We start from the raw sequence: 57,238 nt of genomic DNA, 5'->3' as shown, positions 1-57,238 counted from the left end.
CTCCCGTCGTGGTGATGACCACAGAGGTACTGCGCAACATGATCTACTCCGGATCGGACCTGTCCATGGTCGACACGGTGGTCCTCGACGAGGTCCACTACCTGCAGGACCGGTTCCGCGGCGCGGTCTGGGAGGAGGTGATCATCCACGCTCCATCCCATATCCGGCTGGTGTGCCTGTCGGCGACCGTCTCCAACGCGGGCGAGTTCACCGACTGGTTACGCACACGGCGGGGTCCCACCGAGCTGGTCGTCGAGGAGCACCGGCCGGTACGGCTCGAACGGTGGTGGTCGGTCTGGGACCGTTTCGACCGGGAGGTCCATCTCCTACCGCTCTACGTGGAGGCGTCCGGCGGGATGAGGCCCAACGCCGCCATTCCCCGCCTCCTGGCTCGGCGGGGTGGTCGCCGACGCCGCTTCTCCACCCCGCGGAGGACCTCGGTGGTGGAGCATCTCGCCTTTCTCGACCTGCTCCCGGCCATCTACTTCCTGTTCTCGCGCGCGGGGTGCGACGAAGCCGCCGACCGGGTGGTCGCCGCCGGGATCCGGCTCACTGACGACGCCGAACGGGACGAGATCCGGCGCCGCGCCGAGAAGGGAACCGCCCATCTCGACTCGTCCGACCTGCGGACGCTGGGACACGACCGGTGGCTGGCCAGGCTCGAGCGGGGAGTGGCGGCCCACCATGCCGGCCTCGTGCCGGCCTTCAAGGAGGTGGTCGAGCAGCTCTTCTGCGATGGGCTGATCAAGGTGGTGTTCGCCACCGAGACCCTGGCGCTGGGCATCAACATGCCCGCTCGGACCGTCGTGCTCGACCGCCTGTCGAGGTTCACCGGCGAGAGCCACGAGCTGCTGCTCCCCGGAGAGTTCACCCAGCTGACAGGCCGGGCCGGACGCCGCGGTATCGATACGGTGGGCCACGGGGTCGTGCTTCATTCGCACTTCGTGCCGTTCGAGCGCATGGCATCGATCGCCCGGCTCGGCAGCCATCCCCTGCGGTCCAGCTTCCGCCCCACCTACAACATGCTGGTGAACCTGGTGGCGAATTACTCACGCCGCCAGGCCGAGCGGCTCCTCGCCGCGTCGTTCGCCGAGTTCCAGGACCGGCGGCTTACCAACCGGACCCGTGGCAAGGGGAGCGGCCGCAGGTCGCGCCCTCGCCGGAGCACCCTCCTGCAGAGGTTCGACCGGGCTCGGCGCCTCCTGGAACAGCGCGGGCACATCCGGGATTGGAGGCTCGAGCCGGGGGGACAGGCGCTCCGGGTCGTATACAGCGACCTGGGCCTCCTCCTCGTGGAAGCGATACGCGCCGGGATTCTCGCCGGGCTGCGCGCGCCGGAGCTGGCGGCCCTGCTGTCTGCCTTCGCCTACGAGCCCCGACGGGACGCCGACGAGCCGGAGGGATGGCCCACCGAGCCCCTCGAGGATGCCTGGAGCCGCCTGGTGGAGCTGGCGGAGGACCTCGCCGCCACCGAGGAACGCCATCGCCTGCCCGTGACCCGCTTCCCCCATCCCGGGTTCGCGTGGCTCGCATACGCCTGGGCGCTCCGGATCGACCTGGAGGAGCTCCTCGACGAGGGCTCTCTTGCCGCAGGGGACTTCGTCCGTACCACCCGGTCCGTTCTGGACCTCCTGCGCCAGGTCGGTGACGCGGCGCGGGTCCTGGGGATGGGTGAGCTCGAACGGGCTGCCAACCGGGCCCGCTCGGGCATCGATCGGGGAATCGTCACCGCCGGAGGCGTCGTATGACCCCCTGGCTGGTGCTGGTCAACCCGCACGCCGGCCGGGGCCGGTCGGCCAAGGCTGACGCGGTGGCCGCTCTCCGGTCCCATTCGGTACCCGCGGATGTTCTGGAGGTGGACGGGCTGGGCGCGCTGGGAGACGCCGTCAAAGAAGCCGCGAGCGCTGATCGGCGGCGCTTGGTGGCGGTGGGGGGAGACGGGACGGTCAACGCGGTGCTCAACGAGATCATGGCCCACGGATGGAGTGCGGCGCCGCTCCTTGGCATCCTCCCGGCGGGTACGGGCTGCGACCTGCTCCGGACCTTCGGGATCGGCCCCGACCTCGACCGGGCGGCCGCCCGCCTGATCGAAGGGACGCCCTATCCGGTGGACGTCGGCCTTGCCATGGGGGAGTGGGGACGCAGGTATTTCCTCAACGTGGCCAGCGCCGGCGCCACGGCCGCGGCCGCCAGGACCGCCCAGCGCATACCCGCCCGGCTGGGGTCGTTTCGCTACGTGGCGGCTGTCGCCGCATCCCTGCCGTCCTGGCGCAGGCTCGACGCCCGCGTCGAGGCCGGTAGGAGGGAGTTCTCCGGCCCGGCCCTCACCGTCGTGGCGGCCAACGCCCAGTTCTTCGGGGGTGGCTTCAACATCGCCCCCCGGGCATCCATGGTCGACGGGTTGCTCGACATACAGGTCATCAGCAGCCGGAGGAGGGAGGTGGCTGCCCTGATGCGGAAGGCCAGAGGCGGCGATCACCTCGCCGACCCGGGTGTCCGCCGCTTCGTCGCCCCTGAGGCCCGGATCGAGGCCAACCCACCGTGGCCGGTGGAGGTGGACGGGGAACCCATCGGCCGGACCCCTCTCCTGGTCCGGCTCCGGGCCGGAAGCCTCCGATTGATGATCTGAGACATCGGCCGTTCGCAGACCGGGTCGGGATGCGTATACTCTCGCCGCGATCAGACTTGGGGGAATAGAGGATTGGACGACACCATCCGAGACCCGTTCGACCGGGACGGCGGCAACGACCTGGACAGCGAGAACGGCGGCGGCCGAGCCGGCGACGGTGACAACGATGACGAGAACGGCAACGGCCCCGTCGAACTCGACGCCCTCGAGGCCGAGGAGCTGGAGACCGTCGAAGCCACCGAGTCGGCCACCATGCTGGTCGACGAGACCAGCGAGATTCGGGAGATCCGCCGCTCCGAGATGAACCTCGACATCGAGGCGGAGCAGATGCGGGGCGACGAGTTCGTCTGCCGGTCGTGCTTCCTACGCCTCAAGAAGGTGCAACTCGCTGCCGACGCCCTCTGTCGCGACTGCGCCTGACAGCGCACGCCTCGCGACGGCCCCCGTACCCCCCTCGCTACCGTCTGTGGCAATGGACATCTCGGTCACCGCCCGGCCCGCCGATACCCCGGACGTGGTCTTCCTGGTCGACCTCTATCGCAAGCTGGAGGCGGAGATGACCGCTATCCACCCCATGTGGCCTCGAGCCGACGGCTTGGACGAGCCTGTCGACGAGTCGTTTCTGGCCTGCCTCGGCGACAGCGGCACCCTTATCTACCTCGGCGAGATAGACGGATACCCGCTCGGCTTCATCCTGGGCGGGTCGCGGACGCTGCTCGCGCACGAGGCGGGGGTGCGGGTGGCCGCCATACGCATGGTCTTCGTGGAGCAGGAGGCCCGAGGCGTCGGAGTGGGGGAGGTGATGCGTGACGCGCTCATGGAAGCGTTCCGCAGCACCGGCCACCAACTCTTCGACTCCCATGTCCTACCCGGGCACCGCCTAGCCAAGAACTTCTTCGAGGCAGGGGGCTTCGCAGCCCGGTCGATCATCATGCATCACAGCGATCTGGGCGACGGTGGGCGCCGCATCCGCGCCCACTACCGGCCGCCGGCCGAATGATGAGTATCCGCCGATCACCGCAGGTCGGTGTGGGCGTGGTGGTGGTCGACCAGGGCCGGATGTTGCTGGTCCAGCGCGGCAGGGGCATCCTGGCTGGCTCGTGGGCCATACCGGGGGGCAAGGTCCGCTACGGCGAACGCCTCACCGACGCCGCGGTCAGGGAGGTTCGGGAGGAAACCGGTCTCGAGGTGGCGTTGGGCGAGGTGGTCTGGGCCGGGGAGTCGCTGGGAGACTCCGTGCCCCCCGAGCACCATTTCGTGCTGGTGGACTTCACCGGCAAGGTGACCGGCGGGGAAGTCCGCGCCGGGGACGACGCCGCCGATGTCGTCTTCGTGCCGCTGGCGGAACTGAGGTCGTGGCCACTCACCCCGACGATGTACGACCTACTCGACCGGCTGGGTCTCTGACCCTGATTGTCCGTGTCCCGGTCACACACCTCAGCCACGAGTGATCGGGGTCGAAGAAGGACTCAGGCGTAGAGGGTCGGACCCCTTCTCTCGGCCAGGCGCGCGGTCAGCCCCCGCCGCAACATCAACGTCACGAACATCCCGAAGACGAATCCCGCCACGTGGGCCTCCCAGGCGATTGCCGATGTGCCGCCTGCCAGGAGGAACTGGGCAGCCAGCCAGAGCAGCAGGAACAGGGCGGCCGGCATGCGGAAGGGGAGGGGAACCGGCACGATGATGCTCAGCACCCGCGCTCCGGGGTACAGGACGAAGTATGCCCCCATCACCCCGGCAATGGCGCCCGAGGCGCCCACCAGCGGGGCCGTGGAATCCGGATTCAGCGCCACGAAGCCGAAGGTGGCCATCACGCCCGACAGCAGGTAGAGCAGCAGGTAGCCGCCCCGGCCGTAGGCGTCCTCCACGTTGTTGCCGAACAGCCAGAGGCTCCATACGTTGCCGATCAGGTGGGCGAGGCCGCCGTGCAGGAAGATGGAGACCACCACGCTGAGCGGCACCGACTTCTCCGGGAACACCGAGCGGCCGTCTCCGGCGACGCACCGTTCGGACCGGATCTCGTCCAGGGAGACCGCCTCGTTGGTGCTGATCTCGCACCCGATGGCCGCCCGGCGGACCAGGAACTCGTACTCATCGACCGGATCCGCCGGCTGGACCAGGAAGTAGACCGCCACCACCGATGCGATCAGCAGCAGCGACACGACTGGTCGCCTGAGACCCGGGTTCAGGTCACGGATCGGAATCATCCGGCCCGCTTCCGGTTGGGTGTGCCTGCCTCCATGCACGGACCACCCTAGGAGGGTGCGGCTCCGAACGCACGGAAGGGTCCCGGCCGGCGTGGGGTAGCAATCCCGGCCTGACGCGCAATAATGAGGAGCATGAGCCAAGCCCGCGAGCGACCCACGCATCCGGAGCCGGAGGACCAACCACCCACGGACACCACCATCGAGTCCTACGTGCGCGCCGTCGAGGGGTTGGACGCCGGCCGGGTGGCGGGTCCGGCGGCCGCGCTCGCGGAGCTGCTCGAGGCCCGATTGGCGGGCGCTGACGCCCCGCAGGCTCGCCGGGTGCTCGACGAGCTGCTGGCCGACTCGGGCCACGAGTCCCACCATCTCGGGGAATGATGCGGCGACTGGACGTGGAGATGGTCCGGCGCCGGCTGGTCGGTTCGCGGAGCGCCGCCGCCCGGGCGATCCGTGAGGGGAAGGTGATCGTGGCCGGCATACCGCTGCCGAAGCCGGCCACGCTGGTGAGTAAGGGCACCCCGCTGCGTTGGGCCGCGTCCCCCCCACGCTATGTCAGCCGGGGCGGGCTCAAGCTTGAGGCCGCCTTGGAGGAGTTCGGTATCGACGTCGCGGGACTCGACGCCGTCGACGTGGGTGCCTCCACGGGGGGCTTCACCCACTGCCTCCTGGAATACGGCGCAGCTCGGGTGGTCGCCGTCGATGTGGGATACGGGCAGATGCACGAGTACCTCCGCAGCGACCCGAGGGTCACGGTCGTGGAACGGACCAACATCCGGCACGCCGATGCCGACCACCTCGGGGCGCCCTTCGGCGTGGTGGTCGCCGACGTCTCCTTCATCTCTCTGCTGACGATCGCCCCGGCCCTGGTTGGTCTCGGGAACGCCGCCAGCCACTACGTCCTGCTGGTGAAGCCCCAGTTCGAGGCCGGACCCGGCTCGGTCGACCGGCGGGGCGTGCTGCGCGACCCGGCGCTGTGGAGCCGGACTGTCGCCACCACGGTCACCGGACTGTCGGCACGCGGCCTGGGGGCGCTCGGCCTCCTCCGTTCGCCCCTCGAGGGGGCCAACGGGAACCGAGAGGTCCTGGGATGGTTCCGACAGGGTCCCATGGTCATCGACCTGGAAAGGGCCGTGGAGGGTCTCCGATGAGGATCGCGCTGGTCCCTCACATCCGCCAGGGCCACACGGTGGCCTGGACGAGGGCCCTCGTGGCCGCCCTCGGGGACCGGGGAGTCGAGGTGGTGGCGGCGCCGGACGCCGCCGACCTCATCGGCGTGGCCTCGACCACCTTCGGCGAGAGGGACGGCCTCGACCTCGTGGTGGCCATCGGAGGCGACGGAACGGTTCTGAAGGCGGTACGGCTGGGGAGGGGCAGCGGGGCACCGGTCTGCGGGATCAACGACGGCCGCCTGGGTTACCTGGCGGAAGCCCTACCCGACGATCTTCCGGCTTTCCTGGACCGGATGGCGGCCGGCGAGTGGCTCACGTCGGAGCGGATGTTGCTGGCCGCCTCCATCAACGGCGCCCCTCCCACGATCGGCCTCAACGACGTGGTGGTGGAGAAGGTGGAGAACCAGCGGACAGTCCGCCTCGCCATCTCGATAGACGGGGAGCCCTTCATCAACTACCCGGCCGACGGGGTGGTGGTGGCGACCGCGACCGGCTCCACCGCCTACAACCTCTCTGCCGGGGGGCCGCTCATCGACCCGGCGCTGGACGTGATGGTGATGACACCGGTCGCGCCCCATTACCTATTCTCCCGAGCCATGGTGTTCCCGCCGCATCACAGGCTCCGTTTCGAGGTCATGGAGGACCGCCCGGCGGGAGTGGGCGTTGACGGCAGGGAGATCGCCATCATGCGTCCGGGTGACTGGATCGAGGTCGAGGGCGCCGGTCACGTGACGTTCGCCCGCTTCGCCGAGCGTTCCTTCCCGGCATCCGTGAAGCAGAAATTCTCGCTGGCCTGATGCTCGACGAGCTGTCGGTTGCCAACCTCGGAATCATCGAGACGGCCCGGGTGGGGTTCACGCCCGGGATGGTGGTGGTGAGCGGCGAGACCGGAGCGGGCAAGACGCTGATGCTGGGCGCCCTCCGGATGCTCACCGGGGCCCCCGCTCGTTCCGGGCTCATCGGGCCGCACGGCAAGGAGGCACGGGTCGAGGGCAGGTTCTTCCTGGACGGGGAGGAGGTGGTTCTCGCCCGCTCGATACATCCGGGGGGAAGCCGCGCCTACCTCGACGGACGGATGGTCCCCGCCCGAGCGCTGGCCGAGCGGCTCGACGGGGTGGTCGAGATCGTGGGCCAGCACGATCCGCTCTCTCTCACCCGGTCCCGGGCGGTCCGGGCCTTGATCGATCTCCGGCTGGGTTCGGACCCTGTACGGGAGGACTACCGGGATGCCTGGCAGGCGCTGCGCGAAGTGGAGGCGCTCCGGGCGGAACTCGGTGGCGGCATGCGGGCGTTGGCGCGCGAGATGGATCTGGTGGCCTACCAGGTCGGCGAGATCGATCGGGCTGACTTCCGGCCGGGCGAGGACGAGGAATTGGAGATGGATTCGAGGAGGCTCGGAAACGCCGAGGAGGTGGCCGAGCTCCTGGCGGAGGCGCACCGGGACCTGAGCGTGGCCCGCGAACGCGTCGGCCCGGTGGTGGATGCGGCCCGGCGCGTCCGGGACCTGGATCCGGCCCGAGGCCCTCTCGCCGAGCTCGTCGAGAGCCTCGAGGCCACCCTCACCGACACGTTGAGCGCCACCCGGGAGGCGTGGGAGGTCACCGAGCCGGACCCCGCCGCGTTGGCCCGTGTCAACCGGCGCCTGAACCTGCTGGGCGACCTGCGCCGCAAGTACGGGTCGAACATCGAGGAAATCCACTCCTTCCGGCGCCGGGCGCGTGCCCGCCTGGCGGAGATCGAGGCCCTGGTGGAGCGCGCATCCCGCCTGGACGCGGAACATGACACGGCTTGCGGGCGCCTGCTCGAGGCCGGGCGAGAACTCCTGCTCGCTCGCCGGGACGCCTCCGCCCGGATCGCCGAGAGCGCCTGCGGGCACCTGCGAGAGCTGGGGTTCGGCGATCCGCTGCTGCGGGTCGAGATCGGGAAGACCGAGCCACGGGCGTCCGGGGCCGACACCGTGGAGTTGCTATTCGCCTCGGACTCCCGGCTCGTCCCCGGCCCGGTGGGCAAGATTGCCTCCGGGGGAGAGCTGAGCCGCCTGGTCCTGGCGCTACGGCTGGCCTCTGGGACCGGCGCCGCCCGGATCGTGGCCTTCGACGAGATCGACTCGGGAGTGGGAGGGACGACTGCCCTGGCCATGGGTTCCAAGCTGGCCCGCTTGTCCGAGGACCGCCAGACCCTCTGCGTCAGCCACCTTCCCCAGGTGGCGGCTTTCGCCGATTCGCACATCGTGGTGGAACGGGAAGGTCCCCGCGCCGGGGTGAGGTTGGTCGAGGAGGACGCCCGCCTCCGCGAGCTGTCACGGATGCTTTCCGGGCTGGCCGACTCGGAGCGGGGCCATCATCATGCCCGCGAGCTCCGTTCCCTCGCCATGGCGAGGCGTGCGCCGGTCCCCGCCGGGTGAGTACAGACCGTATCGCCCCGCACGATCCCCGGTCCCCATGTTCCGTTGTGGTAGCGTCTTGCCGGTGACGAAGTTCGTGTTCGTGACCGGCGGGGTGGTCTCCAGTCTGGGCAAGGGGATCACGGCCTCCTCCCTCGGTCGGCTCATGAAGGCCCGCGGCCTTCGAGTGGTTAACCAGAAGCTCGACCCCTACGTCAACGTAGACCCCGGCACGATGAACCCCTTCCAGCACGGCGAGGTCTACGTGACCAACGACGGCGGAGAGACCGATCTCGACCTCGGCCACTACGAGCGCTTCACCGATCAGAGCCTGAGCCGCGACTCGAATGTCACCACCGGATCCGTCTACCTGGCAGTGCTCAACAAGGAGCGGAGGGGCGACTATCTGGGCGACACCGTCCAGGTGATCCCGCACATCACCAACGAGATCAAGGACCGCATTCGCCGCCTGGGGGACCGGGACGATGTGGATATGGTCATCGCCGAGATCGGTGGAACGGTGGGAGACATCGAGATCCTGCCGTTCCTGGAGGCGGTCCGCCAGTTCCGGAACGATGTCGGGTACCGCAACGTAGTCCACATCCACGTCACGCTGGTTCCCCAGATCGGTCCCACCGAGGAACTCAAGACCAAGCCCACGCAGCACTCGGTGGCCGACCTGCGATCCCGGGGCATCCGTCCCGACATCATCGTGGTCCGCTCGGAGAAGCCCATCGACGATGGAGTACGCAACAAGATCTCGCTCTTCTGCGATGTCGATCCCGACGCCGTGATCCCGGCCCCTGATGTGGAGGACATTTACGAGATGCCCCTCATCCTGAGGGATCACGACCTGGATGATGCCATCATGGAGATGCTCGGCCTGGACGCGCCCGAACCCGACCTGGCCGACTGGCAACGGATGGTCGGGCGCGCCCTGGCCGCGACGCGCACCGTCAATATCGGGCTGGTCGGCAAGTACACGGGCCTACCCGACGCCTACCTGTCCGTGGTGGAAGCCATCCGCCACGGGGGCCTGGCCAACAACGTGCGGGCCCAGATCCAATGGATCCCCGCCGAAGACCTCGACGGACTTTTCGGGAGCTCCCACCTGGACGACCTGGACGGCATCCTGGTCCCCGGGGGATTCGGCATCAGGGGCATCGAGGGCAAGATACGGGCGGTGACGCACGCTCGTACCAACCGGATTCCCTTCCTGGGCCTCTGCCTGGGCCTCCAGGCCGCCGTGATCGAGTACGCCCGCAACGTGCTCGGGCTCCGCGATGCCCATAGCACCGAATTCAAGCCCATGACGCCCCATCCGGTCATCGACCTGATGGTGCGCCAGCAGGGTGTATCGGACAAGGGTGGCACCATGCGGCTGGGTGTCTACCCCGCCCGGCTCAGGGAGGGCTCCCTGGTTCGCCGACTCTACGGGGCAGAGTTGATCTACGAGCGGCACCGGCACCGGTACGAGGTCAACAACCGCTTCCGCAAGGACCTCGAACAGGCAGGGCTGTCGCTGACGGGCATCTCGCCCGACGAACAGTTGGTGGAGTTCATCGAGCTGGCCTCTCACCCCTATTTCATCGGCACCCAAGCCCATCCGGAGCTCAAGTCGCGGCCCCTCGATCCGCATCCTCTGTTCACCGGCTTCATCGCCGCCGCGGATCGCTACCGCCGGAGCCGGGAAGCGGCGCCGGAGATCCTCGGGAGCGAACGGGAGCCCGGCTACGTCTAGTGGAGGCCTCCAGGTCGCTGCGGGGCCATCTGGACGGCTATCTGGCCGTCCTGTCGGTGGAGCGGGGCCTCAGCGACAACACCATCACCGCCTACCGGAGCGACCTGGAGGCCTACCTCGACTACCTGGGTGACCGGGCCACCACGCCGGACCTGATCGACGGCTTCCTGGCCGGCCTCCATCAGGAGGGCATGCGTCCCACCACCATCGCGCGAAAGCTGGCCGCGGTGCGAGGCTTTCACCGGTTCCTGGTGGCTGAGGACCAGGCCCCGGACGATCCCACCCGGTTCACCGAGACGCCCAGGACGCGCATGGGCTTCCCGAAGGCGCTCGATGTACACGATGCGATCCGGCTGGTGGAAGCGCCGCCCTCCGGCACGGCGCTCGGAAGGCGTGACCGGGCGCTACTGGAAACCCTCTACGGCACCGCTGTCAGGGTCAGCGAACTGGTCGACCTCGACCTGACCGATCTGGATATGGAGACGCTGAGCGCCATGGTCACCGGCAAGGGCGGGCGTCAACGCCTCGTACTCCTGGGCAAGCCCGCCGTCCGGGCCATCGGCGCCTACCTGCCCGACCGGATCGAGATGTTGCGGAGTCGAAGGGATCACGATGCCGTGTTCGTGAACGCCCGCGGCGGGCGGCTCACCCGCCAGGGCGTCTTCGGGATCGTCCGCGCCCATGCGGAGGCGGTGGGCATACCCCGAACCCGGATCTCGCCCCACGTGCTCCGCCATTCCGCCGCCACGCACATGGTGGAGAGGGGCGCAGACCTCCGCACGGTGCAGGAGATCCTCGGGCACGCCAGCCTCTCCACCACCCAGGTCTACACCCGGATGTCACTCCAGCACCTACACGAGGTTTACGTGGAGGCCCATCCGAGAGCCCTGCGGTAGGAGGGTGCTGAAAAATGTCCAGTTGCTCCGCATCCGGTAACGGAACCCCGGGTCGAGGTGTGAAGGGCCGACCATCGCCGTCTTTCTCAGCACCCTCCAGAATGTCTCGCGACCCGGTCCGCCACAGGTGAAGGAACCGAGGATGCGCCCGCTCCACCTGGCGGGCCGCTTCCTCGACGTGACTCTGGCGCGACGGCTGCGACCGGGGGAGCAGGCCGAGGTGGCGGCGTTGCTGAGGACCGATGCCGAACGGTCGATGTACTGGGACCAGCCCCGGGCCGATCAGCGCCACGGGTTGGCCGCGGCTCGACTGGTCCGGTCAGCCCGGCCCCTCCGCACCGACCTGGTTCGGGCGGCGTTGCTACACGACGTGGGAAAGCGCGGCTCCCGGCTAGGACCGTTGGGACGGTCCCTGGCGACCATCCTGGGCCGGCTCGGCATCAGGGGCCCGGCTCGATTCGCGGCCTACCTGGACCACGGACGGATTGCCGCACGGGAGCTGGATCGGGCCGGCGCCGAACAGCTGGTGGTCGACTTCGCTCTCCATCATCACCGCGAGCGTCCGGAGGGGATTTGTCGTGAGGACTGGAACCTACTCCAGGCGGCCGACCGAGCCGTCCTCCGAAGAAACTGAGGAGCGCGGACGGGATCGGTGTTCCTCGGTTTCCGCGCAACCGGCGCCTACTATCAGCGTATGACGGGTCGAGACGCGCGGGCATGACGTACGAGGTCGAGACTCCCGTCTTCGTCGGTCCTTTCGACCTGCTCCTCAAGATGGTCACCCGCCGCCATGTCGACGTCATGGAGGTCAACATCTCCCGCGTCATCGAGGACTACCTGGCGTCCATCGAGGAGAGGGAGGTCAACCTGGAACTGGCCTCCGGTTTCGTCCTGATGGCGGCGATGCTCATCCACCTCAAGGCCCGTTTCCTGCTGCCGGAGCCCGACCAGGTGGACCTTGAGGACGAGATGGAACTACTCGACCAGCGGGACCGGCTGCTGGCTCGGCTGCTCGGCTTCCTGACCTATCAAGGCGTCGCGACGGTCCTCCGCGAGCGCCTGACGGAGGGTTCGCGCCATGTGGGTCGCTCCGCCGGCATCGACCAGGACCTCGGCACCCGCCAACCGCCATCCCTACCGGACGGGGTGACACCGGCCGCGCTGGCCGAGATCATGACCTCCCTCAACGAGGAAGTACGGGCCGAGGCGGAGATCCCGATGGATCATTTCGACCTCGACCTCCCGTCGGTGGAGGACGCCATCGCCGCCATCCGGCAGAGGGTGGCCGCCGAGCTCGAGTCCACCTTCGAGCGACTGGTGGCGCACTGCTCGAATCGGGCGGAGGTGGCCGCCTACTTCCTGGCGGTCCTGGAACTGGCCCGATGGGGATTCGTGTCCGTATCCCAGCAGGACCCGGACGACATCTCGGTGCGCCATTCCGATGCCGGCCCCGCCGGTAGCCGGATGGGGCTGTGAATACTCCCGCCGCCCTGGAGGCGATCCTCTTCGTCGCCGAGCATCCCGTTCCCGAGTCCGAGCTGGCCCAGGTCCTGGAGACACCGCTGACCACGATCAGGGAGCTCCTGAACGACTGGGCGCGCCGGCTGGAGGCCGATGACCGCGGCATCGCTCTCCGCCACGTGGCGGGCGGGTGGCGCCTCTACACCAAACCGGAGGCCTTGCCGTATCTGGAACGCTTCGCCACCACCGGCGACGGCGCCCGGCTGTCGCCCGCGGCCCTCGAGGTACTGGCCGTGGTGGCGTACCGCCAACCTGTCACCCGCGGCCAGATCTCCGAGCTACGCGGCGTTGACTCCGCCTCCGCCCTCCGGACCCTGGTGCGCCGCGGCCTGATCGCCGAGGAGGGCCGGCTGTCCACCCCGGGCCATCCCGCCATCTACGGCACCACCGGCCGCTTCCTCGAAGCCCTGGGCATGGCGTCCCTGGCCGATCTGCCGCCCCTCACCGACCACATGCCAGCACCCGAGATGGCGGAGGCGCTGGACCGCCCGCCGACCCGCTCCGGTGAACTCCCGACCACCGAGGGCTGAACGCCTTCAGAAGGTGATCGCCAGGAGCGGTCTGGCCTCCCGCCGGGTGGCCGATTCGATGATCCTCGACGGTCGGGTGACCGTGGACGGGCAGACCGCCGTCCCCGGCCAGAGGGTGGATCCCGGCCGGGCCGAGGTCTTCGTGGACGGGGTTCCCCTTCCCGTGGATCCCGGGCTCGTCTACTACCTGTTGCATAAGCCGTTCGGGGTGATCAGCACCACCAGCGACCCCCACGGACGTACGCCGGTTGTCGATCTGGTGCCTCCCCTCCCCAAGGTGTATCCGGTAGGACGCCTCGATGCGGACTCGACCGGGTTGCTGCTGCTGACCAACGACGGCCCGTTCGCCAACCTCATCGCCCATCCGCGCTCCGGCATCACCAAGACCTACGAGGTGCTGGTGCGGGGGAATCCTTCCCCGGCCGACCTGTCCCGCCTACGCCAGGGCATCGAGTTGGACGATGGACCGGCCGTGCCCGTAGCGGTCCGCAGGATCGGTGCGGCAGGAGGACGATCCCATCTCGAGTTGGTCATGGCCGAAGGACGCAACCGGGAGGTTCGCCGCCTGTGCGCGGCGGCCGGCTATCCCGTGATGCGCCTCCACAGGGTGGCGATCGGCGCCCTGCGCGACCGGGCGCTCAAGCCCGGGGATTGGCGGCACCTCGACGTTGCCGAGGTGCGGGCGTTCCATCGCGACACTCGTGCAAAGTCGGAGGTCCACCACGGCGGGACGCCGGGATGAAGACCTACGAGGTCAGGCCGCGCACGGTTGCCGGCCGCACGGTCAGGCCGCCGGGCTCCAAGAGCATCACCAACCGAGCGCTGATCGCCGCCGCCCTCGCCGCGGGGGAATCCCGCCTCGCCAACCCGCTCCGGAGCGACGACACCGGCGCCATGATCGGCTGTCTCCGGAGTCTGGGTGTCCACATATCGGCCGTCGCCGACGGGTTGTCGGTGAGATCCGACGGCGCTCTTCGCGGCGGCGGGCGCCTCGACGCGCGAGCCTCCGGAACGACAGCCCGCTTCATCACCGCCGCGGCGGCGCTCGCCGACGGTCCGAGCGTCATCGACGGAACCGCCCGGATGCGGGAGCGGCCCATCGGCTCCCTTGTCACGGCGCTCCGGGATCTCGGGGTGGAGATCGACGCCGACCGCGACGGCTCCTACCCGCCGGTCCGGGTATCCGGAGGCGGCATCCACGGCGGCCGGATCACGATAGACGGGACCGTGTCCAGCCAGTTCGTCTCGGCCGTACTGCTCAGCGCTCCGCGAGCGGTGCGAAGCGTGACCCTCCGGCTGTCCGAGGGGACGGTGTCCCGCCCCTACCTGACCACGACGTTGGAGGTAATGGCCTCCTTCGGGGCCGATGCCCGCTGGGTCGGACCCGACACGATCACCGTCGCTCCGACCGGCTACCGGCCGACCCCGTTCGAGGTGGAGGCGGACGCCTCCGCGGCCGTCTACCCGTGGGCGGCCGCCGCCGTCACCGGCGCCACCATCACGGTGGCCGGCATCCACCCCCGTAGTACCCAGGCCGACATGGCCGCTCTCGGCGTGCTGGAGCGGATGGGATGCACGGTGACCACCTCCGGCAGGGGGATCGCGGTGACCGGTCCTCCCCGGCTGGAGGGCGTGGACGCCGACCTCAACCATTGCCCGGACGCCGTACTCGGCCTGGCGGTGGTCGCCACGTTCGCGCGCTCCGCCACGAGGTTCACCAACATCGCCAACCTCCGCGTCAAGGAGACCGACCGGCTGGCCGCCCTCGAGACCGAGCTCACCAGGCTGGGCGCCCGGGTGGAGACGGGCGCGGACCGTATCGAGATCCATCCCGGTCCGGCCCGCGCGGCGCGTATCCGTACGTACGACGACCACCGGATGGCCATGTCCTTTGCGATCGCGGGCCTGGTCCGGCCCGGAATCGTCATCGAGGACCCGGACTGCGTGGCCAAGACCTGGCCCGGATTCTTCGACATGCTCGAGAGCCTGTGACCGCCGCCGCCGAGTCGGTGGTGGCCATCGACGGACCCGGCGGGGTCGGCAAGACCACGGTCTCCCGGGGGGTGGCGCGAGCACTCGGCTACCGGAGCCTCGACACCGGCGCCTTCTACCGGGCCGCCGCCCTGCTGGTGAAGTTCCACCGGATCGATCCCGAGGACGAAGCGGCGGTCCTGGCTGCGCTGTCCGGCGCCGATCTCGACTACCGGGACGGCGCCATGCTGGTGGAGGGCGTCGACGTCAGCGCGGCCATCCGCGCGGAGGGCATCACCGCCGCATCCTCCCGCGTGGCGCGGCTCCCGGGTCTCCGGCTGGTGCTCGTGGAGCGCCAGCGGGCCTGGGTGGCGGCGCGGGAGGGTCGAGCCGTGGTCGAGGGGCGCGACATCGGAACCGTCGTCTTCCCCGGAGCGGCCGTCAAGATCTATCTCGACGCCCCGCCCGACGTGAGGGCTCGCCGGAGGGCCGGAGAGACATCCACCACGCTCGGGGAAGTCGCCACGCAGCTGGGGAGGCGGGACCGGCTCGACTCGACGCGGGCTGCGTCCCCTCTCGCCCGGGCCCAGGACGCGTTGGCCATCGACACCGGCGCCCTCACTGCCGACCAGGTGATAGCGCGGGTGCTCGAACTCTGCCGCGGTCGGGGCATCGAGCCTGCCGGCCACCCCGCTTAAGGACGGCCCCGGCGCCCGGGACTAGAATCCGCGACCCGGGTGCATATTCATAGCCGGCATCCGCAAGACGCACGGCGGTTCCTCTTGTCCCCTCCGAAACCTCTCGTCGCCATCGTGGGCCGACCGAACGTGGGAAAGTCGACCCTGGCCAACCGCATCGTGGGCCGCCGAGCCGCGGTGGTGCAGGAGAAGCCGGGCGTCACGCGGGACCGGCGCGAGTTCCCGGCGGATTGGGACGGCCGCAGCTTCACGGTGGTCGACACCGGTGGGTGGCAGCAGGGCAAGGATGCCGACCTGATCGAGGACATCTGCATCCAGGCCGAGATGGCCATTGCCTCCGCCGACCTGATCCTCTTCGTCGTCGACGCCCAGGGTGGGATCACCTCTGATGACGCGGCGATCGCCCGGCTCCTGCGGCCCGAAGCCGGTCGCGTGGTGATGGTGGCCAACAAGGCCGACAACGACGCCCTGGCGAGGGAGTCGGGGGCCTTCAACCGGCTCGGCCTGGGCGAACCCATGCCGGCATCGGCCATCCACGGCCATGGAGTGGCCGACCTGCTGGACGTCCTGGTCCGGCGACTACCGGACCGTCCGGACGGGGACATCATCGAGGACCCGGTGCCCGACGTGGCGGTGATCGGACGCCCCAACGTGGGGAAGTCCACCCTCCTGAACCGGCTGGTCGGGGATGAGCGCGTGCTGGTCTCGCCCGTACCCGGCACCACGCGGGACCCGATCGACGTGATTATCGAACTGGACGGCACCGGTTACCGGATCATCGACACCGCCGGCATGCGCCGCAAGCCGAAGATGTCGGAAGACGTCGAGTTCTTCTCGGTGCTGAGGGCGCAGGAAGTGCTACGGCGCGCCCATGCCGCCCTCCTGATGGTGGACGCGGCCGACGGCATCACCCATCAGGACCAGCGAATAGCCCGCCTGGCCGCCGATTCGGGCGCGGCGCTGGTAATCCTGGCGAACAAGTGGGACGCGGCCGACCTCGAGCAGCGGGAGCAGACCACGTACGAGCTGGGCGCCAGGCTGGGATTCGCCGGCTGGGCCCCGGTCCTCCGCATCTCGGCCCTCACCGGCGCCCGCCTGCACCGTCTGGGTCCTGCGCTCGAGACGGTGCTCGAGAACCGGTCCCGCCGCATTCCGACCGGCGTCCTCAACCGGCTCATCACCGAGTTGACGGCCGAGCATCCGCCTCCCGTGAGGAGGGGCCGGCGCCCCAGGATCCTCTTCGCCGCGCAATCCCGGTCGGTCCCTCCCACCATCGCCCTGTTCGTCAAGGGAAAGCTCGACCGCCCCTACCTGCGATTCCTGGAGAGGCGCCTCCGCCAGGCCTACGACTTCACGGGCACGCCGGTGCGCATGGTGGTGCGGCGTGGCGGCGGGCGCGCCGGCGGCCGATGACCGGTCCGGCCGGCTCGGACCCGGACCGCCGTCCACCCGGCGCTCCGCTCAGCTTCAAGCTGATGGTTGCGCTGGCAGCGCTATACCTGGGCTGGCGCCTGGTGCAGGGAGTGGCGGCTCTCTACCGATGGGCATTCTGAGAGGGGAACGGGAGGGATGGTCGGGCTGGCGGGATTTGAACCCACGACCTCTTGACCCCCAGTCAAGCGCGCTACCAAGCTGCGCCACAGCCCGTCCTCATAGAGTGTATCACCCGGTAGTTGCTGGTCTCTAGTTGTTGGTACCTAGTCAGGAGCCATCGGTAGAGCGCCATTAACGACTGCCATAGTTCCGCCACCTGCTGTTTCACGAGTTCGCCTCGTCTCGGCGCGACGGATGACTCGGACAGCCCACGGACACTGGAAGGATCTAATCTAAGACAACCTATCGCAGTTCACTAGCAACTAGTTACTAGCAACTAGAAGCTGATCAAGCTAGCCTCCCACCCGACGCCGAAGAGGGAGACCTGGGCCATGCGGGGCGGGTGGGAAATCCGTGCATCCAAGGGGTTGGCGATGGCAGTGCTGGTCGCTATGGCGGCCTCCGCGTGCGGGGGTTCGGATGGTTCTGAGGACACCGCCGCCACCACTCCTGCCACCACGAGCGCACCGGAGACGGATAGCCTGACCACCTCGACCTCGGCTGCTGCCGCCACGGTTACGGGGGAGACATCTTCGTCCCCGGACGCCACGGCCCCGGCCGGCTTCACCTACAAGGTCGCCATCTTCAGCAACCCGACCACCGACAATCCGTGGGCCTACTTCGACACCGAGCCGGATGTCTGGAACCAGTACACCCTTGCCGGTTCCCTCCCGTCCCTGTACGGGACCGCCTACCCGACCTTCGCCATCGTCCCCGGCCTGGCTGCGGACGCCGAGCCCCCTCAGGGCGCCGCTGAAGGCGACCGCTGGGTGATCGATGTCACCATGCGTCCGGGGGCCAAGTGGAGCGACGGCACACCGATCACAGCCCACGATGTCGCCTTCACCTTCAATGCCGTGAAAGACCTGCGGATGGGTGGCAACTGGTTTGCCGCCCTTCCCATGGCCCGCCCGGATGACCCCCAGACCGAGGAGGACGACACCCGAAACGGCCTGATATCGGTGGAAGCGCTGGACGACCATACGGTGCGCTATACCTGGAGCGCCCGGCCCGGGCTGGCGCAATGGCAGTTCGGAGCGGCCCAGTCGCCGATCTTCCCGGAGTCATTCTGGGGCCCGTACGTCGAGGCTGCCGACGAGGCCGGCGATCTCTACGCCGTATCGGGGGTCGCAGCACCCTCGGGCGGGCCGATGATCTACGACCGCCGGGAGCCGGGTACTTTCGTCCGGACCGAGGCCAACTACGACGTGTTCGGCCGGGGCGACGTCCTGACCAGCTACTCCACCGGAGGCGCCACCAGTGAAGGCACCGCCTCCTGGGAAGTGGGAGACACGTCAGGGGAGGTACTGGCGCGGTGGACCGAAGGTCCCCACGCCGCCGCCGCCATCTACTCGGTCTACGACACCCAGGATGCTGCGGTCCTCGCCCTGCGGGACGGCGAGGTGGATTTCATGCTCAACCCGCTCGGCCTCCAGCGCGGCCTGCAGTCCACCGTCATCGAGGCGGGCGACCTCGAAGTGATAGCCAATTCACCCAACGGATTCCGCTACGTGGCGTTCAACACCCGCCGCTTCCCCGGATCGGAGCCCTCCTTCCGGCAGGCCATCGCATGCATCATCGACAAGGAGTTCATGGCCCGCAACGTCCTCCAGGGTGTGGCGACCCCGCTCAACTCGCTGATCCCGCCGGGTAACACCTTCTGGGCCAACCCCGACGTGTTCGCCTGGTGCGAAGGATTGAGCATGGAGGAACGTGTCGGAATGGCCGTCCGGATGCTCAAGGAGGCGGGGTGGACCTGGGAGGTAGAACCTCAGTGGGATGCGGGTAATCAGGACGTTATACCTCAAGGTCAAGGACTGCGCGGTCCCGACGGCACGGAGGTGGAGCCCCTGGAGCTGCTGGCGCCGGGTCCGGGATACGATCCGTTGCGAGCTACCTACAGCTTGTTCATCGCCGATTGGGCAACCGACCTGGGCGTGCCCTTGCGGGCACAGCCGACCGGGTTCTCGGTCATCGTGGACAAGGTATTCGGCCCGGTCGATTGGGACATGTACATGCTCGGGTGGTCCACCACCATCTTTCCTGACCACCTGGCCGACTTCTTCGCGACGCAGGCTGATTCGGCCACGACCGGAGGGTTCAATATTCCCGGCTATTCGAATCCCGAATACGACCAGTTGGCACAAGATCTGAAGTCGTCTACCGACCTGGAGGAAGCCGCTGCCATCGCCAGGAGAATGGACGGCATCATCGCTCGCGACGTGCCCTACATAGTCCTCTTCGACACCCCCATCCTGGAGGCCTATCGCAACACGCTTGCCTATCCTTCCACGACCGTGCTGAACGGCTTGCAAGGGTTCTCGGGGCTCCCCGGATCGGTGAGCGTGGCCGAGTAGCCTCCTCCAGGGTGGATTAGGACAACGTACATCCATGTCTCCGCTATCTCCCAACTATTCAAGTCTTCTAGGGAAACTGGCGATCCAATCGCAGAACCCGGAAATATTGACGTACTCAATTGGAATCGATCCGGCAAAACCGGCGTGTGCGAACGGCGCCCATAGAGGGCTTACCGACCTTCCATCCTTTACCGGTCTACTGCCCCCGACTGGCGCAGTTCAATGAAAAAGTAACCGGGCTTTCTGACCGACTATCCGCGGCTATCAAGATAGACTTGTGGAATCTGTACTGAAGCAGACGGGCCCATAACCGGGGAGGATTCCATGAGGGCACCATCGATGCGTACATACCTACGATGTCTGGCGGTCGCGGCCGTTCTGGCCCTGCTCGCCACGGCCTGCGGGGCAGACGACGACACGGACGAAGCAGCCGCCGCGCAGGCACAGGCTCAGGCGGAGGCAGCAGCTGCGGCACAGGCACAGGCAGACGCGGCACAGGCGGAGGCAGCCGCAGCCGAGGCTGCGCTATCCCAGGCACAGGCCGATCTCGAAGCCGCCCAGGCGGCCGCGGCCGAGGCCATGGAGGGCGACGATGCCGCCCAGGCCGAGCTCGCCGCAGCGCTCGCCGACGCGGAGGCAGCTCTGGAAGAAGCCGAGATGGCAGCCGAGGAGGCCATGGAGGCGGCCGAGGCAGCCGCGGCGGAGCAAGCCGCAGCCACGACCACGACGGAACCGGAGGCAATGACGGAAGCCGGACCGTTCACCTACAAGCTTGCCATCTTCAGCGACCCGACCACTGACAATCCGTGGGCCTACCTCGACACGGAGGCAGACGTCTGGAACCAGTACGTGCTGTCGCCCGCCATTCCGACCCTGTACGGATCGACGTTCCCGAGTTACACCGTGGTACCGAACCTCGCGGCCGACGTCGAACCCCCGCTGGGGGCGGCGTCAGGGGACAACTGGGTGATCGACGTGAACATGAGGCAGGGACTGGTCTGGAGTGACGGCTCACCGATCACCGCCAACGACGTGGCCTTCACCTTCAACGCCGTCAAGGACCTCCAGATGGGCGGCAACTGGTTCTCCCTGCTCCCGCTGGCCCGCGACGACGACCCGGCCACCGAGGAGAATGAGGGGGCCGAGGGCCTGATCTCGGTAGAGGCGATTGACGACTACACCGTGCGGTACACCTGGAGCTCCCAGCCCGGTCTGGCCCAGTGGCAGTTCGGGGCGGCCCAGGCCGCGGTCTTCTCCGAGGCCCACTGGGGACCGCACGTCGCCGGATCCGGCGACGCCGGCGAGCTCTACGCCGTGTCGGGGGAGGGTGCGCCATCGGGCGGGAGCATGGTCTTCGACCGGCGCGAGCCCGGCGCCTTCGCCCGCAGCGTGGCCAACGCGAACGCAAACGATCAGGGAGCGCAGACCATCAGCTACTCGTCCGGTGGCGTCACCTTCTCGGGTGATGTGAGTTGGCAGGTGGGCGACACGACCGGAGAGGTCATCGCCGACTCGATCGGCGGACCGCACGCGGGCGATGCTATCTACTCGGTGTACGACACCCAGGATGCGGCGGTTCTCGCCCTGCGCGACGGCGAGGTGGACTTCATGCTCAACCCGTTGGGCCTCCAGCGCGGTCTCCAGTCCACGGTCCTCGAAGCAGGCGACCTCGACGTGATCGCCAACGCTTCCAACGGCTTCCGCTACCTGGCCTTCAACACCAGGAGCTTCCCCGGTTCGGACGTGGCTTTCCGCCAGGCAATGGCGTGCATGATCGACAAGGAGTTCATGGCGACCAATGTCCTGCAGGGTGTGGCCATCCCGCTCAACTCCATGGTGCCTCCCGGCAACGCCTTCTGGGCCAATCCGGATCTGGATGCCTGGTGCGCGGGCCAGAGCCAGGAGGAGCGGGTCAATTCGGCCGTCCAGATCCTGAAGGACGCCGGGTGGACCTGGGACGTCGAGCCCCAGTGGAACCCCGACAACCGGGACGTGATCCCGAAGGGTGAAGGCCTCCGGGGACCGGACGGCACGCTGGTCGGCAATCTCGAGTTGCTGGCCCCCGGGCCCGGATACGACCCGCTGCGGGCCACCTACAGCCTGTTCATCGCCGACTGGGCCAACGACCTCGGAATACCGCTGACGGCGGAGCCCACCGGCTTCTCGGTGATCGTGGACAGGGTGTTCGGGCCGGTGGACTGGGACATGTACATCCTCGGATGGGGTCTCACCATCTTCCCGGACCACTTGGCCGCCTTCTTCGACTCGCGCGCCGACTCGGCCACAACCGGCGGGTTCAACATCCCCGGCTACGCCAACCCGGAGTTCGACGCGATGGCGGATCGGTTGAAGGCGGAGACCGACATCAACGAGGCCGCCGCCATCGTGCGCCAGATGGACGCGGTGCTCGCCCAGGACGTCCCGTACGTGGTCCTGTTCACCACCCCCGTGCTGGAGGCATTCCGGAACACCCTGGAGTTCCCCAGCACCACCACTCTCGACGGCTTGCAGAACTTCCAAGGGCTGCCAGGAGCGGTGAACCTGGCCCAGTAGCGATCGGCAGGACAGAGCGGTGGGGCAGCCGGTACGGCCTGTCCCACCGCCTGGCCCGACCGCCAGGAGGGGGACGGCAGCAGTGAGGAGAAGGTGGCGATGAGATGATTCGCTACATAGCGCGGCGTTCTGTGCAAATGTTCGTGCTGTTCATCATCTTCCTGACGCTGACCTTCCTGCTCCTCACCGCCCTGCCCGGCGATACCGTCAAGCAGCGGTTCGCCACCAATCCCAACATTCCTCCGGAGGCCGCGCAGCTGGCCATCGAGCGTCTCGGTCTCGACAAGCCGCTGTGGGAGCAATACACCAGCTACATGTGGAACTTCTTCCGCGGAGACTTCGGGTTCTCCTTCCTCCAGTACCCGAGGCCGGTGTCCGACATCATCCTGGAGCGCTTGCCGAGGACATTGGTGCTTTTCCTGACGGTGCTGGTGAGTTACTACATCCTCGGGTTCGTGGCCGGCAAGTTCATAGCCTGGAGGCGGGGCCGGAGGGGCGAGCATGCCATAACCATCGGCAGCGTGTTCCTCTACACGGTGTTCTACCCCTGGTTCGCGCTGATGCTGATCTGGTTCTTCGCCTTCTACGCCGACGTGGTGCCGATAAACAAGTTCCTCGACCCGGAGGAGTGGGTAGACGCCCCCTTCAGCTCCAACCACGTGTTCATGGTGATCTTCGGCGTGATGCTGGTGGGCGGGATCGTGGCGCTCACCCTCTGGATCCTGTCCCGCCGCGTCAGGGATCCGGCACTGCGAAAGAGGACGGTGTGGGTGGGTTACGGCGCGCTGGCCGTTGTGATGCTCTGGTTCTGGTACCTGAGCGACTTCGGGTCGGCCCGCCGCCTCTACGCCGGGGACATCCTGCACCACATGATCCTCCCGGTCATCACGATCACGCTGATCAGCTTCGCCGGGATCATGCTCCTGACCCGGAGTTCCATGCTGGAGACCATGCGCGAGGACTTCATACTGACCGCCCGGGCCAAGGGCCTGGCGGAGAAGACGGTACGCGACCGCCATGCCGCCCGCACCGCCCTGCTCCCGGTCACCACCAGCCTGGTGATCGCGGTGGCGACCGTCATCGACGGGGGCATCATCACCGAGACCGTCTACTCGTGGCCCGGCATGGGAGAGCTCCTGTTCACGTCGGTGGTCGGGCAGGACACGAACCTGGCCATCGCCGCCTTCTCGTTCGTGGGCGTCATGGCCATGGTCGGGCACCTGGTGGTGGACATCCTCTACATGTTCCTCGACCCCCGCATCAGGGTGACGGGGGAGTGACGATGCCGGAACCGGCCCGATGACGGATCTGCTGGAAGCGCGGCCGGCGACCGACGTGGCCAGGAAGGGTTCGCTGTGGAGGATCCGGGCCAACCTGGTGTGGGCCGGCGTGACCAACAACTGGAACCTGTTCCGGACCAACCGGGTCGGCATCGTGGGGTTGGCCATCATCCTGTTCTTCGCGCTGATGGCCCTCATCCATCCCGTCCTGATGTCAGGCATGCGCTGGTACTCCGGCGCCGCGCTGTTCCTGCTGATCTGGCCGGTCGTGGCCTGGTTGATCTGGCCGCTGCTGGGGCGCCTTCGCCACGAGCGGAGGGTCACCCTCCCTCTGACGGTGGGGATCACAGCCGCCCTGCTGGTCGTGATAGGGGTGGCGTTCAGTGGGGTGTGGGACGCCGGCACCTACCACCCCGTGGTGGGGAACGAGGCGAACCCGCCGGTCCTCTACAGGACGGTCGTCAACGAGGTCACGGATCCGGCCACCGAGATGTCTACACGCGAGGCGCTCCTCTACTCCAACCCCGACGGATCTCCGCTGGTCCTCGGAGACGTCGCCGAGATCCGGGAGCAACCCACGGGTCCCTACGGCCGGCACTGGCTCGGTACCGACCCGCTGGGCCGTGACATCCTGTCCCAACTCATGAAGGGCGCCCAGGGAGCGTTCCTGCTGGGAATGGTGGCGGCCCTGGTCACCGTCCTATTCGCCACCTCGGTCGGTGCGGTGGCCGCCTACATGGGGGGCTGGATCGACTCCTTCTTCATGCGCTTGGCCGACCTGTTACTGATGCTTCCCGCCCTGGCCATCTTCATCGTGATGAGTTCGGTGTTCAGCTTCGAGCTATGGCACCTGGCCATACTGATCGGCGTGCTCGGCGGATTCGGCGGGGTGGCCATCGTGCTCAAGTCGCAGGCCCTGGCGGTGAAGGTCAAGCCCTTCATCGAGGCCGCCCGGGTGGCGGGTGGTTCCACGTTCCGGGTGATTGCCGTCCACGTGATACCCAACGTGATGCCGCTCAGCTTCCTATACATGATGTTCACCGTCACCGCCGCCATCCAGACCGAGGCGGTCCTCTCCTTCCTCGGCCTTCTGAACATCGACATGAGTTGGGGGCTGATGATCGAGCTGGCCAGGAACCAGGGATATTTCCTCACCGGCATGCGCTTCTGGTGGCTGGTGTTCCCCGCCGGGCTCTGCGTGTCCCTTCTCGCCGCCGCGTTCTTCCTGGTCGGCCGGGCCATGGACGAGGTGATCAATCCGAGGCTGCGGAAGCGATGACGGCGCCAGGCACCGAGTCCGTGGTCACTCGGGCCCCCAGCCGCCCGCGATGCGGCCGGCCGGGGTGGGGGATCGGATGAGCTGGGTCTCCGAGACCCGTCCGCGCCGGCTGAACCTGCTGGCGATCGCCCTCGGCATCGCGGTGATCGCGCTGGCCAACTGGTGGCTGGGAGGGTGGATCACCCCCGCGGAGGGCGAATACCGGCCCGGGTACCTGGTGATCCTGGTGGCCTTGCTGCTGCCCGGATTCCTCGGCGCCCTCGTATCCGGTCTGGTCGCCGGTCATCGGCGCCCCACCCACGGGCTGATGGCGGCGTTGGGAATGTTCGCCGCAGAGGTGATCTGGGGAGCGGCCGCAGGCGACCTCGCGATCGGGACGGTCGTGGTGCGTGCGCTGGGTTTCGCATGCGGCGCCGCACTGGGCGGGTACGCGGCGAACCGAGTGGGCTCTCGCCTGCGTTCGGGCCGCTCCCAGGCCGGGGATGAGGATGCGAGCGCCTCGGACCGGGCGCCCCTCCTGGAGGTCGACGATCTCAGCATGCACTACAGGACCAGCGAAGGGTGGGTATCAGCGGTCGACGGGGTCAGCTTTGCCTTGCACACGGGCGAGGCCCTCGGACTGGTCGGGGAGTCCGGGTGCGGCAAGACGTCGGTAGCGATGTCCCTCCTGAGACTCCTGCCGGAGAACGCCGAGTTCCGGGGCGGATCGGTACGCCTCAACGGGGTCGACCTCCTCGACGTGACAGAGGATGAGATGAGAACCCGCCGCTGGTCCGACATCGCCATGGTCTTCCAGGGGGCCATGAATGCTTGGAACCCCGTGTACACCGTCTACGAGCAGATCCGGGAGGCGATGGACACCCACTTCGGGAGCGAACTGGCCGAGGAACAGATCCGGGACCGGGTCGGCGAGTTGTTCGACCTGGTCGGCCTGAACCGGGCGATGGTGGATCGCTACCCGCACGAGTTCTCGGGGGGCATGCGGCAGCGGGCGGTCATCGCGATGGCCCTCTCGTGCGATCCCCAGGTGATCATCGCGGACGAACCCACCACCGCCCTCGACGTCATCGTGCAGGACCAGATCCTCGAGGAATTGAAGCAGGTCCAGACCGCACTGGGTATGAGCATCATCTACATCTCCCACGACATCGCCGTCATCGCCGAGGTGACCGAGGTGATGGGTGTGATGTACGCGGGCCGCCTCGTGGAGTTGGGACCGACCGCGGAGGTGTTCTCCCGGCCTCGCCATCCCTACACCTACCTGCTGCTGCGGTCCACCCCGTCAGTGACCGGGCCCCGCCGCGTCCTGGCGCCGCTCGAGGGCGAGCCGCCCAACCTGGTCGATCCGCCCACCGGATGCCGGTTCCATCCCCGGTGTCCTTACGCCGACCAGCGCTGCCGGGAGGAGAACCCGGCCCTCGAGGTCATCGACCAGCAGTCCGGCCATGAAGTTGCCTGCTGGAACTGGACGAGCGTCCCCGTCCGGACACGTAAGGGGGTGGAGGCATGACGCGGCCACTGGTCAGGGTCGAGAACCTGACCAAGCGGTTCCCGATCGCCCGCAACGCCTTCAGCCGGGCATCCGAATACGTCCACGCGGTGGACGGGATCAGCTTCGACATCGCCCCAGGCGAGACCCTCGGCCTGGTGGGGGAGTCGGGTTGCGGTAAGAGCACCACCGGCAAGCTGATGGTGAAGCTCCTCGAAGCCGGCTCAGGACGGATCATGATCGAGCAGGACGGCGAGATGGTCGACATGGCCGGCATTACCGCCAAGGATGACCTGCGCCGCTTCCGGCGCCGGGTGCAGATGATCTTCCAGGATCCGTTCGAGTCGCTCAACCCGCGGCGCACCGTGTACGACACGATCGCGGAGCCCCTGACCGTACAGCGGATCGGGAGCGTCCGGGAACGCGAGGAGCGGGCGATGCGGCTCCTGGAACTGGTGGGGCTGACGCCGCCGTCGACCTTCCTATTCCGGTACCCGCACGAACTGTCGGGAGGGCAGAGACAGCGGATAGCCATCGCGCGGGCGTTGGTGGTCGATCCTGCCTTCGTGGTCGCCGACGAGCCGACTTCCATGCTCGACGTGTCGATCCGGATCTCGATCATGGACCTGATGCTGAAGCTGGCGGAGCAACTGAACGTCTCCTACCTGTACATAACGCATGACCTGGCGGTGGCACGCTACATGTGCGACCGGATCGCGGTCATGTATCTCGGCAAGATCGTGGAGATGGGGGAGACCGAGGAACTTCTCGGCAATCCCCAGCATCCCTACACCAGGGCACTGCTGGCGTCGGTACCGGTACCCGATCCCGCCCACCACAGGGAGGGAGCGGACATCCGCGGTGGGATATCCAAGGCAATCAACCCGCCACCCAGGTGCCGTTTCATCGATCGGTGTCCCCTGGCCGCCGAGGTCTGCCATTCCAGCGACCATCCACCCCTCGAGGAGGGCAACCCCGGCCATCTTGTTGCTTGCTACCGGGCGGAGGACGCGCCGGTGTGAGCGAGGGAACGACCGAGAAGACGGCCACCGAGGATGCCGGCCTCTGGACCCTGCCAAACCTGATCTCCTTCCTCAGGATCCTGGCCCTGCCCGTCTTCCTCTGGGTTTTGCTGGGTCTCGACCGCCCGTTCCTGGCCGCGGTGCTCCTCGGCGTGATCTCGGTTACCGATCTGCTCGACGGGATGCTGGCCCGCCGCCTGGGCCAGGTCTCCGAGATCGGCAAGATGCTCGATCCGGTGGCGGACCGGCTGGTGGTCCTCGCGGGCGTGGTGGGCGGGATGGTGGCAGGTCTGGTCCCGTTGTGGCTGGGAGTGTCCCTGCTCGTCCGGGAGGCGATCATCGGGCCCACCACCATCTACTACCTGGTGTTCCGCGACATCCGGGTGCCGGTCCGGCAGATGGGCAAGACCGCCACCGCCCTGATCTTCTTCGCGGTGCCCTTCTACTACCTGACCGGCACGAGCTTCGTACCCCTTTTCTGGGAGGTCCTGGCCACAATTCTCGGCGCGGTCGGCCTGATCCTGTACCTCATCGTGACCTGGCGCTATCTCGGCGATCTCCGCCGCGTTGCGTGATGAGCCTCCTACCCAGAGGTTCTAGCTAAACTTTAATGATGAGGCTGGCATGCCAAGTCGCTGCTCGACAATGCCTCCTTGCTTGACCAACTGTAAACAGCCCCAAAGGAAGCGTCCCCGGTCGTGGATCTCGACAACTACAATCGCGGTATGGATGACTCGCACCAGGCGCCGGATGCGACGGTCGGCCACCGGCCCGGCGAGGACGCCACGTCTCCGGGGGATGTGACCGAGGTTCTCGATCTCTTCGACGATGAGGGAAACCCCATCGGCCCCGGCCAGCCCGGATCGGACGAGGGCGGACCGTCCTACAAGCTGATAGTGCGAACCGGCCAGCAGCCCGGCCGGTCGTGGCGGGTATCGCCCGGCGACACCCGGATCGGGCGCCATCCGTACAACGACATCGCCCTCGACCATATAACCGTCTCCCGGAGCCACTGCCTGCTGACCCTCGATGCCACCGGGATGACCCTCACCGACCTCGGATCCACCAACGGGACATACGTGAACGGCAGGCTCGCGGAGAGCACCACCATCCTTCCCGGCGACGAGCTGATGATCGGGATGTTCCGGCTCCTGCTGGCCCGGGCACGATGACCGATTCGCCGACCCTGACCATCGGCCGGGTCCGGGAGATGCTCCACGACGAGTTTCCCGACGTCACGACTTCCAAGATTCGTTTCCTCGAGACCAACGGTCTCGTCCACCCGGCCCGCTCGCCGTCCGGATACCGGCACTTCCGCCAGTCCGACGTCGACCGGCTCCGCTTCATCCTTCGCCAGCAGCGCGATCACTTCCTTCCCCTCAAGGTCATCAAGTCGCAGCTGACCCGGCTCGAGAGAGGCGAGATACCGGGTGGCGAAGCCGACACCGAGAAGCCGGCGCCGGTCCCGGATATCGCCCACGAGATGATCAGCCTGAACGAGCTGGCCCGGCGGTCCGACCTGACACCCCTCCAGGCTCGTCAACTCGTCGATCACGGCCTGCTGGCCCCGCGCCACGCCGACGGCGCCCACCAGTTCACGACCGGGGACGTGGCCGTGGCTCGCCAGTGCGGCGTGCTGCTCGCGGAGGGTCTCGAACCCCGGCACATCCGCCAGGTTCGCCAGGCCGTATCCCGCCAGGTCGAATTGCTCGACAGGCTCACTCTCGCCATGCGCCTGAGCCCGAGCCAGGCCAGCCGGCGCCAGGCCGCCAGGACGTTGAGCCGGGGGGCCGAGGCGATCCGGCTGCTCTCCCAGTCCTACCTCCAGGCGGACGTAAAGGCGCTCCTCGGCGAGGACTGACCTCCACATGCGAAGGGTCCGGGCACGCGCCATGGTCGCAGCGACGTGCCTGACAATCCTGCTGGTAGCGGCCCCGCCCGCCGGGTCCCACCATCCATCCGATCCGGGGCTCATCGCACCCGATCCTCCGGAGGTCACGGCCGAGGCGTGGATCGTGTACGACCACACGTACGGGCAGGTGCTGGCGGAGTTGGACGCCGACTCCCGCCGATCGGTCGCCTCGGTCACCAAGATCCTGACCGCTCTGGTGGTGCTCGAGAACGTGGGCGGGGACGACCTCGTCACCATCACCGATACGGCCGCCTCGGTGGGTGAGTCGGAGATCGGGCTGGTGGCGGGAGAGGCCGCTTGGACGGTCGAGGAGCTGGTGGCCGCCCTGATCCTCCGGAGCGCCAACGATGCGGCCGTGGCGCTGGCCCAGCACGTAGGCGGATCGGTAGCGGGGTTCGCGGAGCTGATGAACGGGGAGGCAACCCGGCTCGGCCTCACCGACTCCAACTTCGTCAACCCCCACGGCCTCGATCACGCCGACCACTACAGCTCGGCCCGCGACATCCTCCGCATCTCCGTGGCCGCGATGGACAACCCGGCGTTCTCACGGATCGCAGCCACCCGGAGCTTCAGCCTCCCGCCCACACCCGAAGGTGAATCGCGGGTGGCCGTCAACCGCAACGACCTCCTCGCCACCTATCCGGGCACGCTCGGCATCAAGACCGGGTACACCGGCCGTGCTCTCCAGACCCTCTCGGCCGTCGCCGAGCGGGATCGACGCCGGATCCACGTGGTGGTACTGGGGTCCCAGGACCATTTCGCCGACGTCGCCCTGCTGCTCGACTACGCCTTCGGCGGCTTCGGACCGCTGACCCTGGTCCCGGCCACGTCCGAGCCGAAACGCCCGCTGGCGGGGGGTGTGGCCGCCCAGCCCGGCACCGATTTCGAAGTGTTCCCGGATCGAGCGGAGCAGCCCCCACCGGATCCCGTGGAGGCGGAGATCGGCGATGCGACAGCGGCCGAGAACGGAACGGCCGCCGTCGATCCTGAAGCCGCAGCTACCGCCGCTCCGGTCACCCAGCGCATTGAACGTCAGGTGGAACTTCCGGGTTTAAGGGACGCGCTGGCGTGGGTGTGGAAGTACTGGCAGGGACTGAGGGGCGAGCGATGATCGCGGCCGAGGCGATCAGCGAGTGCGACATCGCCGAGCGGATCGCGGAGTTGGGAGAGAGCATCGCCGACGACTACCGGGGGCTGCGGCCCGTGTTGGTGTGCGTGCTGTCCGGGTCGCTGGTGTTCCTGGCCGATCTGATCCGCCGCATCCCCATCGAGTGCGAGATCGACTTTCTCGGGCTCACCAAGTTCGGGGAGGGTGGACGGGTGCGCGTGGCCATGGACACCGCCACCAACCTCGCCTCCCGTCACGTGCTCATCGTGGAGGACATCGTGGACACCGGCCTCACCCTGCGCCTGCTCCGCCGCATGATGGCGGAACGCAACTGCGCCAGCCTCCAGACCGTATCGCTGCTGGACCGGACCACGCGTCGTATCGTCGACGTGCCCATCGAGTACCGGGGCTTCGAGGTGGGGGATGAGTTCCTGGTGGGGTACGGTCTCGACTGGAAGGGCGAGTTCCGCAACCTGCGATCATTGTGGGCCATCCTGGACTTCGCCTCCTTCGCGGCCGACCCGTCCGTGCTGTTGCCCATTGCAGAGCCGGCCCGTGGTGATAGGCTCGCGCCATGAGCGAGTCGGTTCCCATGGATCTCATCGGGGTCAGGATCGAGTACCCGACCAACCAGCCGATAGTCCTGCTGCGCGAGTCGCACGGCAAGCGTTTCCTCGCCATCTGGATCGGCGCCATGGAAGCCACCGCCATCGCCTACGCCCTCGAGGGCGTCAACACCCCCCGCCCGTTCACCCACGACCTGCTACGGATCACGACCGAGGTGTTGGGGGGACAGGTGACCCGGGTGACGGTGACCGAGTTGCGGGACAGCGTCTACTACGCAGACCTGGTTCTATCGCGGGACGGTGAGGAGATCCATGTCAGCTCCCGCCCCTCCGACGCCATAGCCCTGGCCGCCCGCACGGGTGCGCCGGTATTCGCCACTCCGGAGGTCCTCGACGACGCCGGCATCGAGATCAAGGACGACCACCAGGAGGCGGAGGTGGAGGCCTTCCGGGAGTTCCTCGAAGATCTGTCGCCAGAGGACTTCAGGACAGGCTGAGCCGCCGAACCCGCGAAGACCCGGCGCCCGGGCGGCGGGCAATCCCCCGAAAACCGTTGGAACGCGGCACCCGATGGTCTATCGTACGGCTCGCAAACAGGTAATTACCTGGCTGTAATGACCAGATGACAGCGGGTCGGCGTCGACCTGCCGGGGAGGGGAGTCCCGTTCCGATGGACCGAGATGTCAACACCGAGAACCCGGCTGAGGCGATGCAGGGCTACCGGGCGCCCCAGGTATGCAAGCTGGCCGGCATCACCTATCGCCAGCTCGACTACTGGGACCGCACCAACCTGCTGCAGCCTTCATTGATCGCGGCGCAGGGATCGGGGACCCAGCGGCTCTACTCCTTCTCCGACCTCGTCCAGCTACGGGTCATCAAGGGCCTCCTCGACACGGGCCTACACCTCAACAGGATCCGGCAGGCGGTCGAATGGCTCCGCGAGCAGGAGTTCGACCTGCTCCTCTCCGAAGCCAACCTGATCAGCGACGGCGCCACCATCCTGACCAGCTTCGACCCGGAGGGAACCCAGGAGTACCTGATGGATGCCCTCCAGCGCGGTCAGGGAGTCTTCGCCATCGCCGTGGGACGGATCCAACGTGACCTCGAGGGGGAGTTGCTGGACTTCGCTCCGAGCGCGGTGCAGGCCGAGCTCCCTTTTGCTGAGCTCCAATCCGGTCCCGAGGCGGCCAACAGCTGACCTCCTCCGGCCCGAGTCCGGTCACATCTTCCCCTAGCGGCGTCGCCTTCGCCCACCACAGCGAGGTCCAGTTCGCCCTGCTGCTCGACTTCTACCACGTTCGCTGGGAGTACGAGCCCCGATCGTTTCCCATCCAATGGGACGACGAGGGTCGGCCCACCAAGAGCTTCACCCCCGATTTCTACCTGCCGGACGAGGACGTCTTCGTGGAACTGACCACCATGAAGCAGAGCCTGGTCACCAAGAAGAAGCGCAAGGTGCGCCTGTTCCGGGCCCGGTATCCCGACGTGGATATCAGGCTGCTGTACCGGCGTGACTACCTGCATCTGGTTTTCAAGTACGGCCTGGACTCGGCGCCACCATCCGGATCCGAGCTGGTCCCGACCCGTCACACCGGGCCGCCGCTCGTGACCCGGCTGACCGACCGCAACCGGAGCACGTCCGGCTAGTGACGTTCAGGGACCCCCGAGGGGACCCAGGGGTCTGCCCCTAGAATGCCGGCTACTTCGTGGCCATGGACCACCCCGGCTCCCAGGCAAGGTTCCATCGAATGACCGCCCCGCCCACCACCAGCATGGAGATCGTCACCACCCGCGGCGGCGTCACCGAATTGCGGCGCCGATGGGAAGCCGAAGATCCATGGGCCTCCCTCCTGATCGTCCACGGCCTGGCGGAACACTCGGGGCGCTACCGGGACGTCGGCGCCCGGTTGGCGGCCGCCGGTATCGACACCCACGCCTTCGACCTGATGGGCTTCGGAGCGTCCGGGGGAACCCGGGCCGACATAACGGACTGGCACTCCTACCTGTTCCAGTTGTCGGACAACCTGGCCCGGTTGCTGGACCGCGGCCTCCCTGGAGTCGTGCTGGGCCACTCCGCCGGGGGCCTGCTCACCATCGACTACGCCATGTCGCGCCATCGCCAACCCGACCTGGTGGTGCTCAATGCGCCGGCCGTGGACGCTGTCGTGCCGGCCTGGAAACGGAAGGCCTCCCCTGTCCTGGCCGGGCTAGTTCCCACCCTGACCCTCGCCAACCCGATCAACCCCGACGAGATATTCAACGACCCGGCGACCGTTGCCGGCTATCTCGCCGATCCGCTACTGGAACCGCGTACCACGGTCCGGCTGGGCGCCCACCTGCTCGGCACGATGGACCGGGTCGCCGCATCGCTCGACCGCTTCACAGCCCCGTGCCTGTTGACGCACGGCGAGGACGACACCCTCGTACCACCGGCGACGAGCGACGCGCTGGCCCGGCTCCCCAACGTCGAGCGACGACTGTATCCGGGCGTCCGGCACGCCTCCTTGCAGGAGCCGGTGGGCACGACGATCATCGATGACATCGTGGCATGGATCCGGACCATGACCGACCACTGAATCCCGATCAGCATGACGATCCGGACCGCGACCCTCCTACCTGCCCGCGCCAGGGGAATCCTGCTGCTGGCCGCCGCCGGGACCCTCTGGAGCACGCTCGGCCTCGGGGTGAGGATCATGGACACCGCCACCACCTGGCAGATACTGTTCTACCGGGCCATCGCCCAGGTTGTGGTGATCGGCGCCTGGGTGGCCATGCGCCGGGGACGGGGGTTCGCCCGCTCGTTCGCAGACATCGGCGCCGACGGGGTCATCGCCGGCGCCTCCATCTCCATGGCCTCCATCGCGTTCGTGTACGCCCTCAGCCTCACCACGGTGGCAGAGGCGGTGTTCCTCTTCAGCATGGCGCCGGTCCTGGCGGGGCTGCTGGGATGGGTGGTGTTGCGAGAACCCATCACCCGGATCACCTGGCTGGCAATGGTGTTGGTGCTGGCCGGGATTGCCGTCATGAACGGCCCGGCCGGGTCGGCTGGGGTCTCGATGGGGACCTTCCTGGCCCTCCTGTCCGCACTCGGATTCGCTTTGTTCACGGTGCTGCAACGCCGCCGCAGGCATGTCGACATGTTGCCGGCCATCGCCGTGTCGGGCCTGATCACGGCGGCGGCCACGGTATGGCTCATCGGCGGCACCGCGCCGAGCTCCCGCGACCTGGCGGTCGCTTTCTGGCTGGGAGGCATCTCGCTGGCCGGTGGGTTGGCGCTGTACACGGTCGGAGCGCGACACGTGAGGCCGGCCGAGTCGGTGCTCATCTCGATGATCGAGATCGTGCTGGCGCCGCTCTGGGTGTGGTGGCTCTTCGACGAGACGGCCGGCGTCGCCATCCTGGCGGGCGGTGCCATCGTGCTCGCCGGCGTGCTGATCCAGGCGCTCGGCCGCGACTCGAAGTCACGGCGGCGGGGGCAACGGGAACCCCCGTCAGACCCCCCGCGGCCTACCCATCCTCGCCGCCCTCGACGCCGTCCGGAGCCGGTTGCGCCTCCTCGACCGCAGTAGCCACCTGGCCGGCAAGGAGGCCGAACTCGAAAGCAGCCGTCTCGAAGGCCAGCAAGCCGGCGCGGCGGGTCTCCCCGGTATCGGTCGACTCCAGGCCCTCCTGCATGGTCTCCGCCGCCGCGATGAAGCTGGCGAGAGAGCCGGCCAGACCCTGTTGCAGCCGGGTACTGATCCCCTGCGGGGCCTCCACCCGGGCCAGCCGGGCGGAAAGGACGGTCACCCGGGACACCAGGGCGCCCATCTGCTCGACAGCTGCGTCGTACTCGAGGCTGCCGCTGTCCCAGCCGTCGTTTATCTGCCGCCCGGTGTCCATCGCATCCGCCACGTCCAGGGCCAGCAGCGAGATCTCATCTGCGTAGAACTCCAGGGCCGCCGCATCGCTCTGCAGCGATGTGGTCTCGACGGCGGGCTCCACGGCCTCCGTGGAGGAATCACGGCTGGTAAGGGTTCGCAGCCCGAGTACCAGGCCGGCCACCACCGCCAGGATCAGAGCAATCCGCCGCATGGAGCCCGGGCCGGAGGCGAACCGTGCCGTCCGGGCGCGGGATTCGGGCCGTCCTATCCGATGACGGCACCACCGGCAGATGAAGGTCTCGGGTGTCCACTGCTGACCGCACTGGGGGCAGAAGCGCGGCTCACCCTCCCGGGCGCCCGCCGCGGCCCGCGCTTCGCCGGACTCCGATCTGGGCGTGACCATCGCATCGGTCACCGGCACCTGCTCGGCCGGGCGGACTTCCGACCAGCGGGAATCCCCCGGACGGCGGGTACCCTCCGGCGGCGTTCGATCGTCCGACGAGGTCACGGCACTCACCCTCCGACGCCTATTCCAACCGGAGGATAGTTGTACCCTCCGGCGGCAATGGAGGTATGTCACGCTTCGCCGGGCGCGCTTGGGGAACAGCTGGTGGATCTCATCGCCATAGTCGCCGAGAAGCAGGGCGCCCCGCCCTTCGGGGAGGTCCTGCGAGCAGCCATGAACGACCCTGACGGTGGGGGACTGGGCTACGCCGCGTGGGCAGGAGGGAGCCTGGTCTCCTATGCCTTCGCCGCCCCCAACCCCGACAGGCGGGTCTGGACGCTGGAAGTGGCCGACAACTCCGGCCGGCAGGAGAGGTTTCTCACCGACGTCGTCCGGGGCCTGGACGCCGCCGGGATCGAGGAAACGGTGCTCTGGCTCCACACCCCGGCCGTCGAGCCGCCACCGGCGCTCTTCACCCACGAACGGGACCTGTACCGCATGGCGGCCACACTCCCCGTCCCCGGTACCCGCCCGCCACCGGAGGGCGTCCGATTCGCCGGTTTCGACGCCGATCGGGATGCGCAAGCCCTGATCGAGGTCAACAACCGGGCCTTCGAGGGTCATCCCGAACAGGGCGGCTGGTCAACAAAGGACCTGGCGCGGCGGACGTCGATGCCGTGGTTCGATCCCCGCGGAGTACGTACCGGCTGGATCGACCACCGCCTGGTCGCATTCCACTGGACCAAGGTCCACGACACGCCGGCGCCCGACGGGGGCGCGCTGGGCGAGATCTACGTGCTGGCGGTCGATCCCGCCTTCCTCGGCCGCGGACTGGGCCGCGCCATCGCCCTTGAAGGGCTTGATTACCTCTTTCGCCACAGGAAAGCCACCAGGGCGATCCTCTACGTGGACTCGGCCAACGTGGCCGCGGTGAACCTCTACCGGCGTCTCGGCTTCGCAACCGAGCACACCGACCGCGCCTACCGCTGGACGAGTTGCTAGTTGCTAGTTGCTAGTTATATGTGATAGGTTGTATCAGCTTAGATTATTCCAGTGTCCGTAGGGCCACTGACCGCCGGTCAAAGACCCTTAGGAACTAACCATCTCGTGGCCGGTGCCGGGACGAATACCCGGAGGTGGTGGTGCGTTGATTACGATGGCGCAGCCATCTTCCCGGACCCGGCCATGACCATAGAACTGATCCTTCCCGACCAAACCGTCATCCGCCGCGAGGCCGGAGTGACCGGACTCAGGGTGGCCGGATCGATCGGCCCGCGCCTGGCCGGCGCGGCCGTGGCAGTGTCGGTCGACGGCGTCCTGATGGACCTGGAGCAGCCGATCCATGCCGGGGGGCGGTTCGCGGTGGTCACCCCGGAGTCGGAGGAGGGTCGCCACGTGCTCCGCCACTCGGCCGCCCACATAATGGCCCAGGCGGTCCTCGGCCTCTTCGAGGGCGCCACCTTCGCCATCGGCCCCGCCATCACCGATGGCTTCTACTACGACTTCGACATCGGACGGCCGTTCACGCCTGACGACCTGGACGCTATCCAGGCGGAGATGGACCGTATAGTCGCGGCCGATCAGCCCTTCGTCCGGGAGGAGATGTCGCGGGCCGCGGGGCTCAAGCTTTTCCGGGAACATCCCTACAAGCTCGAGATCATCCGCTCGGTGGACGAGTCGGAGGTCGAATCCGGCGACGTGGTGTCCGTTTACCGCAACGATGGGTTCGTGGACCTGTGCCGCGGCCCACACTTACCCTCAACCGGAAGGTTGAAGGCCTTCAAGCTGATGCGGACGGCAGGCGCCTACTGGCGGGGGGACGAGAAGCGTCCCCAACTCCAGCGCATCTACGGGACCGCCTGGGAATCGCGCAAGGCTCTCCGGACCCATCTCCACCGGATCGAGGAAGCGGCTCGCCGCGACCACCGCAAGCTGGGCCGTGAGCTCGACCTGTTCTCGTTCCCCGAAGGCCTCGGCCCGGGCCTGGCGGTATGGCACCCGAAGGGCGGGATGCTGAGGCGCCTCGTCGAGGACTACAGCCGGCGCGTCCACGAGGCCTCCGGCTTCGACTTCGTGTTCTCGCCCCATCTGGCCAAGGCGGACCTCTGGAAGACCTCCGGCCACCTGGACTTCTACTCGGAGAACATGTACCCCGGCCTGGAGATGGATCAGGGCGACGAGTACCGCGTGAAGCCCATGAACTGCCCGTTCCACGTGATGATCTACCGCTCGGACGCCCGTTCGTACCGGGACCTGCCCATGCGCCTCTCCGAGCTGGGCGCCGTGTACCGCTACGAGAAGTCGGGCGTGGTACACGGCCTGCTCCGGGCGCGGGGGTTCACCCAGGACGACTCCCACACGTTCTGCACCCGTGACCAGGTTTCGTCCGAGCTGCAGCTCCACCTCGACTTCGTGATCCGGCTCCTTCGAGACTTCGGCTTCGACAACTTCTGGGCCGAACTGTCGACCCGTCCGGAGGAGAAGTGGGTCGGGGAGCCGGAGTTGTGGGAGCTGGCCGAAGAGTCCCTGGCCGAGGCCCTCGCGACGGCCGGCATTCCTCATCGCGTGGCGGCGGGCGAGGGCGCCTTCTACGGTCCCAAGATCGACGTGCATCTTGACGATGCCATCGGTCGCCGCTGGCAGATGTCCACCATCCAGGTCGACTTCTCCCTGCCGGAGCGGTTCGGCCTCGAATACGTCACGCCTGCCGACACGAGGGAACGCCCCGTCATGATCCACGCCGCCAAGTTCGGCTCGGTGGAGCGCTTCCTGGGGGTGCTGGTCGAGCATTACGCCGGCGCCATGCCGATGTGGCTGGCGCCCGTCCAAGCCGTGGTCGTACCGGTCGCCGACCGTCACGACGGCTACGCGGGCCGGGTTGCGGGCAAGCTCCGGGCCGGGGGCCTAAGGGTCGAGTCCGCCTCGGGACCGGGCAAGCTGGGGGAGAAGATCCGCCGGGCTATCACCCGGAAAGTCCCGGCCATCCTGGTGGTGGGCGACCAGGACGCCGCCAACGGTACGGTCGGTATTCGCCTCCGGTCGGAGAAAAGAGAGAGGCGGGGCGTTCCGATGGATGGGGCAGTGGCCGAGCTGGTCGATGCGGCCCGGCCTCCCCGCTGAACGTACCCTTCCAGCCCCCGGCGGGCTCAGGCGGGTTGCTCCAACTGCTCCGTGTACACCTCGTCGATCCTGCGCCCGCTGACCGCATCGATCCGGACCAGCGCCCGCATCAGGGGCGGGTCCTCCGCCGAGTACAGGATGAGGTTCCAGACCGGGCGTGACCGCCCTCCCACGAACCCCAGGGCGGCCGAGGCATGACCCACCGGGAACGGGGCCAGGGCTGCAGCCATGTCCAGCGCCCGCTCCTGGCCTATCGCCGGCGACCAGGCCGTGCGGTAGTGAACGTAGGCGAGGCCCAGCAGCCCGATCGCGACCACCCACAGGCCGGCGCCGAGGTTGGCCAGCGCACCGAACACCGCCAGCAACCCGGCGGTCAGGTAGATGCGGCCGCCGATCCGGCGACGGGCCGGGGACGGGAACCGGTACGGACCCAGCTGCCCGGAATCGAGATCGTCCGGGACGCCCGCTTCCCTGGCCACCTCGGCAGGGATGCGGATGCCGTCGGTCAACGTTCCGCCCGGGGCAGGTAGTCCCGCTGCGGGTAGCCGGTGTAGACCTGGCGGGGCCGCTTGAGAGGGGCGCTCGACGACTCCTTCATCTCCCGCAGCTGCGCCAGCCATCCGGGTAACCGGCCCAGGGCGAACAGCACGGTGAAAATCTCGCTCGGAAAGCCCATCGCCTGGTAGATGATGCCGGAGTAGTAGTCCACGTTGGGGTAGATGCGCCGCCGGATGAAGAAGTCGTCCGCCAGGGCTTCCTGCTCCAGGTTCAGAGCCAGATCCAGCAGGGGATTGGGCTGGTTGTCGAGGAGGGCGCGGGCGTGCCGCTTGATGATCAGGGCCCGGGGATCGAAGTTCTTGTAGACCCGGTGGCCGAAGCCCATGAGCCGGAAGGGGTCGTTCCGGTCCTTCGCCCTGTCCAGGAACAGCCCGGTGTCCCCGCCGGTGGACCGGATGTCCTCCAGCATCTCGATGACCCGCTGGTTGGCGCCGCCGTGAAGGGGGCCTGACAGCGCCAGGACGCCGGCGCATATCGAGGAGAACAGATCGGTCTGCCCCGATCCGACCAGCCGGACCGCCGAGGTGGAGAGGTTCTGGCCGTGGTCGGCGTGGAGGATCAGCAACGCCTCCATGGCCTGGACATGGGCCGGCCTGACCTCGTAGCCGGCGTCGCCCGGGTTGAAGGTCATGTTGAGGAAGTCGGCCACGTAACCCGAGCCGGGGTCGGGATCGATGTACACCCGATCCCGATCGCTGCGATGCGACCAGGCCACCAGCGCCGGCATCATCGCCACCAGCCTGGTAGCGGCCAGGCGGTTGGCCTCCACCTCTCCCGATCCCGCCGTTCCCGGGAAGTAGGCGCCCAGCAGGGCGATCGCGGTGGCGATCTTCTGCATCGGATGGGTACCGGCCGGGAGAGCCTCCAGTACCTTCTCGAACTCCTCGGGCAGGGAGCGGTACTCCGCGATGCGGCTCTCGAACGCCGCCATCTGATCGGAGGTGGGCAGCTCGCCCCTGTCCAGCAGGTAGGCAACCTCCAGGAACGTGGAGTTCTCGACCAGCTGGTCCACCGGATAGCCGCGGTACCGGAGAATCCCTGCTTCGCCGTCGATGAACGAGACCTCGCTGGACGTCTCGGCGGTGTTCACGTATCCGGGATCGAGCGTGACCATCCCGGTGGCCGACCGGAGGCTCCTGATGTCGAGCGCCCGCTCGCCCTCCGTTCCCGATGCGATCGGTAGGTCGATCGCGTCCTCGCCATCGACGCGGATTGTCGCCTTCTCCATGTGCTGCGCTCGTCCCTCCTACTCGGCCGCGGCCTTGGTCGCCGCCACGACCCGCTGCACTTCCTGGGGCGGAGCGGGCTCGTAGCGGGCGAACTCGATGTCGAAGGATCCACGCCCTCCGGTCATCGACCGCAGATCGACGGAGTAGCGCTGCACCTCGGCCATCGGGACCTCCACCTTCAGGACCCGGCTCCGCCCGTCGGCGTCCATCCCGAGCACCCGCCCCCGCTTGGCGTTGATGTCACCGATCACGTCGCCCATGTAGTCCTCGGGCACCCGGATGGTGACCACGGCGATGGGTTCGAGGATGGTAGCCCGCAGGTCGGAGGCCGCCGCCCGGACGGCCATGATCCCCGCCATCCGGAAGCTGAGCTCATCGGAGTCGACGGAGTGGAACTTGCCGTCATAGACCGTGGCCCGGACGTCGATTACCGGGTAGCCGGCCAGGATGCCCCGCTCGAGTGCCTCCCGGATCCCCTTGTCGACCGCCGGGATGAGGCTCCGGGGAATCGACCCGCCCTTGATCTGATCGACGAACTCGTAACCCTCGCCCCGATGGTTGGGCTCGAACCGCACGTATGCCACGCCGAACTGTCCCCGCCCGCCCGATTGCTTCTTGTGCTTGCCCTCCACGTCGGCCCGCCCCTGGATGGTCTCCCGGTAGGGAATGCGCGGTACGCCCGTGTCCACCTCGACCCCGAATAGCCGCGCCACCTTGGCCAGCGTGACGCTGACGTGGGCCTCCCCGAGGCCCGAGAGGACCGTTTCGCTGGTCTCGGCGCGACGCTGCACCATGATGGTGGGGTCCTCTTCCTGGATCCGGGCCAGGGCAGTCGAGAGCTTGTCCTCATCCTGGGTGGAGCGGGGCGACACCGTTACCTCGTGTACGGGGCGGGGCACCCGGACCGGTGCGATCTCGACATCGCTGCCCGAGGCCCTCAGGGTGTCGCCCACCCGCAGCCGGTCGAGCTTGGCCACCGACCCGATGGACCCGACCGTCACCTCCGGCAGCGCGGCGTGGTCCTTGCCCTGGAGTGAGAAGAGGCTGGACATCTTGAGCTTGTCCCTGGAGGGGTTCTCGAGCACGGTGTCGGGCCTGAACGAGCCCGAGAAGACCCGGAAGGTATTGACCCGGCCCACGTACTGGTCCCCCGATGTCTTGAAGGTGTAGGCCACCGCCGGGGCGTCGACATCGGGCGCCAGGTCGCCGCTCCGGGTGGCGGGCATGGTCCGCTCCAGGGGATCGGGGCCGAAGTCGACCACGAACTCGGCCAGCGTGTCGATTCCCACCAGCGAACCCGCGGACCCCACCAGCACCGGGAAGATGTCTCCCTCCAGCATCCCGTCGTGGATGACCTGCACCATCCGGTCCGCCGACGGCTCCTCCCCCTCGAAGTAGGCCTCCAGCAGGTCGTCGTCAGTCTCCACCACCGACTCCACGAGGGCGGAACGGGTCTCTTCGAAATCGTCGGCAACCTCGGGTGGAATGTCGGTCGGAGTGCCCTCCGTCCGGCCCGATCTGTAGCGGTAGGCGCGGCCCGAAACCAGCCTGACCACTCCGCTCAGGCTCTGCTCCTCGCCGATCGGAATCTGGATGGGAGCGATACGCTTGCCGAAGGCCTCCACGAGTTCGTCCAGGGTGCGGGAGAACGAGGCGCGGTCCCTGTCGAGCTTGTTGATGAAGACCACCCTCGGGATGCCCTCGAGGCGGGCGGCTTCCCAGAGGATCTCGGTCTGCACCTCCACGCCGTCCACGCCGGAGACCACGAACACGGCCAGGTCGACGGCTCGCAACGCCGCCAGCGCTTCCCCCACGAAGTCGGCGTACCCGGGTGTATCGATGAGGTTGACCCGGGTACCGTTGTGATCGAAGGATGCCACTCCGAGCCCCAGCGAGCTCTGGCGCTCGATCTCCTCGGGCTCGTGGTCCATGACCGTGTTGCCGGCATCGACGGAGCCGATGCGGTTGATCTCGCCGGCGTTGAAAAGGAGAGCCTCGGCCAGGGAGGTCTTACCGGAACCTCCGTGGCCGAAGAGGCCCACGTTTCGAATGTTCTCCGGTCGCATCCTCCTCCGCTTCCTTGTGGGGCATCCGAGTGTAGGCAATCATACGATGCTTGCCGTCTGTGGTAGCTTCCCGAGCGGAAGGAGCCACCGTGATCGAAGTCTGGGCCCGCGAGCATGTCGAGAAAGTGGTGGCGCCAATCGGTCGTGGCCTGGCCCGCCTCGGGGTACGACCCGCCCACCTGACCGTGACCGGGCTGGTGGTCACCCTGATCGGATCCGTCCTACTCGCCACCGGCAACGTGGTCGTCGGGGCCCTGGTGATCCTGGGCGGTTCGGCTCTCGACGGGTTGGACGGGTCGGTTGCTCGGGCGTCGCGATCGGATTCGCCCCGGGGTGCCCTGCTCGACTCCGTGTTCGATCGTATCGGTGAGACGGCCATGTTCGCGGCCTGCTCCTTCTGGCTCACCTCCCGGCTCTCACCTCAGGAAGGCGATCCTGCCCTCGTCGTGCTCTGCGTGCTGAGCCTGGGGGCCTCGCTGGTCATCTCCTACCTCCGGGCCAAGGCCGACATCGGGCGCGTCGAGGGCCGGGGCGGCCTGATGGGTCGGGCCGAGCGGGTAATCCTCTTCGCGGCGGGTTTCCTCTTCGATCAGGTCTCGGTCATGCTGTGGCTCATGGCCATCCTCACCTGGCTAACCGTCTTCCAACGGTTCTTCAAGACCTGGCGGCAGCTGTCATCGGGTGACTGACCTGCTCACCTACCTGACCTACCGGGCAGGCGCGGGGATCTTCGGAGCTCTACCCGAACCGATCGTCCGCCACCTGGGTCGCTGGGCAGGCCGGCTCTGCTGGCTCTGGGCGCGGGAGCGCAAGGCCATGGCGATCCGGCATATGGGACGGGTTCTCGGCCGGAGCGATGCGCGGGCCGTGGAGCGAGCGGCCCGGGAGGTGTTCAGCGCCTATGGCCGCTATTGGGCGGAGACGCTCTGGTTCCGGCCGCGGCGGGCGGAGGCGGTGAGGTCACGGGTGACGCTGACCGGGCTGGAACACGTCCGGGCGGCCCAGGAGACCGGGAGACCCATCGTGGCGGCGCTTCCCCACGTGGGCAACTGGGAGCTGGCGGGCACGCTGGCGGAGGATGCGAAAGTACAGATCACCGCCGTGGCGGAGGCGCTGGCCAACCGCCGGCTGGCCCGGTGGTTCACCGGCATGCGGGCCCAACTCGGTATCCGGGTGGTGCTGGCGGAAGGCCTGTCCACGATGCGGGCGCTGCGCAAGGACCTGCTGGAGGGACGGGTCATCGCGCTGGTCGCCGACCGTGACATCGGCGGGCGCGGCGTGGAAGTGGAGTTCTTCGGAGAGAGGACCACCCTGCCGGCCGGCCCGGCTGCCCTGGCGATCCGCAACGGTGCGGTCCTGCTCCCCGTGGTCTCGTACTTCAAGCGGGGCGCGGGTCACCGGGTGGTGGTGCTCGCTCCCATCGAGGATCCCGGTCCGGAGGACCCGGACCGGATGGGCGGCATCACCCAGAGCCTGGCGCACCGGTACGAGGACATGATCCGGGAAGCACCCACCCAGTGGCACCTCGTCCAACCCAACTGGCCGTCCGACCGCGACTTCCTCGAGCGGCGCCGGGAGGATGCTTGAGGGTCGCCGTCATCTCGCCCTACGCCCTCGACATCCCGGGTGGCGTCCAGCAGCAGGTACTCGGGCTCGTCGAGCATCTGCAGCGGCAGGGCGAGGAAGCCTTCGCGGTGGGTCCGGGAGCCGGATCCGGTGCCGCGGCGGCGAACGCGGGCCGCCCCGTGATGTTTCCGGTGAACCGCTCCCGCGCGCCCATCGCCCTGTCGCCCGTGGCCTTCCGCCGGGTGCGGACCGCCGTGGCCGGCGCGGACGTGATCCACGTACACGAGCCTATGGTCCCCCTGGTCGGATGGGCGGCTCTCCGGACCGGACGGCCGACCGTGGTGACCTTCCACGCCGACCCGTCTCCCGCGTTCCGCGCCGCGTACCGATGGGGGAGAGGCTTGGTGCGGCTGTTGCTGGGAGATGTGGTGGCCACCGCGGTGAGCCGGACCGCCCGAAGCGCCGTCGAGGGGCTCGGTCTCGACCTGGTGGAGATCCCCAACGCCGTAAATGTGGCCTCCTTCCGGGTCGAGGCGCGACGCGATCCTCGCCGGGTGGCCTTCGTAGGCCGGCCCGACCCTCGCAAGGGCCGGGACCTGCTGCTGTCCGCCTGGCCGGTGGTGCGCTCCGAGGTACCGGACGCCCGGCTGGTGGTGGTCGGTGGCGGGGAGTCGCCCCCGACCGAGGGCGTCGAGTTCCTGGGCCGGGTGTCGGAGGCCGAGAAGCGCTCCGTCCTGGCCGGCAGCGGCGTGTTCTGCGCCCCCAACCGGGGCGGAGAGAGCTTCGGGATAACGGTCGCGGAGGGCATGGCGGCGGGGTGCGCCGTGGTGGCCAGCGACCTGCCCGCATTCGAGGACGTGCTCGGCGGGACGGGCCTCATGTTCAGGAACGGCGACCCCGCCGCCCTGGCCGGCACCCTCAAGGCGGTGCTGGCCGACCCGGGCATGAGGGAGCGCCTGGCGGAGGGATCTTCGGCCCGGGTCGAACGGTACGACTGGGGGAGGGTGATCTCGCGGTACGTCGAGTTGTACCGCCTGGCCACCCGCGCCGGATAGCGCTCTTAAGGGTTGCGCTGAGGCTTGGACACGGTAGAATATTCCTTATAACTGGTACTATCGAAAGGACGAAATCGCCATGGAACAGGGCACCAAGGCGGAGACGACCGGCACGCTGCGGGTAAAGCGTGGCCTGGCCGAGATGCTCAAGGGTGGCGTGATCATGGATGTCGTCAACGCCGACCAGGCGACCATCGCCGAGGAGTCCGGGGCGGTGGCTGTCATGGCGCTGGAGCGGGTTCCCGCCGACATCCGGGCGCACGGCGGAGTGGCCCGGATGGCCGACCCGAGCAAGGTCCAGGAGATCATGGAGGCGGTCTCGATTCCGGTCATGGCCAAGGCCCGGATCGGACACTTCGTAGAGGCGCAGGTGCTCCAGAGCCTCGGGGTCGACTACATCGACGAGTCCGAGGTCCTGACCCCCGCCGACAACAATCACCACATCGACAAGTGGGCCTTCACCACGCCGTTCGTGTGCGGCGCCCGCAACCTCGGCGAGGCCCTGCGCCGCATCGCCGAGGGCGCCGCCATGATCCGCACCAAAGGGGAGCCGGGCACCGGCAACGTGGTCGAGGCCGTCACCCACATGCGGCGGATGAACCGGGAGATCGCTCAGGCGGCCACCGCGGGCGACGACCAGATGATGGCCCTGGCGCGGGACATGGGCGCCTCGGTCGAACTGCTGCGAGAGGTGGCTGGATCGGGCAGCCTGCCGGTGGTCAACTTCGCCGCCGGCGGCATCGCTACGCCCTCGGACGCCGCCATGATGATGCAGCTGGGATGCGACGGCATTTTCGTGGGCTCGGGAATCTTCAAGAGCGGCGACCCGGCGGTCCGGGCCCGGGCGATCGTGGAGGCCACCACCTTCTACCGCGATCCCCAGATCATCGCCAAGGTGTCCCGCAATCTCGGTGAGGCCATGGTGGGGATCGAGATCGACGACATTCCCCCCGGCCAGCGGATGCAGGAGCGAGGCTGGTAGCGACCGCGCCCGAGGCGCCGGCTCCGGTGGTCGGGGTGCTCGCCCTCCAGGGAGACGTCCGCGAGCACGTCCGGATGGTGGCCGCCTCCGGAGGCATACCCCGGGAGATCCGGACGCCCGCCGATATGGAAGGCATCGACGCTCTGATCATTCCGGGAGGGGAGTCGACCACCATCGGGCGGCTCGCCACCCTCTACGGGCTGGTCGATCCTCTCCGTAGCCGCATTTCGGACGGGCTCCCCACCCTCGGCACCTGCGCCGGGATGATCCTCCTGGCCTCGGCGGTGACCGGAGGAGACCAGCCCCTGCTGGGGGCGCTCGACATGGTGGTGGAGCGGAACGCCTTCGGTCGCCAGAACGAGTCGTTCGAATGCGACCTGGCCGTGGACGGCTGGGAGGATACGTTCCCGGCGGTCTTCATCCGGGCGCCCGTGGTGGACAGCACCGCACCCGACATCGAGGTGCTGGCCAGCCACGACGGCCGGCCCGTCCTCGTAAGGAAGGACCACGTCATGGCGTGCGCCTTCCACCCCGAGCTCACGGGCGACCACCGTGTTCACCGGATGCTCATCGACCTCGCGGTTTGACGACAGGACTGGAGAGTCAATGGCCGGTCATTCCAAGTGGGCGAACATCAAGCACCGCAAGGGGCGCCAGGACGCGGCCCGGGGCAACCTGTTCGCCAAGCTGTGCCGCGCCGTCGAGGCAGCGGCTCGCCAGGGTGGGGGCGATCCGGCGGGAAACGCCGTGCTGGCCACCGCTGTCGACAAGGCCAGGTCTGCCTCGGTGCCCAAGGACAACATAGAGCGGGCCATCAAGCGCGGTACGGGAGAGCTGGTAGGCGAACGCTTCGACACGGTCTTCTACGAAGGCTACGCACCCGGGGGAGTGGCGCTGCTGGTGCAGGCGCTCACCGACAACCGGAACCGGGCCGCCTCGGATATCCGGTCCGCCTTCACCCGGAACGGGGGCAACCTCGGCGAGCCGGGCTCAGTTGCCTACCTCTTCGACCAGAAGGGTTACCTTCTAGTAGAAGGTGAAGAGGACGACATCTTGATGGCGGCCCTGGAGTCGGGCGCCGAGGACGTCCGGGAGAGCGGCGATCAGTTCGAGGTGATCACCGCGCCGACCGACTTCCCGGTGGTCCGGGACGCCCTGGCGGACGCCGAACTGTCCGTGCAGACCGCCGAGATCACGCAGCTTCCCTCCACGACCATCCCGCTGGACGCTTCCGGTGCCGCCAGAGTCCTGCGCCTGGTGGACACGCTGGACGAACTGGCCGATGTGCAAGGCGTCTACGGGAACTTCGACATCCCCGACGACTACCTGGCCGCTCTGGCGAAATAGGGGCGCCGGCGCCGGATCAGACCCCTACCACCTGGATGGTGTGGTAGCCCGTGGCCCCGTCCGGGCGCGGCGGAACTATCTCGGAGGTCTGGGTGGTCCCGGTCCCATCCGTGGCCCGCACGGCAATGGTGTGGGCGCCCGGAGTGAAGTCGTATTCGAGGTGCCACTGGCGCCAGGTGTCGATGGTGAGCTCCTCGGGCAGGATGGCCTCCATCCACGGGCCGCCATCGACCTGGACCTCGACCATCTCGATGCCCCGAGTCTGTGCCCAGGCCACCCCGGCGATGGCTCGCGTACCGACCTCGACGGTGCCCGGGCGAGGCGTGTCGATCCGGGACTGGGTCTTGATCGGGGCCTCCTTGGCCCAACCACGCGGTATCCAGTAGGCGTCGAAGTCCTCCCAACGGGCGAATTCGACCTCGGACAGCCACTTGGTGGCGGAGACGTACCCGTACAGGCCGGAGACCACCAGCCGGGCGGGGAAGCCGTGCCTGACCGGGAGGGGCTCTCCATTCATGCCGATCGCGAGCAACGCCTCCCGCCCGTCGAAGACCGCCTCTGTGGGGAAGCCGACCGTGAAGCGATCGACCGAACGACCGATCAACTGCGTGCCCTCGGGCCGGACACCGGCCCGCTCCACCAGGTCCTTCAGGGGAACGCCGAGCCACTTGGCGTTGCCGATCAGGTCGCCGCCCACAGAGTTGGAGACGCAGCAGATGGTGATGTAGCGCTCCACCATGGGAAGTGCTATCAACTCGTCATAGGTGAGGCTGAAGGGTGAGTCCACCAGGCCGGTGAAGCTGACCTCCCAGGTGTCCAGGTCGACGTTGGGGATGCTGAGAGCGGTGTCGATCCGGTAGAAGGTCTCGTTGGGCGTGATCAACTCCGACACCCCCTCCACCTGGGCGATCTGGGCGGGTGTCGGATCTGCCACGGTGCGTACCACTTCCGTCTCGGCCACGGTGGCGGCAGTGGTCTCCACCACCGGGGCTTCCTCGACAGCCACGGTGGCGGCCACCGTCGTGGTGCCGGCAGGGGCGGCAGTGGTCGAGGGTGAGGCGGCCACCGTAGGAAGGGTGACCTGCTCACGGGCCGCCACCACCGACTGGGTCCGGTCGGCGGCGAGCCGCCCGATCACCACCTGGCCCGCCGCGAGCACCACTGCGGCGCCCGAAGCTGTCATGAACGCCCGCCGGGAGTCCGGAGATACGGCCGCGGCGGCATCGGTGGCTTCGGTGGCCTCGGCGGCAGGTCCCTGGAGGAGGCGGCGAAGCAGGACCAGCACGACGATGCCGCTCCCGGCCGCCCCTATGGCGGGAATGAAGGTGGCGCCGGCGGTGGCGAGCGGATCGGTGATCCCCAGGGCGTAACCGAGCAGCCCGAAGGCGACGAACCCCATCGCGGCCAGCGGCATGCGCTCGCGGGCCACCACACCCAGCAGGCCGCCGATGATGATGGTCACCACCACGATCCCTCCGATCAGGACCGCCTTGTCGTTGGTGCCGAAGACGGCGATGGCCCAATCCTTGAGGGCAGCCGGGGTGATGTCGATGAACCTCTGCCCGATCGTCAGCACCAGCGAAGGCGCCGACACGAAGAACGAGGCGAGCATCTCGGAGAAGGCCACGGCGAACCCGCTCGCCACCAGCCCGGCGAGGAAGTAGTCCCTGGTCGATCTCCACCCGCTCGGGGGTGGGTTGCCCGAGGAGACGGCCTCGGGGACCGCGGGGTCAGCCATGGGACACAGTTAGGATCATCGGGACGGGGAGTCTGCCGATAGCCCCGGCCCGGCGTGTATGTTCAGTTGCCATGGGCACAAGGATAGGATCATTACGATCGCTATTGCAGGGGTTCCGACACCGAGTCCGTAGTCGGTTGTATCGAAGCCTGCATGTCGCGCCGGAATCAGCGCTACCAAGGGAAGGACCGGAAGAATGACCCCGACCCAGAGCGAAGCGGCCGCCATCCCGCAGACCGAGGAGGAGTGGCGGGAGAAGCTGACCCCGATGCAGTACCACGTGGCTCGGGAAGCCGGTACCGAGCGGGCCTTCAGCGGCGAGTACTGGAACACCAAGGACGCCGGCACCTACATGTGCATCGGTTGCGGGATCCCGCTGTTCCGCAGCGAGACCAAGTACGACTCTGGGACCGGATGGCCCAGCTTCTACGAGTCGGTCGACGGAGCCCCGGTGGAGGAGCGCCACGACTACAGCTACGGCATGGTGCGCACCGAGGTGGTGTGCGGTAATTGCGAGTCACATCTGGGGCACGTCTTTCCCGACGGCCCACAGCCGACCGGCCAGCGCTTTTGCATGAACTCCGCCTCGCTCGAACTGGAACGCGACTGACCCGGCTGGGTTTCCCCACAAACCGCGCGGTCACCCTCCACAGAGGGGTTGAACGTGTCACACCGCCGTTGTATGTTAGTAGATAACCGTAATTACCAACGGCCCGGTTCGGACGTCTACCAGGCCGCACGAGGGATCATATCGTTCGAGGCAGCCCCCACCAGGATTTGGCACCGATGCTCAGCCAACCCCAACCTATATGCTGTCAACCACATAACGTCAGTCGCAGCGACCTCCCGGACGGATTAGACGAAACCAAATGCCGGATTCGGCACCGATGACGGCTCATTACAACACCTCCAACCCGAGTGGCATTTCCCACAGTCCATTATCTACGGCACCCCGTCAAGAGATAGCACCGATAGAGTCAGCCCATGAACCCACGAGCGCCACAAATGGGCAGCTTGGGTTTGAGCAATACGATCTGTGCTACTCCGGCAGATATGGCGGCTTCATGGCTGAACGACGGGTAAGCGATCCGGGCGAGGCGGAGTACATGTTCGGCGACGGCAGCACAGCTTCCGACCGGTTGAGGCTATTGGCCCGGATCTTTGCCCAGTCCTCGCGTAGCTTCGTCAACGAGGCAGTTCCCGACCCGCCGAATCTCGCAGTAGACATCGGATGCGGACCCGGCTACACGACGCGCCTCATCGCCAGAACACTGAAACCGCGCCTAACAGTAGGGATGGACACCTCCGAGGTGTACGTGGCCCAGGCGCAGCGTACCGCTAGAAGGAGTGTACGGTACCTCGTTCATGATGCGACTGCTGTCCCTTTCCCCACAGGCCCGGCGGATGTCCTGTACGCGCGATTCGTGGCTACACACCTACGGGATCCGGAGGCTGTGATCAGCGCATGGGGATCGCAGCTTGTGAGAGGCGGCGTACTACTGCTGGACGAAGTGGAGTCGATCACCACTTCGAACCGCGTGCTGTCACAGTACCTGGAAGTCGTGAACTCGCTGTTGAACCACGAGGGAAGAACCCTCTACATCGGCCCTGTATTGGACACGATCACGTTGCCGGAGTTTCTCCAGACGAGAGCGAACGGAGTCCGGTCACTGCCCGTGCTGGACAGGCGCGCAGCGGAGATGTTCCGCCTCAATATGGAAGCGTGGCGACACCGAAGATTCGCTACCGACACCTATGGCGCAGACGCAATCCGTCTGCTGGCCTACGAACTCGACGTGATGGCGCGCGGCTCCAGTCCAAAGTCGACCATCGAGTGGGAGATACGACAAATCGCGTTCGAGCGCTCCTGACCGGGAGCATCCCGCGACGGGCTCAAGCAAGCTCAACTCGGCTCAGCATTTCGCGCCTCGCGTCCTCACCAATATCGTCTCGCAAGTCCGTGCCCAGAGGGACCCCGACCGTGACACACGTTGTTCGCCGCAGCGCGAACAGCTCGAACCGTGAGGCCACTATCGGATGGCTGGCATCCCAGGCTGATAGCTCGGCGGTCTCAATATGGTGGCCGTGCACACGGAGCGCACGAACCAGGGCCATAACATCACCCAGCAACTCCATGTACCGGTCTTCAGGTCACGCTTACAGCCTTCAGTTCCCGAAGCAGCCGAACGAAAGTCAGGTAGTACACGACGACCGCCGCCGCACCCAACTGCCGCGTTAGACGAAGACCAAATGTCGGATTTGGCGCCGAAGACCAGCAGACCCCCACCAGGGCATAGCAGAACGCGCCCCGACCCAGGTGGTGGCGGTGGGGGAGGGCCCGGCGGGCGAAGCCCGCTCGCCGCGATCTTCGCGTTCTCGTCCGGCTCGGGCCGCTAGCCGCTGTTGCTGGGCGGCGGGATGTGGCGGATCACCTCGTCGACCACCTTGCTGAAGGGGAGCGACTGCAACCAGACCCGCCCCGAGCCTTCCAGGGTCGCCAGAAACAGGCCCTCGCCGCCCAAGAACATGGTCGATGTCCGCCCGGCCCGCTCGATCGAGAACTCGATCTGGGGCTCGAACGCCACCACGCAACCGGTGTCGATCCTGAGCTTCTCGCCGGTCAAGTGCTTCTCCACGATGGTGCCGCCGGCGTGGAGGAAGGCCATTCCGTCGCCCGAGAGGTCCTGGAGGATAAATCCCTCGCCGCCGAAGAAGCCGACGCCGAGTTTCCGGTTGAGGGCGATGTCTAGCTTCGTACCCCTCGCCGCGCAGAGAAACGCGTTCCTCTGGGCCCGGATCCGGCCGCCGAGCTGAGCGAGGTCGAGCGGCACGATCTTTCCCGGATACGGAGCCGCGAACGCAACCTTGCGCCGGCCGCCGCCCTGGTTGGTGAAGTGGGCTAGGAACGCCGATTCCCCTGCCAGCGCCCGCTTGCCGGCCGACTTGAGCTTCCCCCAGGCCCCCTGGTTGGGCTCCGACCCGTCACCCATCTTGACCTCGAACGTGATGCCGTCCTCGATATACATCATCGCCCCGGACTCGGCCACCACCGTCTCCTGCGGATCCAGTTCCACCTCGACGAACTGCAGGTCATCGCCCACAATCCGGTAGTCGACCTCATGACTCCTCACGCCCACCTCCCAAACGCCGATACCAATGGACCACACGCAGAACTTACCACCGCGCCGTCCGTAGTTTCTGCCCGGCCGCGGTACGGAATCCGGTGTTGCTATTGAGCAATCGATTCATGTAATAGAGCATTGATATGATGTTGCACATGTTTGGAAGGTGTCCTCCAAGATGCCGGTCCGGTTCCGGATGCTGAACTCGATGCGCGTGAGGGTGGCGTCCCGGTTCGTGGCCGCGAGCGTTGCCCTTCTACTGGGATTCCTCGCTCCGGTATACCCGGTCGGGGCGGCCGGCAAGCCGCTGACAGACATCGCGCCCTTCGGCACCATGGTCGTGAACGGATTCCTGGTGCCGATTCCGCGCCCGAAGAACGACCAGCTCGTGATGCACCCGGTGGCCCGGATCGCAGGCGACCTCGCGCCCAAATCGGTCGTGGCGTCCGGAACCGGCTTGTACCTGGCTCAGAACATGATGTACCGGCACACCATCTCGGTCCTCGACCACACGAAGCGCATCGTCAAGACCATCGACGACTCCGTCAACCTGCGGGAGTTCGGGTATGACGCCTCCGGAGATATCTACCGGGGAGCACCCGTGGAAGCGGCCTTCACGTCGGACGGATCGTTCGCATTCGTATCCAACTACCGCATGTACGGCCCGGGATACGACTCGCAGGCCGGCAGCGACACCTGCGGGAAGGACCAGGGACAGGACAGTTTCGTATACCGCATAGACGCCACGGCGCTCGAGATCGACCGTGTCTATCCGGTCGGTCCCGTACCGAAACACCTGGCCGTGACGCCGGACAACCGGCTCCTGGTGGTATCGAACTGGTGCGGCTTCGATGTCACCGTGATCGACCTGGTCACGCACGAGACGCTTGCGGAGATCGACGTCGGTCGCCACCCGAGAGGCGTCGCGGTCACGGGCGACGGCAGGACGGCCTACGTGGCCGTCATGGGATCCACCGGCATAGCCGCCATAGACCTCTCGGCCTTCTCACCCGAACAGGGCGATACCGGGACAGCAGACCAGCCGGCGCTGACATACATTCGCGACGTCGGGATCTCGCCGCGCCACCTGGTGTTGAGCCCGGACGGCAAGACCCTGTACGCCACGCTCAACGGAGAGGACGCGGTCGTGGCAGTCGATCTCGACTCGGGACAGGTCGTCCGCCGCGTCCGGACCGGCCAGGCACCCCGCAGCATGGACATCTCCGCCGATGGCACGGCCCTGTATGTCGTCAACTACAGGTCGCACACCGTGAGCAAGATACGGACCCGCGACTTCATGATCCTCCAGGAGTTCGACACGACTCCCAGACCCATCGGCATCACCTACGACCCGTTCAACAACGAGGTCTGGGTCTCAACCTATACGGGCACCATCCACGTATTCGCCGAGCAGCCCGGATAAACACTGACCAACTCGAATTGCTCCCCGGGATGCTTCCCCCAACCCAGCCGTCCGATATGCCAAATCCGTTATATTTTTGAGCTTTCTATATTTTTGAGATTTCTGCGATTGTAGGGGATAGTTTGTCATAGCCAGACGTTATATTAGTTGGTATGTACGAAGCACCGACCTTTCATGACGCCGACTCCATTCTGGTCGCCGAGAACAACCTCAAAGACACACAGCGGGAGATCGACCGGCTCCGCGGTCGCCAACTCGCCTGGCTCAAGATGGTGATGCGCCACCGGGGGATCGTACGCGACGGATACCGATCCCTCATCGACTGGACAGCATCTAGACTCGACATACCCCACACCGTTGCCCGGGATCTCGCCTACCTGGCCCGCCGGCTGGACGACGACACCATCGACCTCATAGGCCGCGGGCACCTGCCGTTCGACCGCACCGTCTCCCAACAACGCCTCCTCCAAGCCGGAGCCACCCCCGCCGACGTAGCCGCGTCAGAGGACCTGGACCTAGCGGGGGTCACGAAGCTGGCGACCAGGTTCCGCAAGCTCAGCAGGGGAGACGAGCGGAGCGCCTTCGAGCGGCAGTACGTCAACCTGCGCGTGTCCGACGACGGCGCTGTATGGCACCTGTCGGGCAGGCTGACTGCCACCGACGGGCAACTCGTCCGCCAAGCCCTAGACCGGCGAGCCGACCAGATACCACCCCTCACCCCAGAATTTGATCCCGAGCTCTCGCCCGCTCAGAGACAGGCCATCGGCCTAGCCACCATGGCCCAGGACGACCTGGACCAGAACCTCACACCAGGCGACCCCGCCGGGCGGGAACCCGTCATCATGCTCATCAAAGATGAGACCCTCGCCAACCGATCCGACGACACCCAAGGAGTCGAACTGTTCAACGGTCCACGAGTCGGGCGACTGGCCGTCGAGACGGCCGAGTGCGAAGGACGCACCGAAGAAGTCACCATCCAAGACAGCCAAGTCGTAGAGATCGGGCCGACCAGACGCCACATACCCAAACGGCTCCGCCGGGCCGTGCTCGCACGGGACCGCAGATGCGTCATCGACTCATGCCAGAGCAGCTACCGGCTCCAAACCCACCACGTCATCCCCAAACGCGACGGCGGTCCCGACACGGCCGACAATCTAACCACCCTCTGCTGGTACCACCACCACATCGCCGTCCACCGAAAAGGACACCGCATCGACCCCCACACACCACCACACCGCCGCCGGCTCCTACCACCCCGAACCTGGGCCCACTACCGGCACCCCACCAACCTCGAATACCTCAGCCCCCACGAACAACAACAGCGCGCCTACCAGTCCTTCCTCGACAAATACCACCCCCAACAACCCCACCCCGGCGGATAGCAGGACCATCACTAGAGTTGGACGCCCAATTCGCCTGCCCAGGGACGGTGGTCATGTCCATCCGTAGGTTCACCGAAGTCGAGGCCTACCAGCACGCCGACGACGGCTACTACTACCGGCCGCTGGTCTCCGGGAAGGAACTGTTCTCCTACGTGGCCCACGTGCCCGCCGGCGGCTACATGCCGCCCGATGCCGAGGAGGCCGAGCTGTTCGAGTTGTCGCTGTTCATGCTCGAGGGACATCTCGACGGGATCCTCGACGAAGACCGCGTAGCCCTTTCTCCCGGCGATGCGCTCCACATTCCCAGGGGGATGCCCTTCGGAGTGGAGAACCGGGGTTCTGCCACGGTCTCGTTCGTGCTCAGCTTCGCACCGCCACCGCCCGGAGTCGACCTCGACGCCATGAAGCAGTCAGCCATCGACCGCGGCCGGGTAGTCATCGAAGCCGCTGACGTGGAAGATGTAGTAGGTCCGGTCACCTTCCCCGGTTAGCCAACACATCCAGCCACTAACCGCCCGCCAATGCCGACTCATCACCCATACCGAATGGCGAGGGCGGCGTCGTACCGGAAACGCCCCGCGTCCCGAAAGGCCTGGTAGTAAGGTGTTTCCATGCGTATCAGGACTGCGGAACCGCGGGATGCCGATTCGCTCGCCAGGGTTCACGTCGACTCGTGGCGGTCCACCTATGCCGGCATCTTGCCCGACGAGTTCTTGGCCGGACTCTCGTACCGGGACAGGGAGTCGTTCTGGGAACAGGTCCTGACGACGGCGCGGCCCACCGTCAGCAATTTCCTCGCGGAGACCGAGTCCGGTGATGTGGTCGGCTTGGCCGCGGGAGGGCCGGAGCGAACCGGGAACGAGACTTACCTGGGAGAGCTCTATCTCGTCTACCTGCTCGAGCAGTACCAGCGCAGGGGCTTGGGGCGCCTTCTCGTCTCGGCCGTGGCCGAGAGGCTGTTGGCGGACGGGTTCGACTCGATGCTGCTGTGGGTGGCGAAGGACAACCATCCCGCGTGCCGCTTCTACGAGGCTCTCGGAGGGGAACCGATCGACAGCAGAACCATCGACATCGCCGGAGCAGGCGTAGCTGAGGTGGCCTACGGATGGCTGCAGGTCGCCGACCTCGTGACCGATCAGGCGGGAGTTTGAGCAACCCACAGCGGCAGCCGCAGGCTCCTAGGACCTGACATGCGAGTAGCGATCCTGGGTTCGGGGTGGTGGCACCGCACCCGGGGCGGCCCGGCCCATGTCGTGTCCTTCGGGAACACCAACGTCATGTTCGACTGCGGTCGAAAGGCGGTCAGCCGTCTCTTTGCCGTCGGTATCCCCCCGGGGGAGGTATCGGCGCTATTCATATCCCACAGCCACTTCGACCACAACATGAGCCTGGTCGAGTTTCTGTTCGGCTCGTGGCTCACCGGGCGTACCGAACCCGTCCCCGTCTACGGACCGAAAGGCACAGCCGCGCTCATCGAGGCCCTGGTCGGCCCGGACGGCTTCTATGCCCGTGACATCGCCTCTCGCACCGACGGCTCGGTCGGCATGGACCCGAGGGGAATCGAGGTGCTGGCGGGCGACGTGGAAGCTCCCGGAGTCGTCCACGAGGGAGAGCACTGGAAGGTCACGGCGGCCTCAGTTCCCCACTCCCGCTTTCTCGACGCCTGGGCATACCGGCTGGACACCGAACAAGGGTCGGTGGCCTACTCGGGAGACACGGCGCCGTCGGACGAGATGATCCGGCTGGCGCAGGGAGCCGACCTGCTCATTCACGAGTGCACGGCCACGGAGGCGATCATCCGGGAAAAGGGTCTCGAGGACTTCCACACCTCATCGACGGAAGTAGGGAGGATCGCCTCGGAGGCGGGCGTGCGAATGGTGGCAATCGTGCACTTCGGCGGCAACGGTGATGCCACCGGACGGAGGGCGGTGAGGCGCATGGCCCGTGAGGTCCGGCGGGGCTTCAAAGGCAAGGTGTTCGTCGGCGGCGATCCGCGCACAATCCGGATAAGCTGAAGCATCGGTGGTAGTTCGCACCGCGGCGCCCGTTGGGGAACCATCCTGGAGGTGAGATGGATGCTCCGAACGTCGTCATGATCGTCCTTGACGACCTGGGTTTTGCCCAACTCGGATGCTACGGCGCCGAGATCTCCACTCCGAACATCGATCTTCTGGCGGAAGACGGGCTCCGCTACAACAGTTTTCACGTTACGTCGCTATGTGGGCCGACAAGAGCCACGCTCATAACAGGTCGCAACCACCACGCTGTCGGTATGGGGATCGGTCCCGAGGTTCCGATGGGATTCCCCGGCTATACGGGGCGGATACCGAAGTCTGCAGCAACCCTTCCCAGGCTGCTGCGCGACTCCGGCTACAGCGCTCTGGCGGTGGGGAAGTGGCACCTGACACCCCGCTTCGAGCGCAATCAGGCAGGCCCGT

Annotated in this window: 58 protein-coding genes and 1 tRNA gene (1 of these 59 cut by a window edge); 51 read left to right on the top strand and 8 right to left on the bottom strand. The window is 67.4% G+C overall.

What is annotated here, in order from left to right; all coding sequences use genetic code 11:
* From OXM57_09975 to OXM57_09955, 5 genes are all read left to right on the top strand, one after another.
* A protein-coding gene (locus OXM57_09975; GenBank protein MDE0353005.1) for a DEAD/DEAH box helicase crosses the window boundary here: on the top strand, window positions 1–1,748 show its 3' portion. The gene continues 292 nt to the left of window position 1, outside the view; 1,748 of the gene's 2,040 nt are visible here — the last part of the coding sequence; its start codon lies off the left edge, out of view; the stop codon is at window positions 1,746–1,748.
* Window positions 1,745–2,629 (top strand): YegS/Rv2252/BmrU family lipid kinase, encoded by an 885-nt coding sequence (locus OXM57_09970; protein MDE0353004.1) that lies wholly within the window; start codon window positions 1,745–1,747, stop codon window positions 2,627–2,629. Before OXM57_09975 ends, OXM57_09970 begins: the two co-directional genes overlap by 4 nt.
* Window positions 2,630–2,701: 72 nt before the next feature.
* A complete protein-coding gene (locus OXM57_09965; protein MDE0353003.1) occupies window positions 2,702–3,049 on the top strand; it encodes a hypothetical protein in 348 nt (115 codons plus the stop codon).
* A gap of 52 nt (window positions 3,050–3,101) precedes the next feature.
* Window positions 3,102–3,629 carry a GNAT family N-acetyltransferase gene (locus tag OXM57_09960; protein ID MDE0353002.1) on the top strand — a complete coding sequence of 176 codons (528 nt, stop codon included), beginning with the start codon at window positions 3,102–3,104 and terminating at the stop codon, window positions 3,627–3,629.
* Complete coding sequence (locus OXM57_09955; protein ID MDE0353001.1) at window positions 3,626–4,036, top strand: NUDIX domain-containing protein; 411 nt, start codon at window positions 3,626–3,628, stop codon at window positions 4,034–4,036. The genes OXM57_09960 and OXM57_09955 overlap by 4 nt, the downstream gene beginning before the upstream one ends.
* A 62-nt stretch (window positions 4,037–4,098) precedes the next feature.
* Here OXM57_09955 and OXM57_09950 read toward each other — a convergent pair whose 3' ends face one another.
* Window positions 4,099–4,836 carry a rhomboid family intramembrane serine protease gene (locus tag OXM57_09950; GenBank protein MDE0353000.1) on the bottom strand — a complete coding sequence of 246 codons (738 nt, stop codon included), beginning with the start codon at window positions 4,834–4,836 and terminating at the stop codon, window positions 4,099–4,101.
* A gap of 132 nt (window positions 4,837–4,968) precedes the next feature.
* Between OXM57_09950 and OXM57_09945 the strand changes: the two genes are divergently transcribed.
* The 14 genes from OXM57_09945 to OXM57_09880 all read left to right on the top strand — a co-directional run bounded on the left by OXM57_09945 (window position 4,969) and on the right by OXM57_09880 (window position 17,298).
* Window positions 4,969–5,214: a hypothetical protein gene (locus tag OXM57_09945; GenBank protein MDE0352999.1), complete on the top strand. Its 246-nt coding sequence runs from the start codon at window positions 4,969–4,971 to the stop codon at window positions 5,212–5,214.
* Window positions 5,211–5,984, top strand: a complete 774-nt coding sequence (locus OXM57_09940; protein MDE0352998.1) for a TlyA family RNA methyltransferase — start codon at window positions 5,211–5,213, stop codon at window positions 5,982–5,984. The genes OXM57_09945 and OXM57_09940 overlap by 4 nt, the downstream gene beginning before the upstream one ends.
* On the top strand, window positions 5,981–6,802 hold the full coding sequence (locus OXM57_09935; GenBank protein MDE0352997.1) for an NAD(+)/NADH kinase: 822 nt from the start codon (window positions 5,981–5,983) through the stop codon (window positions 6,800–6,802). Before OXM57_09940 ends, OXM57_09935 begins: the two co-directional genes overlap by 4 nt.
* Window positions 6,802–8,409, top strand: coding sequence for a hypothetical protein (locus OXM57_09930; GenBank protein MDE0352996.1), 1,608 nt, complete (start codon window positions 6,802–6,804; stop codon window positions 8,407–8,409). Before OXM57_09935 ends, OXM57_09930 begins: the two co-directional genes overlap by 1 nt.
* 64 nt (window positions 8,410–8,473) lie before the next feature.
* Window positions 8,474–10,129: a CTP synthase gene (locus OXM57_09925; protein ID MDE0352995.1), complete on the top strand. Its 1,656-nt coding sequence runs from the start codon at window positions 8,474–8,476 to the stop codon at window positions 10,127–10,129.
* Window positions 10,129–11,025, top strand: coding sequence for a tyrosine recombinase (locus OXM57_09920; GenBank protein MDE0352994.1), 897 nt, complete (start codon window positions 10,129–10,131; stop codon window positions 11,023–11,025). Before OXM57_09925 ends, OXM57_09920 begins: the two co-directional genes overlap by 1 nt.
* A gap of 142 nt (window positions 11,026–11,167) precedes the next feature.
* The gene (locus OXM57_09915; GenBank protein ID MDE0352993.1) at window positions 11,168–11,659 is read left to right on the top strand and encodes a hypothetical protein; all 492 of its coding nucleotides are present in this window, start codon (window positions 11,168–11,170) and stop codon (window positions 11,657–11,659) included.
* A gap of 83 nt (window positions 11,660–11,742) precedes the next feature.
* Window positions 11,743–12,501 (top strand): segregation/condensation protein A, encoded by a 759-nt coding sequence (locus OXM57_09910; GenBank protein MDE0352992.1) that lies wholly within the window; start codon window positions 11,743–11,745, stop codon window positions 12,499–12,501.
* The gene (gene scpB, locus OXM57_09905; GenBank protein MDE0352991.1) at window positions 12,498–13,076 is read left to right on the top strand and encodes an SMC-Scp complex subunit ScpB; all 579 of its coding nucleotides are present in this window, start codon (window positions 12,498–12,500) and stop codon (window positions 13,074–13,076) included. Before OXM57_09910 ends, scpB begins: the two co-directional genes overlap by 4 nt.
* The gene (locus OXM57_09900) at window positions 13,051–13,818 is read left to right on the top strand and encodes a pseudouridine synthase (GenBank protein MDE0352990.1); all 768 of its coding nucleotides are present in this window, start codon (window positions 13,051–13,053) and stop codon (window positions 13,816–13,818) included. Before scpB ends, OXM57_09900 begins: the two co-directional genes overlap by 26 nt.
* Complete coding sequence (aroA, locus tag OXM57_09895; protein ID MDE0352989.1) at window positions 13,815–15,068, top strand: 3-phosphoshikimate 1-carboxyvinyltransferase; 1,254 nt, start codon at window positions 13,815–13,817, stop codon at window positions 15,066–15,068. The genes OXM57_09900 and aroA overlap by 4 nt, the downstream gene beginning before the upstream one ends.
* A complete protein-coding gene (cmk, locus tag OXM57_09890) occupies window positions 15,065–15,745 on the top strand; it encodes a (d)CMP kinase (GenBank protein MDE0352988.1) in 681 nt (226 codons plus the stop codon). The genes aroA and cmk overlap by 4 nt, the downstream gene beginning before the upstream one ends.
* A 129-nt stretch (window positions 15,746–15,874) precedes the next feature.
* Entirely contained in the window at window positions 15,875–17,158 is a 1,284-nt protein-coding gene (der, locus tag OXM57_09885) for a ribosome biogenesis GTPase Der (protein ID MDE0352987.1), read from the top strand.
* A complete protein-coding gene (locus OXM57_09880; GenBank protein MDE0352986.1) occupies window positions 17,155–17,298 on the top strand; it encodes a hypothetical protein in 144 nt (47 codons plus the stop codon). Before der ends, OXM57_09880 begins: the two co-directional genes overlap by 4 nt.
* A 17-nt stretch (window positions 17,299–17,315) precedes the next feature.
* Here the strand turns inward: OXM57_09880 and OXM57_09875 are convergent.
* A tRNA-Pro gene (locus OXM57_09875) sits at window positions 17,316–17,392 on the bottom strand.
* Window positions 17,393–17,712: 320 nt separating this feature from the next.
* Here OXM57_09875 and OXM57_09870 point away from each other — a divergent pair.
* The 16 genes from OXM57_09870 (at window position 17,713) to OXM57_09795 (ending at window position 34,473) form a co-directional block, all read left to right on the top strand.
* Window positions 17,713–19,695, top strand: a complete 1,983-nt coding sequence (locus tag OXM57_09870) for an ABC transporter substrate-binding protein (GenBank protein MDE0352985.1) — start codon at window positions 17,713–17,715, stop codon at window positions 19,693–19,695.
* A 339-nt stretch (window positions 19,696–20,034) separates the two neighbouring features.
* Complete coding sequence (locus tag OXM57_09865; GenBank protein ID MDE0352984.1) at window positions 20,035–22,248, top strand: ABC transporter substrate-binding protein; 2,214 nt, start codon at window positions 20,035–20,037, stop codon at window positions 22,246–22,248.
* A 104-nt stretch (window positions 22,249–22,352) separates the two neighbouring features.
* Entirely contained in the window at window positions 22,353–23,528 is a 1,176-nt protein-coding gene (locus OXM57_09860) for an ABC transporter permease (protein ID MDE0352983.1), read from the top strand.
* 19 nt (window positions 23,529–23,547) lie between these two features.
* The gene (locus OXM57_09855) at window positions 23,548–24,807 is read left to right on the top strand and encodes an ABC transporter permease (GenBank protein ID MDE0352982.1); all 1,260 of its coding nucleotides are present in this window, start codon (window positions 23,548–23,550) and stop codon (window positions 24,805–24,807) included.
* A gap of 76 nt (window positions 24,808–24,883) precedes the next feature.
* Complete coding sequence (locus OXM57_09850) at window positions 24,884–26,317, top strand: ATP-binding cassette domain-containing protein (GenBank protein MDE0352981.1); 1,434 nt, start codon at window positions 24,884–24,886, stop codon at window positions 26,315–26,317.
* A complete protein-coding gene (locus OXM57_09845) occupies window positions 26,314–27,318 on the top strand; it encodes an ATP-binding cassette domain-containing protein (GenBank protein MDE0352980.1) in 1,005 nt (334 codons plus the stop codon). Before OXM57_09850 ends, OXM57_09845 begins: the two co-directional genes overlap by 4 nt.
* Window positions 27,315–27,893: a CDP-alcohol phosphatidyltransferase family protein gene (locus OXM57_09840; protein MDE0352979.1), complete on the top strand. Its 579-nt coding sequence runs from the start codon at window positions 27,315–27,317 to the stop codon at window positions 27,891–27,893. Before OXM57_09845 ends, OXM57_09840 begins: the two co-directional genes overlap by 4 nt.
* A 150-nt stretch (window positions 27,894–28,043) precedes the next feature.
* Window positions 28,044–28,490, top strand: a complete 447-nt coding sequence (locus OXM57_09835; GenBank protein ID MDE0352978.1) for an FHA domain-containing protein — start codon at window positions 28,044–28,046, stop codon at window positions 28,488–28,490.
* Entirely contained in the window at window positions 28,487–29,179 is a 693-nt protein-coding gene (locus tag OXM57_09830; protein MDE0352977.1) for a MerR family transcriptional regulator, read from the top strand. Before OXM57_09835 ends, OXM57_09830 begins: the two co-directional genes overlap by 4 nt.
* A 31-nt stretch (window positions 29,180–29,210) precedes the next feature.
* Complete coding sequence (locus OXM57_09825; protein ID MDE0352976.1) at window positions 29,211–30,341, top strand: D-alanyl-D-alanine carboxypeptidase; 1,131 nt, start codon at window positions 29,211–29,213, stop codon at window positions 30,339–30,341.
* Window positions 30,338–30,916 (top strand): hypoxanthine phosphoribosyltransferase, encoded by a 579-nt coding sequence (hpt, locus tag OXM57_09820; protein ID MDE0352975.1) that lies wholly within the window; start codon window positions 30,338–30,340, stop codon window positions 30,914–30,916. The genes OXM57_09825 and hpt overlap by 4 nt, the downstream gene beginning before the upstream one ends.
* Window positions 30,913–31,401 (top strand): bifunctional nuclease family protein, encoded by a 489-nt coding sequence (locus tag OXM57_09815; protein ID MDE0352974.1) that lies wholly within the window; start codon window positions 30,913–30,915, stop codon window positions 31,399–31,401. The genes hpt and OXM57_09815 overlap by 4 nt, the downstream gene beginning before the upstream one ends.
* 173 nt (window positions 31,402–31,574) lie before the next feature.
* Entirely contained in the window at window positions 31,575–32,102 is a 528-nt protein-coding gene (locus tag OXM57_09810) for a MerR family transcriptional regulator (GenBank protein ID MDE0352973.1), read from the top strand.
* Window positions 32,103–32,308: 206 nt separating this feature from the next.
* Complete coding sequence (locus tag OXM57_09805) at window positions 32,309–32,551, top strand: hypothetical protein (protein MDE0352972.1); 243 nt, start codon at window positions 32,309–32,311, stop codon at window positions 32,549–32,551.
* Window positions 32,552–32,652: 101 nt separating this feature from the next.
* Window positions 32,653–33,480, top strand: coding sequence for a lysophospholipase (locus OXM57_09800; protein ID MDE0352971.1), 828 nt, complete (start codon window positions 32,653–32,655; stop codon window positions 33,478–33,480).
* Window positions 33,481–33,492: 12 nt separating this feature from the next.
* On the top strand, window positions 33,493–34,473 hold the full coding sequence (locus tag OXM57_09795; GenBank protein ID MDE0352970.1) for a DMT family transporter: 981 nt from the start codon (window positions 33,493–33,495) through the stop codon (window positions 34,471–34,473).
* Here OXM57_09795 and OXM57_09790 read toward each other — a convergent pair.
* Window positions 34,412–35,284, bottom strand: coding sequence for a hypothetical protein (locus OXM57_09790; protein MDE0352969.1), 873 nt, complete (start codon window positions 35,282–35,284; stop codon window positions 34,412–34,414). The genes OXM57_09795 and OXM57_09790 overlap by 62 nt on opposite strands.
* A gap of 93 nt (window positions 35,285–35,377) precedes the next feature.
* On the opposite strand from OXM57_09790, the gene mshD reads away from it, so the two are divergent.
* Window positions 35,378–36,214 (top strand): mycothiol synthase, encoded by an 837-nt coding sequence (gene mshD, locus OXM57_09785; GenBank protein MDE0352968.1) that lies wholly within the window; start codon window positions 35,378–35,380, stop codon window positions 36,212–36,214.
* Between the two features lie 183 nt (window positions 36,215–36,397).
* Window positions 36,398–38,332 carry a threonine--tRNA ligase gene (thrS, locus tag OXM57_09780; protein MDE0352967.1) on the top strand — a complete coding sequence of 645 codons (1,935 nt, stop codon included), beginning with the start codon at window positions 36,398–36,400 and terminating at the stop codon, window positions 38,330–38,332.
* A 26-nt stretch (window positions 38,333–38,358) separates the two neighbouring features.
* On the opposite strand, the gene OXM57_09775 is transcribed toward thrS, so the two are convergent.
* The 3 genes from OXM57_09775 to fusA are packed head-to-tail and all read right to left on the bottom strand — an operon-like array spanning window position 38,359 to window position 42,185.
* Window positions 38,359–38,841, bottom strand: coding sequence for a hypothetical protein (locus OXM57_09775; GenBank protein MDE0352966.1), 483 nt, complete (start codon window positions 38,839–38,841; stop codon window positions 38,359–38,361).
* A complete protein-coding gene (locus tag OXM57_09770) occupies window positions 38,838–40,118 on the bottom strand; it encodes a citrate synthase (GenBank protein MDE0352965.1) in 1,281 nt (426 codons plus the stop codon). Before OXM57_09770 ends, OXM57_09775 begins: the two co-directional genes overlap by 4 nt.
* Window positions 40,119–40,136: 18 nt before the next feature.
* On the bottom strand, window positions 40,137–42,185 hold the full coding sequence (gene fusA, locus OXM57_09765; GenBank protein MDE0352964.1) for an elongation factor G: 2,049 nt from the start codon (window positions 42,183–42,185) through the stop codon (window positions 40,137–40,139).
* An 89-nt stretch (window positions 42,186–42,274) separates the two neighbouring features.
* On the opposite strand from fusA, the gene OXM57_09760 reads away from it, so the two are divergent.
* From OXM57_09760 to OXM57_09735, 6 genes are all read left to right on the top strand, one after another.
* Complete coding sequence (locus tag OXM57_09760) at window positions 42,275–42,874, top strand: CDP-alcohol phosphatidyltransferase family protein (GenBank protein ID MDE0352963.1); 600 nt, start codon at window positions 42,275–42,277, stop codon at window positions 42,872–42,874.
* Window positions 42,867–43,772 (top strand): phosphatidylinositol mannoside acyltransferase, encoded by a 906-nt coding sequence (locus OXM57_09755; protein MDE0352962.1) that lies wholly within the window; start codon window positions 42,867–42,869, stop codon window positions 43,770–43,772. The genes OXM57_09760 and OXM57_09755 overlap by 8 nt, the downstream gene beginning before the upstream one ends.
* Window positions 43,769–44,806 carry a glycosyltransferase family 4 protein gene (locus OXM57_09750; GenBank protein MDE0352961.1) on the top strand — a complete coding sequence of 346 codons (1,038 nt, stop codon included), beginning with the start codon at window positions 43,769–43,771 and terminating at the stop codon, window positions 44,804–44,806. The genes OXM57_09755 and OXM57_09750 overlap by 4 nt, the downstream gene beginning before the upstream one ends.
* 79 nt (window positions 44,807–44,885) lie before the next feature.
* Window positions 44,886–45,788, top strand: a complete 903-nt coding sequence (gene pdxS, locus OXM57_09745; GenBank protein MDE0352960.1) for a pyridoxal 5'-phosphate synthase lyase subunit PdxS — start codon at window positions 44,886–44,888, stop codon at window positions 45,786–45,788.
* Between the two features lie 26 nt (window positions 45,789–45,814).
* Window positions 45,815–46,375, top strand: coding sequence for a pyridoxal 5'-phosphate synthase glutaminase subunit PdxT (gene pdxT, locus OXM57_09740; GenBank protein MDE0352959.1), 561 nt, complete (start codon window positions 45,815–45,817; stop codon window positions 46,373–46,375).
* A 19-nt stretch (window positions 46,376–46,394) separates the two neighbouring features.
* Window positions 46,395–47,135 (top strand): YebC/PmpR family DNA-binding transcriptional regulator, encoded by a 741-nt coding sequence (locus OXM57_09735; GenBank protein ID MDE0352958.1) that lies wholly within the window; start codon window positions 46,395–46,397, stop codon window positions 47,133–47,135.
* Window positions 47,136–47,151: 16 nt separating this feature from the next.
* Here OXM57_09735 and OXM57_09730 read toward each other — a convergent pair whose 3' ends face one another.
* Entirely contained in the window at window positions 47,152–48,873 is a 1,722-nt protein-coding gene (locus tag OXM57_09730) for a molybdopterin-dependent oxidoreductase (GenBank protein MDE0352957.1), read from the bottom strand.
* A gap of 196 nt (window positions 48,874–49,069) precedes the next feature.
* Here OXM57_09730 and msrB point away from each other — a divergent pair, with 196 nt between their 5' ends.
* Together msrB and OXM57_09720 are read left to right on the top strand one after the other, a co-directional pair.
* The gene (msrB, locus tag OXM57_09725; GenBank protein ID MDE0352956.1) at window positions 49,070–49,483 is read left to right on the top strand and encodes a peptide-methionine (R)-S-oxide reductase MsrB; all 414 of its coding nucleotides are present in this window, start codon (window positions 49,070–49,072) and stop codon (window positions 49,481–49,483) included.
* 496 nt (window positions 49,484–49,979) lie between these two features.
* Window positions 49,980–50,744: a class I SAM-dependent methyltransferase gene (locus OXM57_09720; GenBank protein ID MDE0352955.1), complete on the top strand. Its 765-nt coding sequence runs from the start codon at window positions 49,980–49,982 to the stop codon at window positions 50,742–50,744.
* 522 nt (window positions 50,745–51,266) lie between these two features.
* Here the strand turns inward: OXM57_09720 and OXM57_09715 are convergent.
* A complete protein-coding gene (locus OXM57_09715) occupies window positions 51,267–52,010 on the bottom strand; it encodes a TIGR00266 family protein (protein MDE0352954.1) in 744 nt (247 codons plus the stop codon).
* A gap of 163 nt (window positions 52,011–52,173) precedes the next feature.
* Here OXM57_09715 and OXM57_09710 point away from each other — a divergent pair, with 163 nt between their 5' ends.
* From OXM57_09710 to OXM57_09685, 6 genes are all read left to right on the top strand, one after another.
* Window positions 52,174–53,418 carry a beta-propeller fold lactonase family protein gene (locus tag OXM57_09710; GenBank protein ID MDE0352953.1) on the top strand — a complete coding sequence of 415 codons (1,245 nt, stop codon included), beginning with the start codon at window positions 52,174–52,176 and terminating at the stop codon, window positions 53,416–53,418.
* A 152-nt stretch (window positions 53,419–53,570) separates the two neighbouring features.
* The gene (locus OXM57_09705) at window positions 53,571–54,800 is read left to right on the top strand and encodes an HNH endonuclease (protein ID MDE0352952.1); all 1,230 of its coding nucleotides are present in this window, start codon (window positions 53,571–53,573) and stop codon (window positions 54,798–54,800) included.
* A gap of 53 nt (window positions 54,801–54,853) precedes the next feature.
* Window positions 54,854–55,291 (top strand): cupin domain-containing protein, encoded by a 438-nt coding sequence (locus OXM57_09700; GenBank protein MDE0352951.1) that lies wholly within the window; start codon window positions 54,854–54,856, stop codon window positions 55,289–55,291.
* A gap of 120 nt (window positions 55,292–55,411) precedes the next feature.
* Entirely contained in the window at window positions 55,412–55,951 is a 540-nt protein-coding gene (locus OXM57_09695) for a GNAT family N-acetyltransferase (protein MDE0352950.1), read from the top strand.
* A 39-nt stretch (window positions 55,952–55,990) separates the two neighbouring features.
* Window positions 55,991–56,815 carry an MBL fold metallo-hydrolase gene (locus OXM57_09690; protein ID MDE0352949.1) on the top strand — a complete coding sequence of 275 codons (825 nt, stop codon included), beginning with the start codon at window positions 55,991–55,993 and terminating at the stop codon, window positions 56,813–56,815.
* Between the two features lie 56 nt (window positions 56,816–56,871).
* A partial coding sequence (locus OXM57_09685; protein ID MDE0352948.1) for a sulfatase-like hydrolase/transferase occupies window positions 56,872–57,238 on the top strand: 367 nt, incomplete at its 3' end.

The organism is bacterium (assembly GCA_028820935.1).
In the GTDB taxonomy this organism is placed as follows: domain Bacteria; phylum Actinomycetota; class Acidimicrobiia; order Spongiisociales; family Spongiisociaceae; genus Spongiisocius.
This window is presented reverse-complemented; position numbering and strand designations above follow the sequence as displayed.

Coding starts and splice junctions, on each gene's coding strand:
- OXM57_09970 (MDE0353004.1), top strand. CDS start 1,745: ATGACCCCCTGGCTGGTGCTGGTCAACCCGCACGCCGGCCGGGGCCGG.
- OXM57_09960 (MDE0353002.1), top strand. CDS start 3,102: ATGGACATCTCGGTCACCGCCCGGCCCGCCGATACCCCGGACGTGGTC.
- OXM57_09955 (MDE0353001.1), top strand. CDS start 3,626: ATGATGAGTATCCGCCGATCACCGCAGGTCGGTGTGGGCGTGGTGGTG.
- OXM57_09950 (MDE0353000.1), bottom strand. CDS start 4,836: ATGATTCCGATCCGTGACCTGAACCCGGGTCTCAGGCGACCAGTCGTG.
- OXM57_09945 (MDE0352999.1), top strand. CDS start 4,969: ATGAGCCAAGCCCGCGAGCGACCCACGCATCCGGAGCCGGAGGACCAA.
- OXM57_09940 (MDE0352998.1), top strand. CDS start 5,211: ATGATGCGGCGACTGGACGTGGAGATGGTCCGGCGCCGGCTGGTCGGT.
- OXM57_09935 (MDE0352997.1), top strand. CDS start 5,981: ATGAGGATCGCGCTGGTCCCTCACATCCGCCAGGGCCACACGGTGGCC.
- OXM57_09930 (MDE0352996.1), top strand. CDS start 6,802: ATGCTCGACGAGCTGTCGGTTGCCAACCTCGGAATCATCGAGACGGCC.
- OXM57_09915 (MDE0352993.1), top strand. CDS start 11,168: ATGCGCCCGCTCCACCTGGCGGGCCGCTTCCTCGACGTGACTCTGGCG.
- OXM57_09910 (MDE0352992.1), top strand. CDS start 11,743: ATGACGTACGAGGTCGAGACTCCCGTCTTCGTCGGTCCTTTCGACCTG.
- aroA (MDE0352989.1), top strand. CDS start 13,815: ATGAAGACCTACGAGGTCAGGCCGCGCACGGTTGCCGGCCGCACGGTC.
- OXM57_09880 (MDE0352986.1), top strand. CDS start 17,155: ATGACCGGTCCGGCCGGCTCGGACCCGGACCGCCGTCCACCCGGCGCT.
- OXM57_09870 (MDE0352985.1), top strand. CDS start 17,713: ATGGCAGTGCTGGTCGCTATGGCGGCCTCCGCGTGCGGGGGTTCGGAT.
- OXM57_09865 (MDE0352984.1), top strand. CDS start 20,035: ATGCGTACATACCTACGATGTCTGGCGGTCGCGGCCGTTCTGGCCCTG.
- OXM57_09860 (MDE0352983.1), top strand. CDS start 22,353: ATGATTCGCTACATAGCGCGGCGTTCTGTGCAAATGTTCGTGCTGTTC.
- OXM57_09855 (MDE0352982.1), top strand. CDS start 23,548: ATGACGGATCTGCTGGAAGCGCGGCCGGCGACCGACGTGGCCAGGAAG.
- OXM57_09850 (MDE0352981.1), top strand. CDS start 24,884: ATGAGCTGGGTCTCCGAGACCCGTCCGCGCCGGCTGAACCTGCTGGCG.
- OXM57_09845 (MDE0352980.1), top strand. CDS start 26,314: ATGACGCGGCCACTGGTCAGGGTCGAGAACCTGACCAAGCGGTTCCCG.
- OXM57_09835 (MDE0352978.1), top strand. CDS start 28,044: ATGGATGACTCGCACCAGGCGCCGGATGCGACGGTCGGCCACCGGCCC.
- OXM57_09830 (MDE0352977.1), top strand. CDS start 28,487: ATGACCGATTCGCCGACCCTGACCATCGGCCGGGTCCGGGAGATGCTC.
- OXM57_09825 (MDE0352976.1), top strand. CDS start 29,211: ATGGTCGCAGCGACGTGCCTGACAATCCTGCTGGTAGCGGCCCCGCCC.
- hpt (MDE0352975.1), top strand. CDS start 30,338: ATGATCGCGGCCGAGGCGATCAGCGAGTGCGACATCGCCGAGCGGATC.
- OXM57_09815 (MDE0352974.1), top strand. CDS start 30,913: ATGAGCGAGTCGGTTCCCATGGATCTCATCGGGGTCAGGATCGAGTAC.
- OXM57_09810 (MDE0352973.1), top strand. CDS start 31,575: ATGGACCGAGATGTCAACACCGAGAACCCGGCTGAGGCGATGCAGGGC.
- OXM57_09800 (MDE0352971.1), top strand. CDS start 32,653: ATGACCGCCCCGCCCACCACCAGCATGGAGATCGTCACCACCCGCGGC.
- OXM57_09795 (MDE0352970.1), top strand. CDS start 33,493: ATGACGATCCGGACCGCGACCCTCCTACCTGCCCGCGCCAGGGGAATC.
- thrS (MDE0352967.1), top strand. CDS start 36,398: ATGACCATAGAACTGATCCTTCCCGACCAAACCGTCATCCGCCGCGAG.
- OXM57_09770 (MDE0352965.1), bottom strand. CDS start 40,118: ATGGAGAAGGCGACAATCCGCGTCGATGGCGAGGACGCGATCGACCTA.
- fusA (MDE0352964.1), bottom strand. CDS start 42,185: ATGCGACCGGAGAACATTCGAAACGTGGGCCTCTTCGGCCACGGAGGT.
- pdxS (MDE0352960.1), top strand. CDS start 44,886: ATGGAACAGGGCACCAAGGCGGAGACGACCGGCACGCTGCGGGTAAAG.
- OXM57_09735 (MDE0352958.1), top strand. CDS start 46,395: ATGGCCGGTCATTCCAAGTGGGCGAACATCAAGCACCGCAAGGGGCGC.
- OXM57_09730 (MDE0352957.1), bottom strand. CDS start 48,873: ATGGCTGACCCCGCGGTCCCCGAGGCCGTCTCCTCGGGCAACCCACCC.
- msrB (MDE0352956.1), top strand. CDS start 49,070: ATGACCCCGACCCAGAGCGAAGCGGCCGCCATCCCGCAGACCGAGGAG.
- OXM57_09720 (MDE0352955.1), top strand. CDS start 49,980: ATGTTCGGCGACGGCAGCACAGCTTCCGACCGGTTGAGGCTATTGGCC.
- OXM57_09710 (MDE0352953.1), top strand. CDS start 52,174: ATGCCGGTCCGGTTCCGGATGCTGAACTCGATGCGCGTGAGGGTGGCG.
- OXM57_09705 (MDE0352952.1), top strand. CDS start 53,571: ATGTACGAAGCACCGACCTTTCATGACGCCGACTCCATTCTGGTCGCC.
- OXM57_09700 (MDE0352951.1), top strand. CDS start 54,854: ATGTCCATCCGTAGGTTCACCGAAGTCGAGGCCTACCAGCACGCCGAC.
- OXM57_09695 (MDE0352950.1), top strand. CDS start 55,412: ATGCGTATCAGGACTGCGGAACCGCGGGATGCCGATTCGCTCGCCAGG.
- OXM57_09690 (MDE0352949.1), top strand. CDS start 55,991: ATGCGAGTAGCGATCCTGGGTTCGGGGTGGTGGCACCGCACCCGGGGC.